General features: G+C 59.9%; 53 protein-coding genes and 4 tRNA genes (2 of these 57 running past the window's edge). 34 read left to right on the forward strand and 23 right to left on the reverse strand.

The annotated features are described in order from the left end of the window. Positions 1–959, reverse strand: the 5' portion of a protein-coding gene (locus PspCFBP13508_RS12910; RefSeq protein WP_137214729.1) for an aldose epimerase family protein. The gene continues 190 nt to the left of window position 1, outside the view; only the first 959 of its 1149 coding nucleotides appear in the window; its start codon is at positions 957–959; the stop codon falls past the left edge of the window. A gap of 339 nt (positions 960–1298) precedes the next feature. Between PspCFBP13508_RS12910 and PspCFBP13508_RS12915 the strand changes: the two genes are divergently transcribed. From PspCFBP13508_RS12915 to PspCFBP13508_RS12925, 3 genes are all read left to right on the forward strand, one after another. Further along, entirely contained in the window at positions 1299–2048 is a 750-nt protein-coding gene (locus tag PspCFBP13508_RS12915) for a hypothetical protein (RefSeq protein WP_130912372.1), read from the forward strand. A gap of 217 nt (positions 2049–2265) precedes the next feature. Continuing rightward, on the forward strand, positions 2266–3051 hold the full coding sequence (locus PspCFBP13508_RS12920; RefSeq protein ID WP_039763409.1) for a sulfite exporter TauE/SafE family protein: 786 nt from the start codon (positions 2266–2268) through the stop codon (positions 3049–3051). A gap of 7 nt (positions 3052–3058) precedes the next feature. Beyond that, positions 3059–3385 (forward strand): hypothetical protein, encoded by a 327-nt coding sequence (locus tag PspCFBP13508_RS12925; protein ID WP_137214730.1) that lies wholly within the window; start codon positions 3059–3061, stop codon positions 3383–3385. A gap of 34 nt (positions 3386–3419) precedes the next feature. On the opposite strand, the gene PspCFBP13508_RS12930 is transcribed toward PspCFBP13508_RS12925, so the two are convergent. Beyond that, positions 3420–3884, reverse strand: a complete 465-nt coding sequence (locus tag PspCFBP13508_RS12930) for a GNAT family N-acetyltransferase (protein ID WP_137214731.1) — start codon at positions 3882–3884, stop codon at positions 3420–3422. A 208-nt stretch (positions 3885–4092) separates the two neighbouring features. Between PspCFBP13508_RS12930 and PspCFBP13508_RS12935 the strand changes: the two genes are divergently transcribed. Continuing rightward, positions 4093–4656, forward strand: a complete 564-nt coding sequence (locus PspCFBP13508_RS12935; RefSeq protein ID WP_137214732.1) for a DUF4174 domain-containing protein — start codon at positions 4093–4095, stop codon at positions 4654–4656. A gap of 290 nt (positions 4657–4946) precedes the next feature. On the opposite strand, the gene ampC is transcribed toward PspCFBP13508_RS12935, so the two are convergent. Next, positions 4947–6113 (reverse strand): class C beta-lactamase, encoded by a 1167-nt coding sequence (gene ampC / locus PspCFBP13508_RS12940; protein ID WP_137214733.1) that lies wholly within the window; start codon positions 6111–6113, stop codon positions 4947–4949. 159 nt (positions 6114–6272) lie between these two features. On the opposite strand from ampC, the gene PspCFBP13508_RS12945 reads away from it, so the two are divergent. Then, on the forward strand, positions 6273–7145 hold the full coding sequence (locus PspCFBP13508_RS12945) for a LysR family transcriptional regulator (RefSeq protein WP_137214734.1): 873 nt from the start codon (positions 6273–6275) through the stop codon (positions 7143–7145). A 118-nt stretch (positions 7146–7263) separates the two neighbouring features. On the opposite strand, the gene gudD is transcribed toward PspCFBP13508_RS12945, so the two are convergent. Together gudD and PspCFBP13508_RS12955 are read right to left on the reverse strand one after the other, a co-directional pair. Then, entirely contained in the window at positions 7264–8607 is a 1344-nt protein-coding gene (gudD, locus tag PspCFBP13508_RS12950; protein ID WP_137214735.1) for a glucarate dehydratase, read from the reverse strand. Positions 8608–8632: 25 nt separating this feature from the next. Next, positions 8633–9979, reverse strand: a complete 1347-nt coding sequence (locus PspCFBP13508_RS12955; protein WP_024013478.1) for an MFS transporter — start codon at positions 9977–9979, stop codon at positions 8633–8635. 354 nt (positions 9980–10333) lie between these two features. On the opposite strand from PspCFBP13508_RS12955, the gene PspCFBP13508_RS12960 reads away from it, so the two are divergent. Both PspCFBP13508_RS12960 and PspCFBP13508_RS12965 read left to right on the forward strand, forming a co-directional pair. Further along, positions 10334–11047: a FadR/GntR family transcriptional regulator gene (locus PspCFBP13508_RS12960; RefSeq protein ID WP_016775357.1), complete on the forward strand. Its 714-nt coding sequence runs from the start codon at positions 10334–10336 to the stop codon at positions 11045–11047. Positions 11048–11138: 91 nt separating this feature from the next. Further along, entirely contained in the window at positions 11139–11369 is a 231-nt protein-coding gene (locus PspCFBP13508_RS12965; RefSeq protein ID WP_137214736.1) for a hypothetical protein, read from the forward strand. A 168-nt stretch (positions 11370–11537) separates the two neighbouring features. On the opposite strand, the gene yegQ is transcribed toward PspCFBP13508_RS12965, so the two are convergent. Then, complete coding sequence (gene yegQ, locus PspCFBP13508_RS12970; RefSeq protein ID WP_137214737.1) at positions 11538–12866, reverse strand: tRNA 5-hydroxyuridine modification protein YegQ; 1329 nt, start codon at positions 12864–12866, stop codon at positions 11538–11540. A gap of 156 nt (positions 12867–13022) precedes the next feature. Between yegQ and PspCFBP13508_RS12975 the strand changes: the two genes are divergently transcribed. Beyond that, complete coding sequence (locus tag PspCFBP13508_RS12975; RefSeq protein WP_137214738.1) at positions 13023–14084, forward strand: AI-2E family transporter; 1062 nt, start codon at positions 13023–13025, stop codon at positions 14082–14084. Here the strand turns inward: PspCFBP13508_RS12975 and PspCFBP13508_RS12980 are convergent. The 3 genes from PspCFBP13508_RS12980 to PspCFBP13508_RS12990 all read right to left on the reverse strand — a co-directional run bounded on the left by PspCFBP13508_RS12980 (position 14081) and on the right by PspCFBP13508_RS12990 (position 15171). Continuing rightward, positions 14081–14263, reverse strand: a complete 183-nt coding sequence (locus PspCFBP13508_RS12980) for a hypothetical protein (protein ID WP_130910467.1) — start codon at positions 14261–14263, stop codon at positions 14081–14083. The two genes, PspCFBP13508_RS12975 and PspCFBP13508_RS12980, sit on opposite strands and share 4 nt — an antisense overlap. A gap of 103 nt (positions 14264–14366) precedes the next feature. Next, positions 14367–14561, reverse strand: coding sequence for a hypothetical protein (locus PspCFBP13508_RS12985; RefSeq protein WP_016770691.1), 195 nt, complete (start codon positions 14559–14561; stop codon positions 14367–14369). A gap of 229 nt (positions 14562–14790) precedes the next feature. Then, on the reverse strand, positions 14791–15171 hold the full coding sequence (locus tag PspCFBP13508_RS12990) for a hypothetical protein (protein WP_024013471.1): 381 nt from the start codon (positions 15169–15171) through the stop codon (positions 14791–14793). 243 nt (positions 15172–15414) lie between these two features. On the opposite strand from PspCFBP13508_RS12990, the gene PspCFBP13508_RS12995 reads away from it, so the two are divergent. Both PspCFBP13508_RS12995 and PspCFBP13508_RS13000 read left to right on the forward strand, forming a co-directional pair. After that, on the forward strand, positions 15415–16233 hold the full coding sequence (locus PspCFBP13508_RS12995; RefSeq protein ID WP_137214739.1) for a shikimate 5-dehydrogenase: 819 nt from the start codon (positions 15415–15417) through the stop codon (positions 16231–16233). Positions 16234–16417: 184 nt separating this feature from the next. Then, positions 16418–16936, forward strand: a complete 519-nt coding sequence (locus PspCFBP13508_RS13000; RefSeq protein ID WP_137214740.1) for a cupin domain-containing protein — start codon at positions 16418–16420, stop codon at positions 16934–16936. Positions 16937–17068: 132 nt separating this feature from the next. Here the strand turns inward: PspCFBP13508_RS13000 and PspCFBP13508_RS13005 are convergent, their stop codons facing one another. Then, positions 17069–17713, reverse strand: a complete 645-nt coding sequence (locus PspCFBP13508_RS13005; RefSeq protein WP_137214741.1) for a DUF480 domain-containing protein — start codon at positions 17711–17713, stop codon at positions 17069–17071. Between the two features lie 125 nt (positions 17714–17838). Here PspCFBP13508_RS13005 and PspCFBP13508_RS13010 point away from each other — a divergent pair, with 125 nt between their 5' ends. Next, positions 17839–18348 (forward strand): DUF1993 domain-containing protein, encoded by a 510-nt coding sequence (locus tag PspCFBP13508_RS13010; RefSeq protein WP_041477165.1) that lies wholly within the window; start codon positions 17839–17841, stop codon positions 18346–18348. A 158-nt stretch (positions 18349–18506) separates the two neighbouring features. On the opposite strand, the gene sstT is transcribed toward PspCFBP13508_RS13010, so the two are convergent. Next, complete coding sequence (gene sstT, locus PspCFBP13508_RS13020; protein WP_024013468.1) at positions 18507–19739, reverse strand: serine/threonine transporter SstT; 1233 nt, start codon at positions 19737–19739, stop codon at positions 18507–18509. A gap of 307 nt (positions 19740–20046) precedes the next feature. Here sstT and PspCFBP13508_RS13025 point away from each other — a divergent pair, with 307 nt between their 5' ends. Next, a complete protein-coding gene (locus PspCFBP13508_RS13025; protein ID WP_024013467.1) occupies positions 20047–21204 on the forward strand; it encodes an MFS transporter in 1158 nt (385 codons plus the stop codon). Here the strand turns inward: PspCFBP13508_RS13025 and nhaR are convergent. Beyond that, positions 21199–22098: a transcriptional activator NhaR gene (gene nhaR, locus PspCFBP13508_RS13030; protein WP_137214743.1), complete on the reverse strand. Its 900-nt coding sequence runs from the start codon at positions 22096–22098 to the stop codon at positions 21199–21201. The genes PspCFBP13508_RS13025 and nhaR overlap by 6 nt on opposite strands. Before the next feature lie 133 nt (positions 22099–22231). On the opposite strand from nhaR, the gene PspCFBP13508_RS13035 reads away from it, so the two are divergent. Both PspCFBP13508_RS13035 and PspCFBP13508_RS13040 read left to right on the forward strand, forming a co-directional pair. Beyond that, the gene (locus PspCFBP13508_RS13035) at positions 22232–22474 is read left to right on the forward strand and encodes a hypothetical protein (RefSeq protein ID WP_137214744.1); all 243 of its coding nucleotides are present in this window, start codon (positions 22232–22234) and stop codon (positions 22472–22474) included. A gap of 29 nt (positions 22475–22503) precedes the next feature. Further along, complete coding sequence (locus PspCFBP13508_RS13040; protein WP_071172950.1) at positions 22504–23253, forward strand: TerC family protein; 750 nt, start codon at positions 22504–22506, stop codon at positions 23251–23253. Positions 23254–23511: 258 nt separating this feature from the next. On the opposite strand, the gene PspCFBP13508_RS27425 is transcribed toward PspCFBP13508_RS13040, so the two are convergent. Further along, entirely contained in the window at positions 23512–23679 is a 168-nt protein-coding gene (locus PspCFBP13508_RS27425) for a hypothetical protein (protein WP_178083741.1), read from the reverse strand. 235 nt (positions 23680–23914) lie between these two features. Here PspCFBP13508_RS27425 and PspCFBP13508_RS13045 point away from each other — a divergent pair, with 235 nt between their 5' ends. The 3 genes from PspCFBP13508_RS13045 (at position 23915) to PspCFBP13508_RS13055 (ending at position 25102) form a co-directional block, all read left to right on the forward strand. Then, a complete protein-coding gene (locus tag PspCFBP13508_RS13045) occupies positions 23915–24586 on the forward strand; it encodes a peptidase C39 family protein (protein WP_137214745.1) in 672 nt (223 codons plus the stop codon). A gap of 90 nt (positions 24587–24676) precedes the next feature. Next, complete coding sequence (locus tag PspCFBP13508_RS13050; protein WP_024013462.1) at positions 24677–24883, forward strand: DUF6021 family protein; 207 nt, start codon at positions 24677–24679, stop codon at positions 24881–24883. 12 nt (positions 24884–24895) lie between these two features. After that, positions 24896–25102, forward strand: coding sequence for a hypothetical protein (locus tag PspCFBP13508_RS13055; protein WP_137214746.1), 207 nt, complete (start codon positions 24896–24898; stop codon positions 25100–25102). Between the two features lie 53 nt (positions 25103–25155). Here PspCFBP13508_RS13055 and pbpG read toward each other — a convergent pair whose 3' ends face one another. Both pbpG and folD read right to left on the reverse strand, forming a co-directional pair. Further along, the gene (gene pbpG, locus PspCFBP13508_RS13060; RefSeq protein ID WP_137214747.1) at positions 25156–26094 is read right to left on the reverse strand and encodes a D-alanyl-D-alanine endopeptidase; all 939 of its coding nucleotides are present in this window, start codon (positions 26092–26094) and stop codon (positions 25156–25158) included. Positions 26095–26324: 230 nt separating this feature from the next. Then, a complete protein-coding gene (gene folD / locus PspCFBP13508_RS13065; RefSeq protein ID WP_016775338.1) occupies positions 26325–27179 on the reverse strand; it encodes a bifunctional methylenetetrahydrofolate dehydrogenase/methenyltetrahydrofolate cyclohydrolase FolD in 855 nt (284 codons plus the stop codon). Positions 27180–27454: 275 nt separating this feature from the next. Between folD and PspCFBP13508_RS13070 the strand changes: the two genes are divergently transcribed. The 10 genes from PspCFBP13508_RS13070 to PspCFBP13508_RS13115 all read left to right on the forward strand — a co-directional run bounded on the left by PspCFBP13508_RS13070 (position 27455) and on the right by PspCFBP13508_RS13115 (position 36851). After that, positions 27455–27531: transfer RNA gene (locus PspCFBP13508_RS13070), tRNA-Arg, on the forward strand. Between the two features lie 32 nt (positions 27532–27563). Then, positions 27564–27639: transfer RNA gene (locus PspCFBP13508_RS13075), tRNA-His, on the forward strand. Between the two features lie 57 nt (positions 27640–27696). Then, positions 27697–27781 (forward strand) — tRNA-Leu (locus PspCFBP13508_RS13080). 77 nt (positions 27782–27858) lie between these two features. Next, positions 27859–27934 (forward strand) — tRNA-His (locus PspCFBP13508_RS13085). A gap of 401 nt (positions 27935–28335) precedes the next feature. Beyond that, entirely contained in the window at positions 28336–29646 is a 1311-nt protein-coding gene (gene tig, locus PspCFBP13508_RS13090; RefSeq protein WP_016775337.1) for a trigger factor, read from the forward strand. 92 nt (positions 29647–29738) lie between these two features. Further along, a complete protein-coding gene (gene clpP / locus PspCFBP13508_RS13095) occupies positions 29739–30374 on the forward strand; it encodes an ATP-dependent Clp endopeptidase proteolytic subunit ClpP (RefSeq protein WP_016775336.1) in 636 nt (211 codons plus the stop codon). A gap of 112 nt (positions 30375–30486) precedes the next feature. Further along, positions 30487–31770 (forward strand): ATP-dependent Clp protease ATP-binding subunit ClpX, encoded by a 1284-nt coding sequence (gene clpX / locus PspCFBP13508_RS13100; protein ID WP_016775335.1) that lies wholly within the window; start codon positions 30487–30489, stop codon positions 31768–31770. Between the two features lie 163 nt (positions 31771–31933). Then, positions 31934–34330, forward strand: a complete 2397-nt coding sequence (gene lon / locus PspCFBP13508_RS13105; RefSeq protein WP_016775334.1) for an endopeptidase La — start codon at positions 31934–31936, stop codon at positions 34328–34330. A 149-nt stretch (positions 34331–34479) separates the two neighbouring features. Then, positions 34480–34752, forward strand: coding sequence for an HU family DNA-binding protein (locus PspCFBP13508_RS13110; RefSeq protein ID WP_003183171.1), 273 nt, complete (start codon positions 34480–34482; stop codon positions 34750–34752). A 227-nt stretch (positions 34753–34979) separates the two neighbouring features. Beyond that, a complete protein-coding gene (locus PspCFBP13508_RS13115) occupies positions 34980–36851 on the forward strand; it encodes a SurA N-terminal domain-containing protein (protein ID WP_137214748.1) in 1872 nt (623 codons plus the stop codon). Between the two features lie 710 nt (positions 36852–37561). Here PspCFBP13508_RS13115 and PspCFBP13508_RS13120 read toward each other — a convergent pair. After that, a complete protein-coding gene (locus tag PspCFBP13508_RS13120; protein WP_137214749.1) occupies positions 37562–38767 on the reverse strand; it encodes an MFS transporter in 1206 nt (401 codons plus the stop codon). Between the two features lie 118 nt (positions 38768–38885). Between PspCFBP13508_RS13120 and PspCFBP13508_RS13125 the strand changes: the two genes are divergently transcribed. Next, positions 38886–39785 carry a LysR family transcriptional regulator gene (locus PspCFBP13508_RS13125; protein ID WP_137214750.1) on the forward strand — a complete coding sequence of 300 codons (900 nt, stop codon included), beginning with the start codon at positions 38886–38888 and terminating at the stop codon, positions 39783–39785. Between the two features lie 92 nt (positions 39786–39877). Then, positions 39878–40732, forward strand: coding sequence for a DUF2242 domain-containing protein (locus tag PspCFBP13508_RS13130; protein ID WP_137214751.1), 855 nt, complete (start codon positions 39878–39880; stop codon positions 40730–40732). A gap of 389 nt (positions 40733–41121) precedes the next feature. Here PspCFBP13508_RS13130 and PspCFBP13508_RS13140 read toward each other — a convergent pair whose 3' ends face one another. Beyond that, positions 41122–42162: an AraC family transcriptional regulator gene (locus PspCFBP13508_RS13140; protein WP_137214753.1), complete on the reverse strand. Its 1041-nt coding sequence runs from the start codon at positions 42160–42162 to the stop codon at positions 41122–41124. 3 nt (positions 42163–42165) lie between these two features. Next, positions 42166–43296 carry a carbon-nitrogen hydrolase family protein gene (locus PspCFBP13508_RS13145; protein WP_137214754.1) on the reverse strand — a complete coding sequence of 377 codons (1131 nt, stop codon included), beginning with the start codon at positions 43294–43296 and terminating at the stop codon, positions 42166–42168. A 210-nt stretch (positions 43297–43506) separates the two neighbouring features. Here PspCFBP13508_RS13145 and PspCFBP13508_RS13150 point away from each other — a divergent pair, with 210 nt between their 5' ends. Beyond that, a complete protein-coding gene (locus tag PspCFBP13508_RS13150; RefSeq protein WP_137214755.1) occupies positions 43507–45546 on the forward strand; it encodes an NADPH-dependent 2,4-dienoyl-CoA reductase in 2040 nt (679 codons plus the stop codon). A 178-nt stretch (positions 45547–45724) separates the two neighbouring features. Beyond that, a complete protein-coding gene (locus tag PspCFBP13508_RS13155; RefSeq protein ID WP_137214756.1) occupies positions 45725–46651 on the forward strand; it encodes a pyridoxal-phosphate dependent enzyme in 927 nt (308 codons plus the stop codon). A gap of 3 nt (positions 46652–46654) precedes the next feature. Here the strand turns inward: PspCFBP13508_RS13155 and PspCFBP13508_RS13160 are convergent, their stop codons facing one another. The 3 genes from PspCFBP13508_RS13160 to PspCFBP13508_RS13170 all read right to left on the reverse strand — a co-directional run bounded on the left by PspCFBP13508_RS13160 (position 46655) and on the right by PspCFBP13508_RS13170 (position 49478). After that, positions 46655–47203 carry a cytochrome b gene (locus tag PspCFBP13508_RS13160; RefSeq protein WP_130911137.1) on the reverse strand — a complete coding sequence of 183 codons (549 nt, stop codon included), beginning with the start codon at positions 47201–47203 and terminating at the stop codon, positions 46655–46657. A 196-nt stretch (positions 47204–47399) separates the two neighbouring features. Beyond that, positions 47400–48227 (reverse strand): phosphonoacetaldehyde hydrolase, encoded by an 828-nt coding sequence (phnX, locus tag PspCFBP13508_RS13165; RefSeq protein WP_137214757.1) that lies wholly within the window; start codon positions 48225–48227, stop codon positions 47400–47402. A 141-nt stretch (positions 48228–48368) separates the two neighbouring features. Further along, positions 48369–49478 carry a 2-aminoethylphosphonate--pyruvate transaminase gene (locus tag PspCFBP13508_RS13170; protein ID WP_137214758.1) on the reverse strand — a complete coding sequence of 370 codons (1110 nt, stop codon included), beginning with the start codon at positions 49476–49478 and terminating at the stop codon, positions 48369–48371. 113 nt (positions 49479–49591) lie between these two features. On the opposite strand from PspCFBP13508_RS13170, the gene PspCFBP13508_RS13175 reads away from it, so the two are divergent. Continuing rightward, a complete protein-coding gene (locus PspCFBP13508_RS13175) occupies positions 49592–50452 on the forward strand; it encodes a LysR substrate-binding domain-containing protein (RefSeq protein ID WP_137214759.1) in 861 nt (286 codons plus the stop codon). Positions 50453–50548: 96 nt separating this feature from the next. On the opposite strand, the gene PspCFBP13508_RS13180 is transcribed toward PspCFBP13508_RS13175, so the two are convergent. Next, a complete protein-coding gene (locus tag PspCFBP13508_RS13180; protein ID WP_137214760.1) occupies positions 50549–51421 on the reverse strand; it encodes a LysR family transcriptional regulator in 873 nt (290 codons plus the stop codon). A gap of 271 nt (positions 51422–51692) precedes the next feature. Here PspCFBP13508_RS13180 and PspCFBP13508_RS13185 point away from each other — a divergent pair, with 271 nt between their 5' ends. Further along, a complete protein-coding gene (locus PspCFBP13508_RS13185) occupies positions 51693–53018 on the forward strand; it encodes an MFS transporter (RefSeq protein ID WP_137214761.1) in 1326 nt (441 codons plus the stop codon). Between the two features lie 72 nt (positions 53019–53090). Further along, positions 53091–54482, forward strand: a complete 1392-nt coding sequence (locus PspCFBP13508_RS13190) for an FAD-dependent oxidoreductase (RefSeq protein WP_137214762.1) — start codon at positions 53091–53093, stop codon at positions 54480–54482. An 8-nt stretch (positions 54483–54490) separates the two neighbouring features. On the opposite strand, the gene tssI is transcribed toward PspCFBP13508_RS13190, so the two are convergent. Beyond that, positions 54491–54947, reverse strand: partial view of a type VI secretion system tip protein TssI/VgrG gene (tssI, locus tag PspCFBP13508_RS13195; RefSeq protein WP_137214763.1) — the 3' portion only. 932 nt of this gene lie beyond the right edge of the window; the window shows 457 of its 1389 coding nt (coding positions 933–1389); its start codon lies off the right edge, out of view; its stop codon occupies positions 54491–54493.

Here is a 54947-nt window from a genome sequence, read left to right on the forward strand (position 1 = left end):
AACTGCACGCCCGGCTCGCTGGTGAACAGTTGCAGGACGCGTCCGGATTGCGGGTCGCTGACTTCGGTGGCGAGCTTGCTGACATCGCCCTTGGTGTCCAGCGCCCAGTTGAAATCGAAGCCGCCCTGTTTCGGCTCGGCGAATTTCAGCTGCGGATGATCAGCCTTGATGTGCGTGCCGATCGCCGTCGGTTTGCTGAAGTCCATCGGCGTGCCGGCCACAGGCGCCAGCTCCCCGGTCGGGATCAGTTTGGCGGTGACCGGCGTGTAATGGCTGGAGTTGATCATGGCGACTTGCTTGAGAATATCGCCATTGCCGGCACCGGCCAGGTTGAAGTAACTGTGGTTGGTCAGGTTGAGCACGGTCGGCTTGTCGGTGCTGGCCTTGTAGTCGATGCGCAGTTCGTTGCTGTCGGTCAGGCGATAGGTGACCTCTGTGGTCAGATTACCCGGGAAACCCATCTCGCCGTCGGCCGACAGGTAGGTCAGGGTCACGCCTACCGAATCCTTGTCCTTGGTTTCCCTGGCCTTCCAGACTTTCTTGTCGAAACCTTCGGGGCCGCCGTGCAGGGCGTTGGATTTGTCGTTCTGCGGCACTTGATAGCGTTTGCCATCGAGTTCGAAAGCACCTTCGGCCAAACGGTTGCCGAAGCGGCCGATGGTCGCGCCGAAGTACGCGGTGCCTTTCTGATAGCCCTGCACATCGTCAAAACCCAAGACGATGTCGTCGAACTTGCCGTGTTTGTCAGCAACTTTCAGCGCTTGCAGGGTCGCGCCGTAGGTGATGACGGTGGCTTGCATGCCGTGGCTGTTGCGCAGGATGTACTGTTCGACAGGCGTGCCGTCATTGGTTTTGCCGAAGGCTTTGTGTTCGGCGGTCAGGCCCGCCGCGTTGGCGGAAAGGGTAGCGATCATCAGGGACAGTCCGAGGCCGGAGAGCAGGTGACGGGATTGAAGCATGGTTGACCTTCCTTTTTGTTGTTGTTTTAAACACCGCGGTCCCCTGTAGGAGCTGCCGCAGGCTGCGATCTTTTGATTGTGATTTTTGAAAGCAAGATCAAAAGATCGCAGCCTTCGGCAGCTCCTACACATAACTAGTCATGCTATTTGTGGGGCTGAACAGGATTTATAGCGGATTTACATGTATTGGCAAATATAAAGTCCGACTAATTGACGGATCGCCTATCGCCGAAGGTCGGCTAACTGCTCAGGCACTGCACTTTTTCGCAATCGGCGGCTCTATGCATGGCCAGGATGCGGTGACTCCCGCCGCACAGGAATGTGCCTGTCCGAGACTTCATGCCGAGTGTTTTTGCCCTGATCACCGCCACTCACCGCCGCCCGTGCCTGCTATTGGCCTGCCTGTTGTCGCTGTTGCTCAGCGGCTGCAGCCACCAGAACGGCAACGGATTCTTCAATCAGATGCGTGAAGGGCAGCCGCAGGAATTTCTGCAGACCAGCGTCGACCGCATGGCCACCCTGGCGATGCGCGACAACCTCGACAGCCTCTATCGATTGATGGGCAAGCTCTACTTGCGCAACCCGGAAGAGCTGCGCAAATCCGGCTTCCTCACTGTCAATGCTGCGGTGAAGCAAGTTCGTCTCGCTGTCGAGCAACAGCAGCCGTTGCCCGTGCTGGGCGGGCGCAAGGACCTGGCGGCGCTGAGCTATGCGATGAGCCCGGAATTCCTCGGCGACCGCGTCGGCGCGTTCATCTATGCGATCGGCAGCATGCTGGTCACCGCCCACGGCAATCGCACCGAGTTCTACATGACCGACGCGATCAACCCGACGTTCGTGCACAACGCCGCGCGCAACATCGAAAAAGCCATGTGGATTTTGTCGCAACGACAAAACAAGGAAGGCCAGCCGTTGCTGTTCTCCAACGAAATCTCGGAGGAGGGCAGCAACCTCAGCTTCGCCACCGAATTCAGCAAAATCGTCGCGCGCCTGGATCTGCTCACGCAGATGCTCGATGAGCGTTATCGCAGGATCGGCCTGAATTACGCGCAGAGTCTGCTGTTCTTGAATTTCCTGCCGGTGCAGTGAGCCTTGCAGACCACTGTGGGAGCGAGCCTGCCCGCGAAAGCGCCGGATCATTCAAATCATCGGATGCTGACCCACCGCCTTTCCGAGCAGGCTCGCTCCCACAGGGATCTGCAGTGAGTTCGATATGGCATAACGATAGACCGCATCGATATATGTGGTTATAAGAAAAATCGCTATGCTGCGGGCCAGATTTTCCTGTCGTTTTCTGGACGTTTGAATGGAATTGGCAAATTTCGGCCTGGTGATTGCCGGGCTGGTGGTGGGCTTTATCGTAGGCATGACCGGTGTCGGCGGCGGTTCGTTGATGACGCCGATCCTGCTGTGGTTCGGCATCAACCCGGCGACGGCGGTAGGTACCGACCTGCTGTACGCCGCGATCACCAAATCCAGCGGCGTCCTCGTTCACAGGAAGAACAAGAACATCGACTGGGCCATCACCGGCTGGCTGACCCTCGGCAGTGTGCCGGCCGTGGCCATGACCCTGTGGTTCCTCAGCACTCTCCACACCGCGCCGGACGCGATGAACGCCATCATCAAACAGGCGCTCGGCTTCGTCCTCTTCGCCACCGCCCTGGCAATCTTCTTCAAGAAACGCTTGCTCGAATTCGCCCACAAACGCGCGGGTGGCAACTACAACCCGAGCGGTTCGCGCCTGAATATCATGACGGTGATCACCGGTCTGATCCTCGGCACCATGGTCGCCCTGACCTCGATCGGCGCCGGCGCACTGGGCACCGTCGCCTTGTTCATCCTCTACCCGCTACTGCCAACCCGCCGCCTGGTCGGCACCGAAATCGCCCACGCCGTACCCCTGACCCTCGTCGCCGGCCTCGGCCATGCGAGCATGGGCAACATGGACTGGGGCGTGCTGGGTTTCCTGCTGATGGGCTCGCTGCCAGGCATCTGGCTCGGCAGCCACCTGACCGGACGCATCTCCGACGAAGTCCTGCGCCCGTGCCTGGCGACGATGCTGGTGTTGATTGGTTATAAGTTGGCGTTCTGATCCGTCGATGAATGAAACCTATGTCCACTGCGAGGGCCGTCTCGTCATCACCGTCGAGCCACGTGAGATGCGCATGAGCCATTGGCTGTATGCGCCGCAGTTAGTCGATCTGCAGCAGCAAAAAGTGCTGCTGGATATGAGCGAGAGTCTGTGGGATTTGCTCGGTACCGCCGACGAGACCGCCAGTGGCATCGAGCTGGTGCTGCGCAAGTACCCTGGCGACCGGGCGTCGGTGAGGTTGAGAGTTGATCTCGATAGCGGTGAACTCAAACTCGGTGGACAACCCGTCGCCCCCTCGCAATTGCTCTCGGCACTCGATTCAGCGCTGGAGTGAGGCGGCAGCTTGCGGCGAGCCGCCTCACCACGGGTTAGCGCTGAATGACGTATTTCATCACCACCACCGGCAGCTCCTCATAAATCAGCTTCTCGACTACTTGCCAGCCCAGTCGCGCATACAGCGACTGTGAAGTGTCGGTGTAGAGATAGAGTTCAGGCACACCGAGCGCCGCTGCTTCTTCAACCACTCGATTGACCAGTTGCGAAGCCACGCCTTTGTCGCGGTGTTCGGCTTTGACGTAGACCCCGGCCAGCCACGGCGTCAGTTCCGGCCGCAGGTCAAGATCGCTGTCGATCAGCAAGGCACCGCCGAGCAGCTCCGCGCCTTCCAAAGCCACCACCACGCTGGGTATCTCGCCCTTGCCACACGCAGAGCGCATCAACTCGATGCGGGCTTCGATGCTGTCGCCTGGCGCGAAATCACCCCATTCCTTGAAGTTGAGTGTGGCCAGTTCTTCGATAAATCCGGGGTGGTTGCACAGATAGTCGATGTGCATGCAGGTGAACTCCATTTCATTGGCAGAGCAGCCACGGTAGTGCGCCGTTGGCCGGTAAGCAAATCGACAGCGTGATCACGTCTGCCATGTTGCGCAAAGCGCTCCCTGACCTAAGCTTCTGACAGGGCAATGCCTTTTTGCCAGACGCCGCCGGAACAATCGCCACAATGCGCAATCAGTAGTGCGTGGATATCAAAAGGAGATGCGCATGCTCATCAGGTCCCTGACCCTGACCCTCTTGCTGGCAATCGCTGGCCCCCTGTTCGCCGCCGACAGCGATTCACCCCTGGCCGGGGACGTGGGCCGCGCCCGCCCTCTGATCGTGATTGCGCAAAGCACCGTCGACCCGGTGTGGCTGAGCCTGAAGAAGTCGCTGGAAGATCCGGCCAACAAAAAGGGCGTCACCGACCGCAACATCAAGGTCTACACCATCCTCAGCATGTCCGGCCAGCTCGACGGCAAGGACATGGGTCAGCAGGACACCATGGCCCTGCTGCGTTCGCTGAAGCTCGGTGCCGGCGCTTATCCAAAAGTGTTCCTGGTGGGCAAGGACGGCGAAACCAAGCTCTCCGCCTCGGGTGATGAAGCCAAGGCATTGAGCCTGGCAAAAATCTTCGAAACCATCGACGCCATGCCCATGGCCGAAAAAGAAGCCGCCGCTGCGGCCGCCGCCGCACAAACGCCTGTCGCCACCGAGCCGGAACCGGCCAAAGGCGCTAAGGGCAGCAAACCGGCGAAACCGAGCAAACCGCCGCAGATGCCGGATGATTGATTGCGCGTTGACTGAATGAAGCAAAATTCCTGTGGGAGTTGGCAAACCAGCTCCCACATTTTTTTGTGAAGTGCACAGTTCAAATGTGGGAGCGAGCCTGCTCGCGAAAGCGGTTTTTCAGGTGCTGAAGGGTGGCTGATCGAGCGCATTCGCGAGCAGGCTCGCTCCCACAAGTCATCTGCTGATCGAAAGTTGTTGCAGTCTGCGACACCTCCAACGTTAACCGAGTGAAAACCCGATCCTGTAGAAGCTGCCGCAGGCTCGGGCCGCGATCGGACGATCTCTCACTCCTAATCCGCCAACGCCGCGAAAACCGTATGCGCAATCTTCACCCGTTCGGCATTCGGGTAGTTCTTGTTGGCCAGAATCACAATGCCCATGTCCCGCGACGGCACGAACGCCACATACGCGCCAAAGCCCCGCGTGGATCCGCTTTTGTTGAACAGCACGTTGGCCGGTTCAGCTTGCGGTGGGGTCAGCCACTCGACTTTGTGCGGCTCCATGGCCATGGGGGTCGAGTTGCCGTTTTGCAATTTTTCCAGGCTGATCGGGTAGGCGTAGCGTTCCCAGCCCAGGCCTTGGGTCATGTCGCCGACGCGGTAATAACCGATGTGGGTGTTGGCGATGGCTTGGTGCAGATCAGGCGCAAGGCTGGCCGGTTGCAGCTGTGCCTGGACGTAACGCAGCAGGTCGGCGGCGCTGGTTTTGATGCCGTAGGCTTCGGCGTCGAGGGCGCCGGGGCTGACGCGTACCGGTTGGTCGGCGCTGTCGTAGCCTTGGGCGTAAAGCTTCGACTGCGCTGGCGGCACGCTGAGGAAGGTGTGCTGCAAACCGAGTTTTGGCAGCAGGGTTTGCGTCATTGCCTGGTCGAAGGGCTGGCCGAGGCTTTTCGCCGTCAGGTAGCCGAACAGGCCCAGGCTCGGGTTGGAATACAGGCGATGGCTGCCGGCGGGAAACTGCGGTTTCCATTGTTGGTAATAGCCGAGCATCCTGTCGGAAGAATCCGCCTCAGCGGGAAATTGCAGCGGCAGTCCGCCAGCACTGTAGGTGCCCAGTTGCAGCACGCTGATGTTGTCGAAGGCGCTGCCCTTGAGCTCCGGCCAGAGTTGGCTGGCCTTGCTCGACAGGTCGAGTTTGCCTGTGGCCTGGGCGTAACCGGCGAGGGTGGCGGTGAAGGTTTTACTCACCGAGCCGACTTCGAAGAGGGTGTTTTCGCTGACCTTTTGCGCGGTGTCTTTAGCGGCGACCCCGTAGTTAAAGTAATGTGCCTGGCCATTCAGCGTGATCGCTACGGTCAGCCCCGGGATGTTGTTTTGCTGCATCACCGGGGTGACGGCTTGGCTGACCAGTGCCTGCAATTGCGCATCCGTCGGCGTTGCGGCATGACAGGCAACGCTGGCGAAGAACAGTGCGAAAGCGGTGTAGGAAAAGACCTTTCTCGGTTCTAAGGAACACATGATTGAATCACTCTCCATGAGTGTCGATTGTTGTATCCCGCTACACTGCGGGTGATTTTTCATCGGGCGGCCGATCAGCGCGGCCAATTTAGGCACTTCGCCGGCCATCGACAAACGATGAAAACTCGCATGAGCCATTAGAAAAATTTGGGGCAACGCATGATTCGACCGCAACTGCCGCTCAACGCTCTGCGCGCATTTGAAGCCTCGGCACGTCACTTGAGTTTTACCCGTGCTGCCGTCGAGTTGTGCGTGACACAAGCGGCGGTCAGCCATCAGGTCAAAAGCCTGGAAGCGCAACTCAACCTGACCCTGTTCAAACGCCTGCCCCGTGGGCTGATGCTGACCAGTGAAGGCGAAACCTTGCTGCCGGTACTCAGCACATCATTCGATCATATTGCGCAGATGCTCGAGCGTCTGGCCGGTGGGCAGTATCGCGACATGTTGACGGTCGGCGCGGTGGGTACATTTGCAGTGGGCTGGCTGTTGCCGAGGCTGGCAGACTTTCGGGGGAAACATCCGCTTATAGATTTACGTCTGTCGACCAATAACAACCGCGTGGATGTGGCGGCGGAAGGACTGGATTTCGCGATTCGTTTCGGTGCTGGCGCCTGGCATGGCATTGAGGCGACGCGCTTGCTCGATGCGCCGTTGTCGGTGTTGTGCGTGCCGGAGATTGCCCGGCAGCTGCACTCGCCGGCGGACCTGTTGCAGCAGACCTTGCTGCGTTCCTATCGTACCGATGAATGGCCGGAGTGGTTTCACGCGGCGGGCCTGGCGACGCAGGCCGCGCCACCGCAAAGCATCGTGTTCGATTCGTCGCTGGCAATGATGGAAGCCGCATTGCAGGGCGGCGGCGTGGCGTTGGCGCCGCCGCTGATGTTCGCCCGGCAACTGGCGGCTGATGCGATTTGCCAGCCGTTTGCGATCGAGATCACCACGGGTAGTTACTGGCTGACGCGGTTGCAGTCGCGAGCGGAAACGGTGGCGATGAAAGCGTTCAAAACCTGGCTGCTGCAGATCTCAAGCTGAAAACCGATTTGTAGGAGCTGCCGAAGGCTGCGATCTTTTGATCTTAAAAACAGAATCAAAAGATCGCAGCCTTCGGCAGCTCCTACTCCCACAATTGAAATCAGCGGCGCCTGCTGGATTACCGCACCAGACACGGCCGTTTGTTATCGAATTTCCACCCCGGAATCAGGAACTGCATCGCCACGCTGTCATCCCGCGCGCCGAGGCCCATGCTTTCGTACAGTTCGTGGGCCTTGGCCACTTGATCCATGTCGAGTTCCACGCCCAGCCCCGGTTTTTTCGGCACCTGCACCAGACCATCGACAATCTGCAGCGGTGCCTTGGTCAGGCGCTGGCCGTCCTGCCAGATCCAGTGGGTGTCGATGGCGGTGATCTCGCCGGGTGCGGCGGCGGCGACGTGGGTGAACATGGCCAGGGAAATATCGAAGTGGTTGTTGGAATGCGAGCCCCAGGTCAGGCCCCACTCGTGGCACATCTGCGCGACGCGTACCGAACCCTGCATGGTCCAGAAGTGCGGGTCGGCCAGCGGGATGTCCACTGACTGCAACTGAATCGCGTGGCCCATTTCACGCCAGTCGGTGGCGATCATGTTGGTCGCGGTTTTCAGTCCGGTGGCGCGGCGGAATTCAGCCATGACTTCGCGCCCGGAATAACCGTTTTCCGCACCGCACGGATCTTCGGCGTAGGCGAGTACGTGGTGCTGATCGCGGCACAGACGAATCGCCTCTTTCAGCGACCATGCGCCGTTCGGGTCGAGGGTAATCCGCGCGTCGGGGAAGCGCTCGGCCAGTGCCGTGACCGCTTCGATTTCGGCATCGCCGCTGAGCACGCCGCCCTTGAGTTTGAAATCCTTGAAACCGTACTTGGCGTGCGCCGCCTCCGCCAGACGCACCACCGCTTCGGCGGTCATGGCTTTCTCGTGGCGCACACGGAACCAGTCGTTGTCGGCGTCCGGTTCGCTGCGGTAGGCGAGATCGGTTTCGTGTTGATCACCAACGTAAAACAGGTAACCGAGCATCTTCACTTCGTCACGCTGCTGACCTTCACCGAGCAGCGCCGCCACTGGCACGTCGAGGTGCTGGCCGAGCAGGTCGAGGAGAGCGGCTTCCAGGCCGGTGACCGCGTGAATGGTGATGCGCAGGTCGAATGTCTGCAGACCACGGCCGCCGGCATCGCGGTCGGCGAAGGTCTGGCGCACCTGGTTGAGAATTTTCTGGTACGTGCCGATGGGGCTGCCGACCACCAGATTGCGCGCGTCTTCCAAGGTCTGGCGAATGCGCTCGCCACCGGGCACTTCGCCGACGCCGGTGTGGCCGGCGTTGTCCTTGAGGATGACGATGTTGCGGGTGAAAAACGGCCCGTGGGCGCCGCTCAGGTTGAGCAGCATGCCGTCGTGACCGGCCACCGGAATGACCTGCATGTCGGTGATGATCGGAGCTTTGGCGGTGTCATGAACAGTCATTGTTGTTTTCCTTGTCGAGACGTAGTCAGGCGTGTTTCGGCGCGGCGTCGGCCACAGCCTTTTCAGCAGCGGGTTTCGGCGTGGTGCGCGCGGCGAAGACGATGATTGCGGCGATGATCGAGGTCGCGGCCAGACCATACAGGCCGCCCTGAATCGAGCCGGTGTGTTGCTCCAGCAGACCAAACGTGGTCGGCGCGACGAAGCCACCGAGGTTACCCACCGAATTGATCAGCGCAATCACCGCCGCCGCGATGCGTGCATCCAGATAAGCCTGGGGAATCGGCCAGAACAGCGACGAGGCGGACTTGAAACCCAGCGCCGCAAAGCAGATCGCGACGAAGGCGAAGATCGGCCCGCCAGTGGTGGACATGAACATCCCCGCTGCGGCGATCAACAATGCCGTGGCGACCCACGCTTGCTGATGTTTCCACTTCGCCGACAGCGAGGCGAAGGCGTACATGCCGACGATCGACAGCAACCATGGAATCGAGTTGAACAGGCCGACCTGCACGTCGCTGAGTTCGCCCATCTTCTTGATGATGCTCGGCAGCCAGAAAGTCGCCGCATAAATGGTCAACTGAATGAAGAAGTAGATCAGGCAGAACAGAATGATCTGCCGGTCCTTGAGCAGTTTGCCCAGCGACGGCCGGATCGGCGTCGCGGCTTCGCGGGCCTTTTGCTCGTCGTCGATGGCGCTGACCAACGCATCCTGTTCGGCGCGGCTCAGCCATTTGGCGTCGTGGGGTTTGGCATCCAGCCAGAACCAGACGAAAACGCACAGGCACACCGAAAACATCCCCTCGATGAAATACATCCACTGCCAGCCGTGCATGCCCAATCCGTTGATCTGCAGGAGCAGGCCGGACAGCGGGCCGGAGATCAGCGAGGCCACGGCCGAGCCGCTGAGGAAGATCGCGATCGCCTTGCCCCGCTCGACGCCGGGCAGCCAGCGGGTGAAGTAATAAATCACCCCGGGAAAGAACCCGGCCTCGGCGACACCGAGCAGAAAACGCAGAATGTAGAAGTGGGTTTCGTTCTGAATGAACGCCATGCAGGCTGCGACTATGCCCCAGGTGAACATGATGCGGGTCAGCCAGATGCGTGCGCCGACTTTCTGCAAAAGCATGTTGGAGGGGACTTCGAACAGCGCGTAACCGATGAAGAACAGCCCGGCGCCGAAACCGTAGGCGGCAGCACCAATGCCCAGATCGGTTTCCATGTGGGTGCGGACGAAACCGATGTTCACCCGGTCAATGTAATTGACGATGAACATGATCACGAAGAGCGGCAGGACGTGGCGTTTGACTTTGGAGATGGCTGAAGCGAGCGTCGGATCGACGCTGTCCTGCATCCCGGAGATGGAGGTTTTCACTGATGTTTCTCCCACTGATTATTTTTATGCGGGTAGGACTGGGTGCTGCGTTGTTGCTAGACATCATACAACTGTAATTTTTTGTCCTACAAGTGGGGAGGGCGATCAAATTCTTCTGATTGTTCGGTTTTTTATGCGAAAACCGGATTATATCTCGTATTCATTGAGCATTTCGCCAGTCGAGCGCAGCGCCTCTTTGAGCTGTGAATGGTGATGCGTGGTGGCTGGCTATCAAAAACATTCGACGTAATTGAGTGTTGTCATACAAGTCGATGGCCCATCGACCGCTAAAATCCATCTCAACCGTCATCCCGCAGTGCTACGATCGGTAAGCCCCGATCACCGGAACCGATCATGCAAGAAGACCTCGACGCGCCCGCGCGCAAACGCACGCACAACCTCGCTCATGACCTGGTGGAAAAGCTCACCCAGAGCATCCTGCTCGGACAACTGTCGCCCGGTGACAAGCTGCCTTCGGAGAACTCCATCGTTCAGGAGCACGGCGTCAGCCGCACGGTGGTGCGCGAGGCCATTTCCAAGTTGCAGGCCTCGGGGCTGGTCGAGACGCGCCATGGCATCGGTACTTTCGTCATCGAGCGCGCAGCGGAGCAGGGCCTGCGCCTGAATGTCGACACGGCGCTCGGTGTGCGCAGCATTCTCGAATTGCGCATGGGCCTGGAGACGCAAGCGGCGGCGCTGGCGGCGCAGCGGCGCAGTGAGCAGCAGGTGCAGCAGATGCGTCAGGCGCTGGATGACTATCAACGGCTGCTGGCGAACAACGACAGCTGCGTGGAGGCCGATCGGCGTTTTCATCTGCTGATCGCCGAGGCCACCGGCAACGCTTGTTTCAGCGAGATCATGCAGCACCTGGGCAGTGCGATGATCCCGCGCAATCGCCTGAATGCCGCCGAGCGTGGCGCGGCGGATCTGAGCAAGCTCGGGCACTTGGCCAATCTGGAACACGAGGCGATTCTGAATGCGATCAAGCGTCAGGACGCCGATGCCGCCCGCGCCGCGATGTGGCTGCACCTGACCAACAGTCGTGATCGCTTTATCGCCCAAGGCTGATGCCGCTGGTCTGACGTATCGCACACCGCCGACGGCCGCGCTTCCAAACAATACGCCCCGGATAATCCGGGCCAGTATTGTGAGGTGCAGCATGGCTGATGACTCGCTTGTTCCCGGTGGCATGGCGCCCACCGACCAGACCCGCCCCGTATCCGGCACCGACGAATCGACCCTGAGCGATCACGACGCACCGCCGGGCATGGACCCGGGGCGCGATCCCCTGAGCGATGCCGACCGACCGGATGACTGGAAGGATCCGCCGGATGGCGAGGATGTACCGCCGGCGGATGAGCCGACACCGTTGTCGGATGATATGCGCTGAGGTCTGGATTATTCATTGAGTGGGCCGGCCTCTTCGCGAGCAGGCTCGCTCCCACAATGGATGTATGTACGACACAGATCCACTGTGGGAGCGAGCCTGCTCGCGAAGACGGCATCGGCTTCACCAGCAAATCACGGCCATGCTGCGAGTGCCAGACAAAATCGCCAGTCAACCAACACGCAAATCCCGCATCAACAACCCAAAGCGCAAATCCACTGCGTCCGGTATCGGCACGTACACCGTATGCCCGTCCCCCGGCGCCACTTCGATCGCTTGCCCGCTGACGCTCTGCAATTCATGCAGATCAAAATGGAAATTGCCCTTGGGCGTCATCAGTTCCAGATGATCGCCCACGGCAAAACGATTTTTCACTATCACTTCGGCCAGGCGATCCCGGCGCTCGCCGGTCAGTTCGGCAACGAACTGCTGCCGCTCCGCTACCGAACTGCCGTGCTGATAGTTCTGATATTCGTCATGCACATGCCGGCGCAGAAAACCTTCGGTGTAGCCGCGCTGGGCCAGCGACTCGAGATCCAGCATCAGGCTGCGATCAAACTCGCGCCCGGCCACGGCATCATCGATCGCCCGGCGATATACCTGGGTGGTGCGCGCGCAGTAGAAATGCGATTTGGTCCGGCCTTCGATTTTCAATGAATGCACGCCCATACGCGTCAGCCGCTCGACATGCTGCACCGCGCGCAGATCCTTGGCGTTCATGATGTAGGTGCCGTGCTCGTCCTCGAAAGCCGGCATCAATTCATCGGGGCGGTTGGCTTCCTGCAACAGGAAGACCTGATCGGTCGGAGCGCCGAGGCCCAGGGTCGGCTCGGGTTGAAAGGTCTGCACGATCTCGCCGAGCTGGTTTTGCGTGGCTTCCTGCGCCGTGTATTTCCAGCGGCAGGCGTTGGTGCAGGTGCCCTGATTGGCATCGCGTTTGTTCATGTAACCGGAAAGCAGGCAGCGCCCGGAATAAGCCATGCACAGCGCGCCATGCACGAACACTTCCAGCTCCATGCCCGGCACCTGCTCGCGGATTTCACCGATTTCCTCGAGCGACAGTTCGCGCGACAGAATGATCCGGCTCAGCCCCTGTTGCTGCCAGAACTCGACGCTCGCCCAGTTCACCGTGTTGGCCTGCACCGACAGGTGAATCGGCATCTGCGGAAAATGTCGGCGCACCAGCATGATCAGGCCCGGATCGGACATGATCAGCGCATCCGGGGCCATCTCGATCACCGGCGCCAGATCCTTGAGAAACGTCTTCAGCTTGGCGTTGTGCGGGGCGATGTTGACCACCACGTAGAAGCGCTTGCCCTGCGCCTGCGCCTCACGGATGCCCAGCGCCAGGTTGGCGTGGTCGAATTCGTTGTTGCGCACCCGCAGGCTGTAGCGCGGCTGGCCGGCGTATACCGCATCGGCGCCATAAGCGAAGGCGTAACGCATGTTTTTCAGGGTGCCGGCGGGGGCGAGAAGCTCGGGGGCGATGAGAGTTGGCATTTGGGTGTCGGTCGCAAAAGCCGCGCAGGGTAGGGCAGCTGTTGCGAGGGTTTATTGATCTGGATCTATGCTCCATGAATAAACATGGCACTCACGCGCTCGGCGGCTGACTAAGTGGGGCGGGCGTGCGTGACGCCTGACTGACATGGACCGGATATGAACGAAAAGAGTCTGCAATTCAAATCCCTGACAGTGCTGCTGGTGCTGGTCACGGTGGCCTTCATCTGGATCCTGCTGCCGTTCTACGGCGCGGTGTTCTGGGCTGTCATCCTCGGCATTCTGTTTGCGCCGGTGCAGCGCAGGGTGCAACAGAAATTCGGCTGGCCACGCAACGTAACGTCGCTGTGCACCCTGAGCCTGTGTCTGGTGATCGCGATTCTGCCGGTGATCATCGTCAGCATCCTGCTGGTGCAGGAAGGGGCGACGGTCTACAAGAACATCGAAAGCGGTGAACTGGATATCGCCGCGTATCTGGCGCAGTTCAAACACAGCCTGCCGCCGTATTTCCAGAACCTGCTCGATCGTTTCGGTGTGGGCGAACTTGACAGCCTGCGCGAGAAGATCGTCAAAGCGGCGATGCAGGGCAGCCAGGTGCTGGCGACTCAGGCGTTCAGCTTCGGCCAGGGCACGTTCGAATTCGTGGTGAGCTTTTTCATCATGCTTTACCTGCTGTTTTTCTTCCTGCGTGACGGCCCCGAGCTGGCGCGCAAGATGCGCACTGCCGTGCCGCTGGAAGAAAACCACAAGCGTCGCCTGCAACTGAAGTTCAACCGCGTGGTGCGCGCCACGGTCAAGGGCAACGTGGTCGTGGCCGTGACCCAAGGCGCGCTGGGCGGGCTGATTTTCTGGTTTCTCGATATTCCCAGCGCATTGCTCTGGGCGGTGCTGATGGCGTTTCTGTCGCTGTTGCCAGCAGTCGGCGCGGGGATTGTCTGGGCGCCGGTGGCGGCGTACTTCCTGCTTAGCGGCATGATCTGGCAGGGCGTGGTGCTGGGCTTGTTCGGCGTATTCGTGATCGGCCTGGTCGACAACGTGCTGCGCCCGATACTGGTGGGCAAGGACACGAAAATGCCCGATTACCTGATCCTGGTCTCGACCCTTGGCGGCCTCGCAGTCTTCGGCCTCAACGGCTTTGTGATCGGGCCGCTGATTGCCGCGTTGTTCCTGTCGAGCTGGGCGCTGTTCGTCGAGACCAAGCCCAAGGTGCAACTGCCTTAAGCACGGAACGAGGCGCTGGCGACCTGTTGCGATAAAGCCTGCGCTGCCGGCAACGAAGTGAGCGGGCCGCTGATCGGCTCGCCATCGCGCACCAGATACCAGCAGGCGAGCAAGCCCGAGGCGCGGAGTGAAGCGGGAACTGCGCTGCCGATCACCGACATGATTTGAACCTGTGCCATGGGGAAACCTCCATCAAACTGATGGGGCTACCTTAGGGGCTCGTTGGCGCTGCGGAAAATCAACGCTTTCGATAGTGGTCATTGATGCCAGTGAGGTCTGCCGTCATTCGACCACTTGATCGAGCATGTGCATGACTTCGCGTTCATTGAGCAGGCCCTTGTGCACGAGGTTTTCGGCGAGCAGGGAAAGCAGCTTGGCGCAGCGATGGCCTTCCAGATGCTTGAGTTCGGTGAGCGCGCTGTACACCTTGCTCGAGGTGCACAGACCGACGATGCGGTGCGGGTTTTGTGTGGGCATACAGTCGTCCTTGTTGTTATCGATCTGTTGTTTACGGACGGATTCAGATTGCGGTTCCGTCATGACAAAGCGGTGACCGTTTGATGAAAAAAGCCCGACGGTCGATTCCATCATGCCGACTTTAGCTGCTCGAACTGTCCTCACAGCGACCTTGGCGAGATTTTTTCAGACGTTGGCCGACCAGCGGTCATAAAAAAGCCCCGCTCGAAAGCAGGGCTCTGTGTTGCGCTTACCAGCGTGGACCGCCGTAGTAGCCATGCGGGCCGCCGTAGTAGCCGTGGGGACGACCGTAATAACCACGAGGCGGGCCATAGTAGACGGGGGCCGGCTGCACGTAGACCGGTTGTTGCACATACACCGGCGCCGGTTGGTAGTAGACCGGTGGCGGCGGTTGCTGCACGTAGACCGGTTGCGGCTGAACATAAACCGGTTGTTGCTGCACATACACCGGTCGATCCTGGTTGATCAGTGCCGAGCCGATGATGGCCGAGCCGACGATCGCGCCAAACACTGCAGGGCCCTGCCAGCCATGGCCACCACCCGCTTCAGCCTGGCCGGTGACGGCAAGTGCGCCAATCAACAAAGCCATGATGGGAAGTTTACGAATCATGATAAGTCCTCGGTTCTTCGACCCGGCGCCGCGGCCTGAATCAGGCCCACAGTTGTCGCGGGGATACAGCTAAGACAGCAAATTTGCGAAATTCAGCACAGCCGCTGGGTAAATTTTGTGTAAGGTCTGTACCGGCTTCTTTACCCGGCTGCGCGGCGCCACAAACAAGCCTAAATGATGATTCAGAACCCGGTGGGCTGGCCAATCCCGTCCATCCGAAAGTGCGTTTGAAGGAGAAGTTTCATGCAGATGAACCCGAACAAAGACACCCAACTGTGCATGTCCCTGTCGGGGCGGCCGGGGAATTTCGGTCTGCGTTTTCACAACCATTTGTATGAACAGCTGGGCCTGAATTTCTACTACAAGGCGTTCAGCAGCCAGGACCTGACCGGCGCGGTCGGCGGCATCCGGGCACTGGGCATTCGTGGCTGCGGCGTGTCGATGCCGTTCAAGGAGGCCTGCATTGCGCTGGTCGATGAACTGGATGCCTCGGCAGCGGCGATCCAGTCGATCAACACCATCGTCAACACTGGCGGCCATCTCAAGGCCTACAACACCGACTACATCGCTGTCGCGCAGTTGCTGGAGAGCCACGCGGTGCCGAAACATTCAACCTTCGCCCTGCGCGGCAGCGGCGGCATGGCCAAAGCGGTGGCCAGCGCCCTGCGCGATGGTGGCTACAAGAACGGTTTGATTGTCGCCCGTAACGAGCGCGCCGGCCGCGCCCTGGCGGATTCGCTGGGTTATCGCTGGCAGGCCGAGCTTGGCAGCGAGCGCCCGCAGATGCTGATCAATGTCACCCCGGTAGGCATGGACGGCGGGCCGGAGGCGGGGCAACTCGCGTTTGAGCCTGAAGTGATCAAAGCGGCTGAGACTGTATTCGACGTGGTGGCAATCCCTTCGGAAACCCCACTGATTGTGCGTGCACGAGCCGAGGGCAAGCGGGTAATCACCGGGCTTGAGGTGATTGCGATTCAGGCGCTGGAGCAGTTTGTCCTGTACACCGGAGTGCGGCCGAATGAGGCGCAGTTTGCGGCGGCGGTGGATTTTGCGCGCAGCTGAGTTTGGCGGTGGCTGAGTGGCCCTCTTCGCGAGCAGGCTCGCTCCCACAGGTTGCGCTGGAATGCGATTGAATGTGGGAGCGAGCCTGCTCGCGAAGGCGGCGCTGCGGTTCTGGATCACTATCTATAATCCTCGCCAGCACGCACAGACCTGCCCACCAAAAAAACCATAACCGAGGCCGCCCATGCATCCGCCCATCCTCAACCTGAACGAGGTCGAACTCGAAGCCCTTCCCGAAGCCCTCGCCCCTGAAGGCGACACTGCCGGGCGTTATCATCAGCGTTTCGCGCGGATCGGCCAGCAACTGGGTGCACAGAAACTCGGTTATCGCCTGTATGCACTGCCAGCGGGCATGCGCGGCAGTCCGTTCCACAGCCATCGGGTCAATGAGGAGATGTTCTACGTGGTGGCCGGGGAGGGCGAGGTGCGCTTGGGAGGCGAGCGTTTTCCGATCCGCGCCGGTGATGTGATTGCCTGCCCACCGGGCGGACCGGAAAAGGCTCACCAGATCATCAATACCAGTGCGGATGAGCTGCGTTATCTGGCGATCAGCACTCAGCAGCAGCCGGAGATCTGCGAGTATCCGGATTCGAACAAGTATGCGGTGATGGATAATTTCGCGGTGGATGCCGAGGGCAACGCCTCGGGCTTTGTCGCTGTCGCGCGGCAGGTGGATGGGGTGGATTATTGGGATGGGGAATGAAGCGGGCAGCTGAATATCGCGCAGACCCTGTGGCAGCGAGTCTGCTCGCGAAGGCGATGGGTCATTCGAGATCGTGGTGACTGACACTACGCTTTCGCGAGCAGGCTCGCTCCAACAATGGCTTTGCGGTGGTTATTCGAGGCGGGCCAGGCGTTCTTCCAGCGCTGCGATCCGCGCTTCCAGTTCCTCGATACGCTCCAGTGAAACGCCACCGCTCGATCGCTCCCCGGGATTCTGCCGCGCCGCCAGGATCGCTTCGATATCCGCCGGATCGCCCAAGGCATGGGTATAACGATCCTCACGCTGCCCGGCCTGACGCGGAATCAATACCGCCAGACCGCGTGCGATCAGGCGTTCAAGCTGATGAATCACCTGCTCGGCGTCTTCGAACTCGTGCATGCGCCCGCTGCGGGTGAGCAGTTCATTGACGGTTTGCGGGCCGCGCAGAAACATCAAACCCGTCAGAATCACCTGCGCCGGCACCAGTTCCAGCGCCTTGTCGACCTTGTGCTCCCAGCGGTCGGCACGGCTGCCCATCACCAGCCGGGTGAAACCACGCCCCTCCAGCGCCCGCAGGCTTTGCCCGACCTGACCCTGATTGAGGTTCATCACCGGTTCGCGACTGGTTTTCTGATTGCAGGCCAGCACCAGCGCATTGAGGGTCAGCGGATAGGTTTCCGGACTGGTGGCCTGTTTTTCGATCAGCGCACCGAGAATGCGGATTTCCGTGGCATTGAGCCGTGGTTGGTCGGAGGTGGGTTCTTGTTCGTTGCTCATCGCGCGTTCCCTCTGCAGTCGAAGCCGCCTAGCCTAGTCCTTGCCAAACAAAAGGCAAGCCGTGTGCTCATCAAGCATGGCTATAATCGCCACCACGTATTACCCAGCCATCACATGAGATTGCCATGACCATTTCACTGTACGCCGCATCCGTCCCGGTTTTTCAACAAATGCTCAACGCCCTGAGCGATGTGCTGAAAAAGGCCGAAGCCCACGCCAGCGCGAAAAACATCGACCAGAGCGTCTTCCTGCAAGCGCGTCTGTACCCGGACATGTTCCCGCTGGTGCGTCAGGTGCAGATCGCCGTGGATTTCGCCAAAGGCGTGTCGGCGCGTCTGGCTGAAGTCGAACTGCCGAAGTACGACGACACTGAAACCACCTTCGCCGAACTGCAAGCGCTGATCACCAAGGTCCTGGCGTTCATTGGCGAGATCAAGCCAGAGCAGATCGATGGCAAGGAAGGCATCGAAATCGTCACCCGTCCGGGCACGCCGAAGGAGAAGCGCTTCAGTGGTCAGGCGTATCTGCTGACTTACGGCTTGCCGCAGTTCTTCTTCCACGTCACCACCACCTATGCGCTGCTGCGTCATAACGGCGTTGAAGTGGGCAAGCGCGATTACATGGGCGCGTTCTAAACCCCCGGATACGAAAAAGCCCGCCAAGGTTCGCGCCTTGGCGGGCTTTTGTTTTTCTGTGGGAGCGAGCCTGCTCGCGAATGCGGCGTATCAGGCGATATTTATGCTGAATGTCTCGCCCCTTTCGCGAGCAGGCTCGCTCCCACAAGGTAAGGCGGTTACGCCGTACGCTGAGCCTTCTCTTCTTCGCCCAGGCAAGCCGCCGCGGTAAACAGTACGTCAGTCGACGAGTTCAGCGCGGTCTCCGCCGAATCCTGCAGCACGCCAATAATGAAGCCCACTGCCACGACCTGCATGGCGATCTCGCTCGGGATGCCGAACAGGCTGCACGCCAGCGGAATCAGCAGCAGCGAACCACCGGCCACACCGGACGCGCCACAGGCGCAAATCGCGGCGACGACGCTGAGCAGGATCGCGGTCGGAATGTCCACAGCGATGCCCAAGGTGTGCACCGCCGCCAGGGTCAGCACGGTAATGGTGATCGCCGCACCGGCCATGTTGATGGTCGCGCCGAGCGGGATCGATACCGAGTAGGTGTCTTCGTGCAGGCCCAGGCGCTTGCTCAATTCCAGGTTGACCGGAATGTTCGCCGCCGAGCTGCGGGTGAAGAACGCGGTGATGCCGCTTTCGCGCAGGCACATCAGCGTCAGTGGATACGGGTTGCGGCGCAGCTTCCAGAACACGATCAGCGGGTTCATCACCAGCGCGACAAACAGCATGCAGCCCAGCAGCACTGCCAGCAGGTGCGCGTAGCCGAGCAGCGCGCCAAAACCGGAGGTGGCCAGTGTCGACGCGACCAGGCCGAAGATGCCCAGCGGCGCGAAGCGAATGACCACGCGGACAATCACGGTGACGCCGTTGGACAAGTCACCGAGCACTTCGCGAGTGGTGTCGCCGGCGTGGCGAATGGCGATGCCCATGCCGATCGCCCAGGCCAGAATGCCGATGAAGTTGGCATTCATCAGCGCGCTGACCGGGTTATCGACGACGCTCAGCAACAGGCTTTGCAGCACTTCGCCGATGCCGCCGGGCGCCGTCACGGCAACGTTTTCGGTGGATAACACCAGATTCGACGGGAACGCCATGCTGGCGACCACGGCCACCACCGCAGCGCTGAATGTACCCAGCAGGTACAGGAACAGGATCGGCCGGATGTGGGTTTCCTGGCCGTGCTTGTGGTTGGCGATCGAGGCCATCACCAGCACGAACACCAGAATCGGCGCCACGGCTTTCAACGCCGAGACAAACACCTTGCCGATGAACGCGGTGGACTTCGCCAGCTCCGGTGCAATCAGGGCCAGGGCAATACCGGCGATCAGACCAATGACGATCTGGCTGACCAGACTCAGGCGTTTCAGGCGTTGCAGTAACGAAGGGGATGAAGCGGTCATAGCGGCATCTCTGTTTTTTATTGGGTGCGAAGCGTCGTGGGCAGTCACGAAACGCCTGTCGAAGTGACATCAACGCCGCCAAACGGCACGTTGAACAGCTGTACGATTTTCAGGGCGCGGACTTTATCACAGCGTAGGCGTGAACCTTCAGGCCTGTGACGATCTGCCACCGGATCGACCCGGCAGATCAGCAGTTTTGGGCAACTCACTGCGGGCGCAGTCTGTTAAGCTTCGCCATCCTCATTTTCAAGTTCTGCCAGCGGGCCTCCGGGTCATCGCTGGTGTCGTCGTTTTGCTGGAGTTGCGCATGCTGTTGCCTATTCTTCTGTTGTCCGCCGCCGGATTCACGGTGCTGACCACGGAATTCGTCATTGTCGGCCTGTTGCCGGCGATTGCCCGAGACCTCGAAGTCAGCATCCCGCAAGCCGGGCTGCTGGTGACCTTGTTCGCCTTTACCGTGGCGCTGTTCGGCCCATTCCTGACCGCTTATTTCGCCCGTTTTGAACGGCGCAAACTGTTCATCAGCATTCTGATCATGTTCGGTCTGGCCAATACCGTTGCAGCGTTGGCGCCGAATATCTGGGTGATGGCCATCGCGCGTCTGATTCCGGCGTTGGGTTTGCCGGTGTTCTGGGCATTGGCCAGTGAAACCGCCGTCGACATCGTCGGCCCGGATTTCGCCGGCCGCGCCATCGCCAAGATCGGCTTCGGTATCGTCTGCGCCACGGTGTTCGGCATTCCGGTCGGCACGCTGATTTCCGACGCGTTCGGCTGGCGCAGCGCATTCGGCATTCTGGCGCTGATCGCGTTTGCCAAAGCCTTGCTGCTGTTTGTCTACCTGCCGAAAACCAGTCTGCACCAGCATCAGGTCAGCTTCCGTTCGCAGTTCAAGATCCTGCGCAGCCCGCTGATGCTCGGCCATATCTTGTTGTCGATCCTGGTGTTCAGCGGCATGTTCACCGCTTACACCTACCTTGCTGACATCCTCGAACGACTTGCCGGTTTCAACGGCACCGTGGTCGGTTGGTGCCTGATGGCGTTTGGCGCCGTCGGGCTGATCGGCAACTCGCTCGGTGGGCGTGCGGTGGATCGGCATCCGCTGGGGGCGTCGGTGTTGTTCTGTGCGTTCATGATCGCCGGCATGGTTTCGCTGGTGCCGAACATTCATTCGCCAGTCGGCCTGGCGGTGGCGATGGGTATTTGGGGCGTGACCCAGGCGGCGCTGTTCCTGGTCAGCCATGTGCGCCTGATGAAAGCCGCACCGGAAGCGCCGGCCTTCGCCGCGTCGCTGAACATCGCCGGGGCCAATCTCGGTATCGGCCTGGGCGCGATGGTCGGCGGCCGGGTGATCGACAGTGCCGGCCTGGGCTTTCTGGGCTTTGCCGCTGCCGGCTTCATTCTGCTTTCGGTGTTCCTCGCCATGGTGCTGATGACGCTGAAACCGCGGGAAGTTTGCGCTTCATAACCCGGTAAACAACTCGCGTCGGGCACCTTCGGTAATCGCTACGATGCCAGGGTGCTTGACCTTGCGTTCCACCGAAATGGCATAGAACGACTCGCTCACGGCGTCGGTCTGGCCGATCACCTCGACGCCGTACTGGCGCTTCACTTCCTCGGCAATCACGCTCGGGCCGATAAAGATCCCGCTGCCGGATTGGCCGAAGGCCTGCATCAAAGCGCTGTCATCGAACTCGCCGACAATCTGCGGCTGGATCTGCTGTTCGGCGAACCAGCGTTGCAAACGGCTGCGCACCACGGTTTCCGCGCCGGGAATCAGCAACGGTGCGCCGTGCAGGCTGCGCGGGAAATCCTGGCCATACTGCGCGGCAAGTTCGGCGGTGGCGAAGAAACTGATTCCGCACTCACCGAGCTTCTGGCTGTAGCCTTTGATGTCCAGATGCGAGGGCATCGGGCTGTCGGAAATCACCAGATCCAGACGCTGAATGGCCAGATCGGCGAGCAGGCGTTCGAGTTTGTCCTCGCGGCAGGTGATGCGCAGCGGCTCGCTCAATTCCATGGTCGGCGCGATCAGGCGATAAACAATCGATTTGGGCACCACGTCGGCCACGCCGACGCGAAAGAGGATCTGCTGCTCGTTGGGCTGCGCTCGCAGCATCAGCTCCAGCTCGCCGCCCAACTGAAACATCTGCTCAGCGTAGGGCAGGGCCTGGCGCCCGGCTTCGGTGAGTTCCAACTGGCGGCCAACCCGGCGAAACAATTCCACGCCATAGGTTTGTTCAAGCAGTGAGATCTGTCCGCTGATGGTCTGTGGCGTCAGGTTCAGTTGCTCGCAGGCGCGGACGATGCTGCCGGTTTTGGCCACAACCCAGAAGTAATGCAGTTGTCGGTAATTAAGCATATCGGTCGCCACTTCGTGAAAACCGAAGTATAGCCGCTAAAAATACGAATTTTCCTGAAGTGTTCATCTCCCTAGAATGCCCAGCCATCGACGGCCGGTGTGTGCGCCAGTCTGTTCATTCGAAGGAAACCTTATGAAATACACATTTCCCGCAGTGATGTTTGCGTCTTTACTGGTTCTGGCCGGTTGTGATCAGGCGGAAAAAAGCGCCCAACAACTGATGGGTGCGGCGGCTGAAACCGCCAAACAAGCGATTGACGACACCCATAAAGCCGCTGAGCAAGCGCTCAGTGATGCCACCGGTGGTTTGATCGAGAAAAAAGAAACCCCGGAAAAATCAGCGGAAGAATCCGAATCTTCCTCCAAGACCATCTAAACCGTCTTACACAGAGTCAGGACTGACCCATGGAATATCTGTTAGAACTCGCCGCCAGCCCCACCGCTTGGGTTGCTTTGGCCACACTGGTGGTAATGGAAATCGTGCTTGGCATCGATAACCTGATCTTTATTTCGATCCTGACCAACAAGCTGCCCGAACAGCATCGGCAGAAGGCGCGCCGTATCGGTATCGGCATGGCCCTGATTCTGCGTCTGGCGTTGTTAAGCACCATCGCGTTCATCGTGCAGTTGACCGAGCCTGTGATCGAAATTCTTGGCCAGGCGTTCTCCTGGAAGGACATGATCCTGATCGCCGGTGGCCTGTTCCTGGTGTGGAAAGCCACGACCGAGATCCATCACAGCATGGACCCGTCGCCGGAAGACCCGAAAACCGCGACTTCGACCGTAACGCTTGGTTTTGCCGCAGCTATCGGTCAGATCCTGATGCTCGACATGGTGTTCTCGATCGACAGCATCATTACCGCTGTCGGCATGACCGAACACTTGCCGATCATGATCATCGCGGTGGTGGTGTCGGTGCTGGTGATGCTGCTCGCGGCTGACCCGCTGGCCAAGTTCATCAACGATAACCCGACGGTGGTCATGCTGGCGCTGGGCTTCCTGATCATGATCGGCATGACGCTGATCGCCGAAGGCTTCGGCGCTCACGTACCGAAAGGTTATGTGTACGCGGCCATGGCTTTCTCGGCCGGTATCGAGGTGTTGAACATGATGTCGCGCCGGGCGAAGCAGAAGAAGGTTGCTCAGCAGGCGTAATTGCTGAGAACACAAAAACCGCCTGGGCTGGTTGAGCTCGGGCGGTTTTTTTTCGCTTTGATATTGGTGTGTTTGAGAACCAGCCCCTCATCGGAACGCCGCCCGCCCAGCCCTCTCCCGAGGGAGAGGGAGACGATTTTTGGGCTTTTCAAATGCTGAGTTCGGCTGGATATTTCAAGTCGGCGTAACTCAAAAGAACAACCCCGGTCAGTTCCCTCTCCCTCCGGGAGAGGGCTAGGGTGAGGGCGCTTTTAATCTTCAATGCGCAGTAACGTGCCGCACTGGGTGCTTCTCTGTCTTCTCATCCGGCATCGTCTGCACCGGATGATGATGGCGCCGCGAAATCCGCAGCACGCCCCACAACATGGCAGTCGCCACGGCCAGCCAGCCGGCTATCAACATCACGATGGTCATGGTCAGGCTCATTGGTGCCTCCTCTTCGCCCTGCATCGGGCGCCCGCTTTTCGCAATTCGCTCTATTTCAGTGACAGTCTAGTCAATGGGGTGTTTCAAGCTATTGACCAAAGGTCGTTAGTCACCAATCAGTTTGCTCTATGCAATCGCAGAGTCTGCGGTTTAAGGCTATACCGCGGGCGGGTGCGGCTCTATGATCGCTGGCGTTGCCGGAACACGATGACCGGCGTCTGGAAGAGAGTGACTGATGGTGCAGGTATTTTCTCGAGTGCGCGGAGCGTTGCTTGCCGGCGCTTGCGCGGTGGTGCTGAGCGGATGTGCAGGTAATGTAGCGCCTGAAGTCAAACGCTTGCCGGAGCGGGTTGAGCTCAGCGGCACCTTCTATCGTGGCGAAGCCAACCAGAGTGGGCCACAGGTGCTGGCCAGTCTGCTGTCGCAACAAGGCATCGTCATCACCCCGGGCCTTCTGGAAAAACCGCTGCACTTGCCGGGTGCTGAGGACAAATTGCAGCAGAACATGCAGAACCTCGCCCGCGAATACGGTCTGGTGGTTTATCCGCTCGACAGCAAGCTGCCGGCCTTGCTGACCCAAGTCGCAGCGGGCTACCCGGTCATGGTGCGTTTCAGCGAAGGTTCGGCATTCTGGGCCGAGCCGCGTTACGCGATCCTGTCCGGCTACGATCGCAATAAACAGAAGGTCCTGCTGCGCGCCGGCATGAACCGTCGGCAGTTGATGGATTTCGGCAGCTTTCAAGCAGCGCTCGAAAAGGCCGGTGGCTGGGCAATCCTGATTCAGAAACCGGCGCAGATCCCGGCAGCCGTCGACCGCTCCCGTTGGCTGAAAGCCGCCGATGAACTGGCGCAGGCCGGTGAGGAAAACGCTGCGGCGCAGGCTAGAAAGGCTTTGGCGGCGCAATAAGCCTCCGTTCGTCATCTGCCGGGCACGACTGCGCCCGGCCAGCCTCTGAAGATTAATGCCCGTGCTTCGCGGGTGAATCAAGGAGGCAACATGGCAGATTCCCCAAACCCGAAAGGCCCGCACTCGTCCGAACATTCCTCGGGTGATGATCTGGGATTCGATCCGGATTCGCCGGACCTTGACGATCCGCAAGTCGATCCGGTCGGTCCGGCCAAAGCGCCGCTGGATGTCGAGCCCGGTGAGGATCCGAAGAAACCGGCCAAGCCTTATGATCCGTTAGCCGATCTGAAACCTTGATGTGAGGTGCATATGAGTACCGATTCAAGCTTCGATGACCACAAACCTGACAGCGTACCGACCACTTCGGAGCCAGAAGTTGATCCTGTGCTGGATCCAGACAGCCCGATGCGCGACCCGCTGGCGCGGCCAAATGTGCTGACTCCGGACGTTTCGCCAGAGCCGAGCTCTGGCGATGGCATCCCCGATGACGACAAGATGCCGCTGCCCAACGACTGATGCGCAGACGAAAAAAGCCCCGAAGATTCGGGGCTTTTTCATCAACGCTGGATTTACTTGGCCGCCTCGACTACGCCGCTCTGACGGCTCTTGAGGTTCTTGTCGGCTTTGTATTGCTGTGCCACCGCAGGCACATTGGCGCTGCGGCCGGTTTCCACCCAGCTGCGGATGCGGCTGGCATCGGCAAAATGCGTGTATTTGCCAAACGCATCGAGAATCACCAAGGCGACCGGACGGTTGCCCATCTTCGTCACCAGCACCAGGCAATGGCCGGCCGGGTTGGTGAAGCCGGTCTTGGTGATCTTGATGTCCCAATCGGCCTTGTTGACCAAGTGGTCGGTATTGCGGAAGCCCAGGGTGTAGTTGGGCTTGCGGAACGCCACGGTTTTTTCCTTGGTGGTGGTCAGTTGCACCAGAAGCGGTTGCTTGTGCGCAGCCACCAGCAGTTTGCTCAGGTCGCGGGCGGTGGAAACGTTGCGCTCCGACAAGCCGGTCGGCTCGACAAAGTGCGTGCTGGTCATGCCCAGCGCCTTGGCCTTGGCGTTCATTGCCGCGATAAAAGCAGCGTAGCCGCCGGGATAGTGATGGGCGAGGCTGGCGGCGGCGCGGTTTTCCGAAGACATCAAGGCGATCAGCAGCATCTCGCGGCGCGGCAGCTCGCTCTTGAGTTTGACCCGGGAGAACACGCCCTTCATTTCCGGAGTGTTCCTGATGTCGACATCGATCCATTCGTCCATGTTCTGTCGAGCTTCTACCACGACCAGGCCAGTCATCAGCTTGCTGACGGAAGCGATCGGCACGATCACGTCAGGGTTGCTGGAATAGATGACTTTATTGGTCTGCATATCCATGAGCAGGGCGCTGCCGGACGCGATCTTCAAAGTCGAAGCGTCACGTGGGACAGCGGTGGTTTCCGCAGCGTTGATCGTTGGCGTGATGAATGTGCCTGTAACAGCAAACAACAGGCTCAGAATCGAGAGACGAATTTTCACGCGGGCGAACTCTAAAAGGTTGGATATACCGTTAGTTTGTAACGGGTTATTTCTTTAAACCGGCGCATTTTAGGAGTATGGCTGAAGAACTGTCGATGGTTGTTTGAAAGACCTGAAAATCTCGTGAAAAGGCCTGTAAAAAGAGCGGTTTCCGGCGAACGGTTGAAGTTTTTTCTCAGACATGAAAAACCCCGCACGAGGCGGGGTTCTGGTGCAGCGGAAAAATTCGATCAGACGTGCAGGGTTTCTGCGGCGTAGAGCGTGTTTTCCAGCAGGCAGGCGCGGGTCATCGGGCCGACGCCGCCCGGTACCGGCGTGATCCAGCCAGCGCGGGGCAGGGCGGTTTCGTAGACGACGTCACCGACCAGTTTGCCGTCGTCCTGACGGTTGATGCCGACGTCGATCACGATCGCGCCTTCCTTGATCCACTCGCCCTTGACCAGGCCCGGCTTGCCGGCGGCAACGACCACCAGATCAGCGCGGCCGACGTGGCCCGCCAGATCCTTGGTGAAGCGGTGAGTGACAGTGACGGTGCAGCCGGCCAGCAACAATTCCATGGCCATCGGGCGACCGACGATATTGGAGGCGCCCACGACTACCGCGTCCATCCCGTAAAGATCAGCGCCAGTGCTTTCCAGCAAGGTCATGATGCCTTTCGGGGTGCAGGGGCGCAGCAGCGGGATGCGCTGGGCCAGGCGGCCGACGTTGTACGGATGGAAACCATCGACGTCTTTGTCCGGGCGAATGCGTTCCAGCAGCTTGGACGCGTCGAGGTGTTCGGGCAGAGGCAACTGCAGGAGAACGCCGTCGATGGCCGGGTCGTCATTGAGGCGATCGATCAGATCGGTCAGAGCGTCCTGAGTGGTGTCGGAGGGCAGGTCGTAGGCTTGAGAGAGGAAGCCAACCTCTTCACAGTCTTTACGCTTGTGCGAGACATAAACCTGAGAGGCAGGATCGCTGCCGACCAGGATCACCGCGAGGCCGGGGGTGCGCAGGCCTTGCTGGCGACGCTCGGCAACTCGTTGGGCGATCTGCTGGCGCAGGCTGGCGGCGATCGATTTGCCGTCGATTAGTTGTGCAGTCATTGCGCGTGATTAACCATCGAGAGGGGAAAAAATGAGAACGCATTCTCGCATGTCGAGCGGTGAGGGCAAAGGCGCTTGGTCAGCAAATTCCTCTAACTCCTTTAATTAAATGAATTTTTTTCAAAAAGGATTTGACGACCTTTGGAGCCCTCTATACTATTCGTCGCACTTGTCGGGCACAGCCTAGCACTGGTTAAGAAGGTGAAGCGGAATCAAGGTTCTGCGACACTGGAAAGCACTTAGTTTGTAGTCCTTTAAGAGTACAGATTAACAAGGCGCCCGTAGCTCAGCTGGATAGAGCATCCGCCTTCTAAGCGGATGGTCGCAGGTTCGAGTCCTGCCGGGTGCGCCATTAGGCAGCTTTGGCACAAGTAACGCGATATGGTGGGCGTAGCTCAGTTGGTAGAGCACGGGATTGTGACTCCCGTTGTCGTGGGTTCGATCCCCATCGTCCACCCCATATTTCGAAAGGCGCCAGATTTAACGGTCTGGCGCCTTTGCTTTAAAAGCTTCATCCGCGGATGTGGTGGAATTGGTAGACACACTGGATTTAGGTTCCAGCGCCGCGAGGCGTAAGAGTTCGAGTCTCTTCATCCGCACCAAATAAAGCTTCATCTGTGCCTAGGGCCTGATGAAGTTTCGACAAAGAAGTTGTTTGGCTTTTTTGTTACGCAATATGGTGGGCGTAGCTCAGTTGGTAGAGCACGGGATTGTGACTCCCGTTGTCGTGGGTTCGATCCCCATCGTCCACCCCATATTTCGAAAGGCGCCAGATTTAACAGTCTGGCGCCTTTTTTGTTTTAGCGGTTTCGAAGTCCGGCCATGGTCGATTTCGAAGCGCAGGGCAGGGCACTTCATCGCTTTTAAAGGATCGGATGACGCTGAACTGCTCGTCGTTCCGGTTTTGCTGGAATGGCTGTCGGGGCGGATTGGATTGTTTCTTCTATATATAGAAGCGTTGATGCAGAGCCCTGACCTGAGCACTTGTATTCGCCAGTGGAGTGAAAGGCATTCGTGCAGCGCTCCCTGAAAATTGCCTGCTGTTTTTTTACCCGTTTCCAGTAGGGTGACTTCTTGAGTTTGACCCACTAGAATGCATGCCCTTGATTCTGGGGTCGGAAACGGCCGGCTAACGTCTGTGCAACGAGGAATATCCATGCAAGTTTCTGTTGAAAATACTACTGCTCTCGAGCGCCGCATGAGCGTCACCGTGCCGGCAGAGCGCATCGAGACTCAGGTCAACAAGCGTCTGCAGCAGACTGCCCAAAAGGCCAAAATTGCTGGCTTCCGTCCAGGCAAAGTGCCAATGAGCGAAATCAAGCGCCGTTTCGGTGCTGATGCGCGTCAGGAAGCTGTAGGCGATGTGATCCAGTCTTCGTTCTACGAAGCTGTGGTTGAGCAGAAGCTCAACCCTGCCGGTTCGCCTTCGATCGAGCCAAAGTCGCTCGAAGCGGGCAAGGATCTGGAATACGTTGCTGTATTCGAAGTCTTCCCTGAGTTCACCGTTGCTGGCTTCGAAGGCATCACCGTTGAGCGTCTGAGCGCTGAAGTGGCTGACGCTGACCTGGACAAGATGCTCGACATCCTGCGCAAGCAGAACACCCGTTTCGAAGTGGCCGACCGTGCCGCGCAGAACGAAGACCAACTGAACATCGATTTCGTTGGCAAGGTTGACGGCGAAGTGTTCGCTGGCGGCTCCGCCAAGGGCACTCAGCTGGTACTGGGTTCCGGCCGTATGATCCCGGGCTTCGAAGAAGGCCTGGTTGGCGCTAAGGCTGGCGAAGAGCGCGTTCTGAACCTGACCTTCCCTGAGGACTATCAGAACCTGGACCTGGCTGGCAAAACCGCCGAGTTCACCGTGACCGTCAACACTGTGTCCGAGCCTAAGCTGCCTGAACTGAACGAAGAGTTCTTCGCTCAATTCGGCATCAAGGAAAGCGGCATCGACGGTTTCCGCACCGAAGTTCGCAAGAACATGGAGCGTGAACTGCGTCAGGCGATCAAATCCAAGGTCAAGAATCAGGTAATGGACGGTCTGCTGGCCACCAACCCGATCGAAGTGCCAAAGGCTCTGCTGTCCAACGAAGTTGACCGTCTGCGCGTGCAGGCTGTTCAGCAGTTCGGCGGCAACATCAAGCCAGACCAGCTGCCGGCCGAGCTGTTCGAAGAGCAAGCCAAGCGCCGCGTCGTGCTGGGCCTGATCGTTGCTGAAGTGGTCAAGCAGTTCGACCTCAAGCCTGACGAAGCTCGCGTTCGCGAAATGATTCAGGAAATGGCTTCCGCTTACCAGGAGCCAGAGCAGGTCGTGTCGTGGTACTACAAAAACGAGCAGCAACTGAACGAAGTGCGTTCGGTTGTGCTGGAAGAACAAGTTGTGGATACTGTTCTGCAGAAAGCTAGTGTGACCGACAAATCGGTCTCCTACGAAGAAGCAGTCAAGCCGGTAGAAGCTCCAGCAGCCGACTGATTGATTTTGCGTTAGAAGTGCACACCATAAGCCAGCTCTCGAGCTGGCTTATGCGTATTCAAGACATAACTATTTGGGAGCGACTGCAGAGCATGTTCCGTAATTCTTATATTCAGCAGAACTCTGATATCCAGGCCGCCGGCGGCCTGGTCCCGATGGTTGTCGAGCAGTCCGCTCGTGGCGAACGCGCCTACGACATCTACTCGCGCCTGCTCAAGGAGCGAGTGATCTTTCTGGTGGGCCCGGTAGAGGACTACATGGCCAACCTGATCTGTGCGCAACTGCTGTTCCTTGAAGCGGAAAACCCGGACAAGGACATCCATCTGTACATCAACTCGCCGGGCGGTTCGGTAACTGCAGGCATGTCGATCTACGACACCATGCAGTTCATCAAGCCGAACGTATCGACCACCTGCATCGGTCAGGCCTGCAGCATGGGCGCATTCCTGCTCACCGCAGGTGCTCCGGGCAAGCGTTTCTGCCTGCCGAACTCGCGCGTGATGATTCACCAGCCACTGGGCGGTTTCCAGGGTCAGGCGTCGGACATCGAAATCCACGCCAAGGAAATCCTCTTCATCCGCGAGCGTCTGAACATGCTGATGGCCAAGCACAGCGGCCGTACTCTGGAAGAAATCGAGCGCGATACCAATCGCGACAACTTCATGAGTGCCGAAGCTGCGAAGGAATACGGCCTGATCGACGAAGTGATCAACCAGCGTCCAGCTTAATATAAGCAGCGCAAAACAGGCCTGATCGGCATGTCCGATCAGCGGCGGGCTTGAAAAAGCCCGCAATAGCCTTCATCTTGTGTTGCAAGCCTATCGGATTTGGATCGAACGAATGACTGACACCCGCAACGGCGAGGACAACGGCAAGCTGCTCTATTGCTCCTTCTGTGGCAAAAGCCAGCATGAAGTGCGCAAATTGATTGCCGGCCCCTCGGTCTTTATCTGCGACGAGTGCGTCGACCTGTGCAATGACATCATCCGCGAGGAGGTGCAGGAAGCACAGGCCGAAAGCAGCGCGCATAAATTGCCTTCGCCTAAAGAAATCAGCGGCATCCTTGACCAGTACGTCATTGGTCAGGAGCGTGCGAAAAAGGTTTTGGCCGTAGCGGTGTACAACCACTACAAGCGCCTGAACCAGCGTGACAAAAAGGCTGACGACGTCGAACTCGGCAAGAGCAACATCCTGCTGATCGGCCCGACAGGCTCCGGTAAAACCCTGCTGGCCGAAACACTGGCCCGCTTGCTGAACGTTCCGTTCACCATCGCCGACGCAACTACCCTCACCGAGGCAGGTTACGTGGGTGAGGATGTCGAGAACATCATTCAGAAGCTGCTGCAGAAGTGCGATTACGACGTAGAGAAAGCCCAGATGGGCATTGTCTACATCGACGAAATCGACAAGATTTCCCGCAAGTCCGACAACCCGTCGATCACCCGTGATGTTTCCGGTGAAGGCGTGCAGCAGGCCTTGCTCAAGTTGATCGAAGGCACGGTCGCTTCCGTACCGCCGCAAGGTGGCCGCAAGCATCCGCAGCAGGAATTCCTGCAGGTCGACACCCGTAACATCCTGTTCATCTGCGGCGGCGCGTTCTCTGGCCTGGAAAAGGTCATTCAGAATCGTTCCACCAAGGGCGGCATCGGCTTCAACGCCGAAGTGCGCAGCAAGGAAGAGGGCAAGAAAGTCGGCGAATCCCTGCGTGAAGTCGAGCCTGACGATCTGGTCAAGTTCGGTCTGATCCCGGAATTCGTCGGTCGTCTGCCGGTCCTGGCGACACTGGACGAGCTCGACGAGGCTGCGCTGATGCAAATCCTCACCGAGCCGAAAAATGCTCTGACCAAACAGTATGCCAAGCTGTTCGAGATGGAAGGCGTGGATCTGGAATTCCGTTCCGACGCGCTGAAATCGGTCGCCAAGCGTGCCCTGGAACGTAAAACCGGTGCCCGTGGCCTGCGTTCGATTCTCGAAGGTGTATTGCTCGACACGATGTATGAAATCCCCTCGCAGTCCGAGGTGAGCAAAGTCGTGATCGATGAAAGCGTCATCGAAGGCAAGTCCAAGCCACTGTATATCTACGAAAACAGTGAGCCGACGGCCAAGGCAGCGCCGGACGCGTAAGCGTTTACCGCGCCGAAATAAGGAAGGGGCCTTCGGGCCTCTTTTTTTTTATGTCATTTTTTACCTCCGCTTTACGCTTGTTTTTTTTCGAGGCAGCCCCCATCTTGGTTTCAAGCTTAATTCCATCTGATTACGGCCATACGGCCGCCGTAGAGGCGAAATCATGAAGACAACCATCGAATTGCCTCTCCTGCCATTGCGTGATGTCGTGGTTTATCCGCACATGGTTATCCCGCTGTTCGTGGGGCGCGAGAAATCCATCGAAGCCCTCGAGGCCGCGATGACGGGTGACAAGCAGATTCTGCTGCTGGCTCAGAGAAACCCGGCTGACGATGATCCCGGTGAAGACGCTCTCTATCGCGTGGGTACGATTGCCACGGTTCTGCAGCTGCTGAAGCTGCCTGATGGCACCGTCAAGGTTCTGGTCGAAGGTGAGCAGCGTGGCACCGTCGAACGCTTCAGCGAAGTCGATGGCCACTGCCGCGCCGAAGTCTCGCTGATCGAAGAAGTCGACGCCGCCGAGCGCGAGTCGGAAGTCTTCGTGCGCACGCTGCTGTCGCAGTTCGAACAATATGTGCAGCTGGGCAAGAAGGTTCCGGCTGAAGTCCTGTCGTCGCTCAACAGCATCGATGAGCCGGGGCGTCTGGTCGACACCATGGCCGCGCACATGGCGCTGAAAATCGAGCAGAAGCAGGAAATCCTCGAGATCATTGATCTGTCGGCCCGTGTCGAGCACGTGCTGGCGCTGCTGGATGCTGAAATCGATCTGTTGCAGGTTGAAAAACGCATCCGCGGTCGCGTCAAGAAGCAGATGGAGCGCAGTCAGCGCGAGTACTACCTGAACGAGCAGATGAAGGCCATTCAGAAAGAACTCGGCGACGGCGACGAAGGCCACAACGAAATCGAAGAGCTGAAAAAGCGCATCGATGCGGCCGGCCTGCCAAAAGATGCCCTGGCCAAGGCGACTGCCGAGCTGAACAAGCTCAAGCAGATGTCGCCGATGTCGGCTGAAGCCACCGTGGTGCGCTCGTACATCGACTGGCTGGTGCAGGTGCCGTGGAAGGCGCAGAGCAAGGTTCGCCTCGACCTGGCCCGTGCAGAAGACATTCTCGACGCCGATCACTACGGCCTCGAAGAGGTCAAGGAGCGCATCCTTGAATACCTCGCCGTGCAGAAGCGTGTAAAGAAAATCCGTGGCCCGGTGTTGTGCCTGGTTGGTCCTCCAGGCGTGGGTAAAACCTCGCTGGCGGAGTCGATTGCTCATGCCACCAACCGCAAATTCGTGCGCATGGCCCTGGGTGGCGTGCGTGATGAAGCGGAAATTCGTGGTCACCGCCGGACCTACATCGGTTCGATGCCGGGAAGATTGATTCAAAAGATGACAAAAGTGGGCGTACGCAACCCGCTGTTCCTGCTCGATGAAATCGACAAGATGGGCAGCGACATGCGTGGCGACCCGGCGTCGGCGTTGCTGGAGGTGCTCGATCCCGAGCAAAACCACAACTTCAACGATCACTATCTAGAAGTCGATTACGACCTGTCCGATGTGATGTTCCTGTGCACCTCGAACTCGATGAACATCCCGCCAGCGCTGCTGGACCGGATGGAAGTGATCCGTCTGCCGGGTTACACCGAAGACGAGAAGATCAACATCGCCGTTAAATACCTCTCGCCGAAACAGATCGCCGCTAACGGTCTGAAGAAGGGCGAGCTGGAATTCGATGAGGAAGCGATCCGCGACATCATCCGTTATTACACCCGTGAAGCGGGCGTGCGGGGCCTCGAGCGACAGATCGCCAAGGTCTGCCGCAAGGCAGTGAAAGAGCATGCGCTGGAAAAACGCTTCTCGGTAAAAGTGACAGCTGATCTGCTCGAGCATTTCCTTGGCGTGCGCAAGTTCCGCTACGGCCTGGCCGAGCAGCAGGATCAGGTGGGGCAGGTGACTGGCCTGGCGTGGACTCAGGTAGGCGGCGAATTGCTGACCATTGAAGCCGCCGTGATTCCAGGTAAAGGCCAACTGATCAAGACCGGCTCGCTCGGTGATGTGATGGTCGAATCGATCACTGCCGCACAGACCGTTGTGCGCAGCCGCGCCAAGAGCCTGGGCATCCCGCTGGACTTCCACGAGAAGCGCGATACCCACATTCACATGCCGGAAGGTGCCACACCGAAAGACGGCCCTAGCGCTGGCGTGGGCATGTGCACGGCGTTGGTCTCGGCATTGACCGGCATTCCGGTGCGCGCCGATGTCGCCATGACCGGTGAAATCACCCTGCGTGGGCAAGTGCTGGCAATTGGCGGTTTGAAAGAAAAACTGCTGGCGGCACATCGCGGCGGAATCAAGATTGTGATTATTCCGGAAGAAAACGTCCGCGATCTGAAGGAGATTCCTGACAATATCAAGCAGGATCTGCAGATCAAACCGGTTAAATGGATTGACGAGGTCCTGCAAATTGCGCTGCAATACGCGCCGGAGCCCTTGCCGGATGTGGCTCCGGAGATAGTTGCCAAGGACGAAAAACGCGAGTCTGATGCCAAGGAAAGAATTAGCACGCATTAATACGTTTTAGCCTGGGGGGCTTTCCTTGACAGCATTTTAGAGCCCTTGTTATAAAGCGGCTCTTAAGTGTCTGTAGGCCATTCAGCACTCGTTTTTGCTTTCACCAAAAAACTTAGAAACATCTCAAAATAGATATAAGGGGACTTAGAGTGAACAAGTCGGAACTGATTGATGCTATCGCTGCATCCGCTGATATCCCGAAAGCTGCTGCTGGCCGTGCGCTGGACGCTGTAATCGAATCCGTCACTGGCGCTCTGAAGGCTGGCGACTCCGTTGTTCTGGTTGGTTTCGGTACTTTCTCCGTGACTGACCGTCCGGCTCGTACCGGTCGCAACCCGCAAACCGGCAAGACTCTGGAAATCCCGGCTGCCAAGAAGCCAGGTTTCAAAGCCGGTAAAGCACTGAAAGAAGCTGTTAACTGAGTTTTCAGGTTTTTACCCATCCGGGTCGGGGTCAAGCCTGACTTGGCAGCGGAGCGGTAGAGCAGGTGGCTGGAACAGACGCCTGTAACGCCGGGATCGAGGGTTCGAGCCCTGTCCGCTCCGCCAGTTACGAGAAGGCGCATCCTCGGATGCGCCTTTCTTCTATCCGGATTCTACCCACGCTCCACGGTTGCCTAAATTGAAGTTCAACCGTTTCTGGGGGACGCATGCTGCAGAATATCAGGGACAATTCACAAGGCTGGATTGCCAAGACCATTATCGGGGTCATCGTTGCACTGATGGCCCTGACCGGTTTCGATGCCATTTTCCAGGCCACGACTCACAAGAACGAGGCGGCCAAGGTCAACGGTGACGAAATCAGCCAGAACGAGCTGAGCCAGGCCGTTGACATGCAACGCCGTCAGCTGATGCAACAGCTGGGCAAGGACTTCGATGCTTCCTTGCTCGACGAAAAGATGCTGCGCGAATCGGCGCTCAAAGGCCTGATCGACCGCAAGTTGCTGCTGCAAGGCGCCGAACAGGCGAAGTTCTCGTTCTCCGAAGCCGCGCTGGATCAAGTGATCCTGCAGACGCCTGAATTCCAGGTTGACGGCAAGTTCAGCTCCGAGCGTTTCGACCAGGTGATTCGTCAGCTGGGTTACAGCCGCATGCAATTCCGCCAGATGCTGGCTCAGGAAATGCTGATCGGCCAGTTGCGCGCTGGTGTTGCCGGCAGCGGTTTCGTCACCGACGCCGAGGTGCTGGCATTCGCCCGTCTGGAAAAACAGACCCGTGATTTCGCCACTCTTAACGTCAAGGCTGACCCGGCTGCGGTCAAGCTGACCGATGACGAGGTCAAGGCTTACTACGACGAGCACGCCAAGGAATTCATGACGCCGGATCAGGTGATCATCGATTACGTCGAGCTGAAGAAGTCGTCGTTCTTCGATCAGGTCGCGGTCAAGGATGAAGACTTGCAGGCGGCGTATCAGAAAGAGATCGCCAACCTGTCGGAACAGCGTCGTGCCGCGCACATCCTTATCGAAGTGAACGACAAGACAACCGAAGCGCAGGCCAAGGCGAAGATCGAGGAAGTCCAGGCGCGTCTGGCCAAGGGCGAGAAGTTCGAAGCGCTGGCCAAGGAGTTTTCGCAGGATCCGGGCTCGGCCAACAATGGCGGTGACCTCGGTTATGCCGGTCCTGGCGTTTACGACCCGGCTTTTGAAAAAGCCCTGTACTCACTGTCGAAAGACCAGGTGTCCGAGCCGATTCGTACCGACTTCGGTTATCACCTGATCAAGCTGTTGGGCGTGGAAGCGCCTGAAGTGCCGACCCTGGCCAGCCTGAAAGACAAGCTGACCCGCGAACTGAAAGCGGCTCAGGTCGAGCAGCGCTTCGTTGAGGCGACCAAGCAACTGGAAGACTCGGCGTTCGAAGCCTCCGACCTGGCGCAGCCGGCAGCGGATCTGAAACTGACCGTGCACACTTCCAAGCCGTTCGGCCGTGAAGGTGGCGAAGGTGTTGCGGCCAACCGTGCCGTGGTCACTGCTGCGTTCAGCCCGGAAGTGATTGATGAAGGTGCCAACAGCACCGCCATCGAACTGGACCCGGAAACGGTGATCGTGCTGCGTTCCAAGGAGCATCTGAAGCCTGCGCAACTGCCGCTGGAAAGCGTGAGCGCGGCGATTCGCACTCAGTTGACCAAAGAGCACGCCAGTGCCGAGGCCAAGACCCGTGCCGAGAAGCTGATTGCTGATCTGCGCGACGGCAAGGCGCCGCTGGACAAGGCCATTGACGGTCAGAACTGGAAGACCACCGAAGCGGCCACCCGTGGTCAGGAAGGGGTTGATCCGGCTGTGCTGCAGGCACTGTTCCGTATGCCGAAGCCGGCTGCCAAGGACAAGCCGACGTTCTCCAGCGTTACGTTGCCGGATGGCAGTCTGATGGTTGTGCGACTCAACGGTGTTAACGAAGCTGCTGCGCCTACTGATGAAGAGAAGGCGCAATATCGTCGCTTCCTCGCTTCGCGTGAGGGGCAGCAGGACTTTGCGGCGTATCGCAAGCAGTTGGAAGCTGAGGCGAAGATCGAGCGGTTCTGATCTTTTGACTGACGTTTGAAGGAGCCCCGGCCTGATTGGTCGGGGCTTTTTTGTTTTTGGTGGCTTGGCGGCCTTTGGGCCGGCCATGCTGTTGGGTTTTGGGTGAATATCCGTTTTTTGCGGTGTAGCGGCTGGCGGTTTCGCCCTTACGGCGAGTCACCTTTTCCAAACGCCGAAAAGGTAACCGAAAAGGCTTGCTCCTACGTTCGGCCCTCGCAGGCTCGGGTTCCTTCGCTACGGGACTGATCCGGGCGCAGCGGCTCCGGTTTGCTTCGCTGCACCTCCTTCCGCTGTGTCTGGCTGCGCCAGACGGTCGCTGCGCTCCCACGCCCGGATCAATCCCTGCGCTCAGCCTTCCGACGTCGCCGGTGGATCAAGATCAAAAGCACTCGAGCTTGCGCTCATTGTTGAGTGGGGCGGCTTTGCCGCGGGCAGCTGCGCTGCTTTGCTTTTCTGTGCGAGCCATGCTTGCGATGGCGCTCTGCTGGTCAACGAATTACTATCGAATCCACGCGGTCCAACTGTAGGAGCTGCCGAAGGCTGCGATCTTTTGATCTTGCTTTTGCTTTTCCGTGGGAGCTAGCCTGCTGGCGATGGCGGCGTGTCAGCCGCCCGATCTGCAGCTGACTGACTCGGTTCAAATGTGGGAGCTGGCTTGCCAGCGATAGCCCTTTTCTCACGACTGATCTCTTGCAGGACACCCCGCAATCTCACCGCCCCGACGCAAACCCATGCCCCCTGGCCATCACCGCCGCATACAGCGTCAACACCAGCAACCCCGCAACAATCCAGGGAAATGTCCCGACCCCGACATTCCCCATCAACAACCCGCCCGCCAATCCTCCGCCGGCAATACCGACATTCCAGAGTGTTACCAGCATCGATTGCGCGGTGTCGGCTGCTTGAGAAGCAGTTTTCGCTGACGCGGTTTGCAGGAGCGACGGCATTGCGCCGAATGCCAGTCCCCAGACGCTAACGGCCGCGTAAACCACGCCGGGCGATGCGCGCCACAGAGCCAAGGCTATCGCCGCGAGCAGGAACAGTGCCGCGCTCCCGAGTACCAGTTCACGCAACCAGCGATCGATCAGGCTGCCGACGATCCACAGGCTCAGCACCGAGGCCAGGCCAAACGCCAGTAGTACACGGTCAATTTCCGAAGCCAGGCCAGAAGGTTGCAAAAACGGTGCGATGTAGGTGTACAGCAGGTTATGCGCCACGACGTAGGACAAGGTCACAAACAGCACCGACCTTATGCCGGGGAGGGTAAATACCTGACGCAAGGGCAGGCGCTTTCCTTCAGGTTCGCCGGCGAAGTCCGGGACTCGAATGTGCACCCAGATCACCAGCACTATTGTCAGCGCCGTCATGATCGCAAAGCTCAGTTGCCAGCCCACCATCGTTCCCAATAGCGTCCCGGCTGGTATGCCAAGGGATAACGCCAGTGGCGCGCCGAGCATGGCGACGGTGATGGCGCGGCCTTGCAGATGGGAAGCGACCATGCGGCTGGCGTATCCGGCCAGGAGCGCCCAGAGCAGGCCGGCGAAGATGCCAGCGATGAAACGTGCGCCCAGGGTCAGCCAGTACAGCTCGGACACGGCAGTGATGCTGTTGGCCACGGCGAAGCCGGCGATGGCGGTCAACAGCAATGGTTTGCGGCGCCAACTGCGGGTGGCGATGGTCAGGGGGATCGCTGCGAGCATTGAGCCGACGGCGTAAAGCGTGACCAATTGCCCGATCAGCGCTTGAGATACGTTCAGGCCGGCGCTCATTTGTGGCAGCAGTCCCGCTGGCATCGCTTCGGTCATGACAGTGATGAAACCTGCCGTGGCCAACGCCAGCAGTGCGCCGTAGGGCAGGCGTTCGCGGTTTTCGGTCGGTTGCGCAAGCGCAGAGGAGGCGAGGTGTGCGTCGGTCATGTTGCTGCGTCTCTGTTGTGGTCAATGTCGAGACACAGGGTAGGGCGCTGCGCATTGCGGAAAAACAGGTTAGGGTTCCGAACATATCGGACATGGATGTCATTAATCGGAGGTGTGAATGGATAGCCTGGGCAGCATTTCGGTATTTGTGCAGGTCGCCGAGACTCGCAGTTTCACCGAGGCCGGCCGCTTGCAGGGCGTGTCATCGTCGGCGGTTGGCAAGAGCATTGCGCGGCTGGAAGCGCGGCTTGGCGTGCGCTTGTTCAATCGCAGCACTCGCAGCATCACCCTGACCTCGGAAGGCGCGTTGTTTCTCGAGCGTTGCCGCAGGATTCTGGCGGAGGTGGAGGCGGCGGAGTTCGAGTTGTGCAATGCCACCTCGGCGCCCCACGGTCGGCTGCGGATCAGCCTGCCTCAGGTGCACGAACTGGTTATGCCGGTGATGACCGAATTCATGGCGCTATACCCGCACATCGAGCTGGATCTGGACCTCACCGACCGTATGGTCGATGTCATTGATGAGGGTTTCGATGCGGTGATTCGTACCGGCAAGCCCAAGGACTCGCGGCTGATGGCGCGGCCGTTGGGCGAGTTTCATCTGGTGCTGGTGGCGAGCCCGGAGTATCTGCAACAGCGGGGCGAACCACGTACACCGGGCGATCTGGCCGATCACGTCTGTTTGCGCCACACCTTCCATGCTACCGGCAAACTGGAAGCCTGGCCGTTGCGCCGCGCGGAGGGGGCGCCGGAACCGATATTGCCGCTGCGCCTGCTCAGTACCTCGATCGAGGCGGTGCAGCATGCGGTGCTCGCCGGGATGGGCATCGCCTGTCTGCCGGATTTCATGGTGCGCGAAGCGGTGCGCGAGGGTCGCTTGCGCCGGGTACTTGATGAGCATGTCGAGCACGCGGGACAGTTCTGGGTATTGTGGCCGTCGAGCCGACAAGCCACGGCGAAATTGCGCGCGTTGATCGATCATTTGTCCACGCGGCTTTTTCCCGGCGCTCATGACCGGTAAAGTTGTAACCGATTCTTGACACTATTCCATGCGCCATGGGGCGGCGATCTGTTGCACAATACGCCCCGGACTGTTTTCCCTCAGGATGTTCAATGTTGATTTCCACTCCCATGCGTGTTGTCGGGCTGGCGCTTTTGTTGACTGCGGTGGCCGGTTGTTCGAAGGACAAGCCGATCTATGAGCATGAGAACTTCGATGACTCCGGCACCTTTTCGCGCAATTATCCGGTAACCGACACCGCCAGTTGCGAAGCGGCCCGGCGTGCGTTGCTCAGTCAGGGCTACATCATTACCAGCAGTGATCCGAAACTGGTCAGCGGTCACAAGAGTTTCCAGCAGACCGGCGAGACGCACCTCGAGATCAGCTTCAACGTGGTCTGTGCCGAAGATGGCAGCGCCGGGCATCACGCGACGGTGTTCGCCAACGCCTTGCAGGACCGTTACGCGCTGAAGAAGACCAACAACTCGGCCAGCCTCGGGGTTGGCGTACTGGGCTCGGTGTCGATGCCGATCGGCTCTTCGGACGATTCGATGGTCAAGGTCGCCAGCGAGACCGTCACCGCGCAGAAGTTCTACGAGCGTTTCTTCACTCTGGTCGAGCAATTCCTGCCAGCCGATGCGAAGAAAGCGGCGCATATCGAAGAAAAACCGAGAACCGACTTAGGTGTGCCGGAGCCAAAGGCCGCGCCTGCACCTGCTCCTCTGGCGCCTTCAGCGGAACCGGCAGCAACGCCAGCGCCGGCTGCGGAACCTGCACCGGCCCCGGTTGAAGCCGCGCCAGTGAGCTCCGAGCCCGTGGTGCCGCCCACGGAAACGGCGCCGATCACGCCAGCGCCAGTGCCCGTTGAAGAACCGGCGCCGGCCAGCGAGACCATCACACCACCGACCAACCCGGATATTCCGCCACCGTCCGAGCCGATTCCGGCGATGCCTGCGTCGGGCCAATAAGAAATCAAGCGAAACCCTGTGGGAGCGAGCCTGCCCGCGAAGGCGGTGTATCAGTCGACAGATGATCAGACTGACACACCGCCTTTGCGAGCAGGCTCGCTCCCACAGTGGTTTACGGGTTGGCTTAAGATCTGGTTACACACCTGCGACATTATCTCCGCGATAAATCCCTAACCACCTGCTACGTTTTATTGATGAAGGTCGCGTTTCACTTTTCCTTCACACGGGCACTTTATGCTCGGGGCACTGGTCGATTGATCAGGCCATTTTCACAGCGAGCAGTTGGGGGGATTTATACGATGGATGAGTATCAGGAAGAACTGCTCGAATATCAGGCCTTTGAACTGGATCAACCAGAGCCGACAGACGACGCGACGGAGCTTTGAGCTTCAGGCTCCCGAGCGGTAATTTCGTCGGGATTCGCCGGGCGTCTGCCCGCTCCAGCGTTTGAATGCGCGTTGGAAAGCTTCGGCTGAGGCGAAGCCCAGCAGGTAGGCGATTTCGCCGAACGCCAGTTCGGTGTCGCGGATATAGGTCATCGCCAGGTCCCGGCGTGTGTCATTGAGGATCGCGCGGAACTGCGTGCCTTCCTCGGCGAGTTTGCGCCGCAAGGTCCAGGTCGGCAGTTTCAGGCGTGCCGCGACTTCTTCAAGATCCGGCTCGCGGCCGCCATTGAGCAACGGGCCGAGCAATTGGGTGATGCGCTCGCGCAGGCTGCGGGTGCGGGTCAGCTGTTCCAGCTCGCGCTCACATAGTTGCAGCAAATGTCGCCAGGTGCTCGCGCAGTGTTCTGGATTGCGCAGGGCGAGGCTGCTCAGGCTCAGCCGCAGTTGATTGCGCTCGGCGCTGAACTGGATCGGGCAATCGCCGAGTACCGCGTAAGCCTCGCGGTAGTCCGGCGCTGCGAACTCGATTTCGATCCGCTCGGCGCGCAAAGTTTCGCCGCACAGGCTCGACAACTGATGCAGCCAGCCAGCGAGGATCGAGTCGACCACGAAGCGGTTATAGGCGTTGTACGGGCTGATCGAATAGAAGCGCAACCACGCACCGTTGGCGTCTTCGTGGAAACTGGACTGCCCGCGATAGTTCGAGCCGTAAAGCGGCTCGAAGCGAGTCAGGCAGCGGGCCGCTTCGCGCACGGTGGGCGCTTGCGCGGCGGTGATACCGGCCAGGCCTGCCTGATTCAAGCGGATCATCCGCCCCATGCGCAGGCCCAGGGCCGGATCGCCGGTGAGTTGAATCGCCGCATGGCCCAGGCGCATGTAACGCGGGATCGACAAGCGCGCCCCGGCCTCGGCCAGCCGCGCGGCATCGAGGCCGTATTGCTCAAGCAGAGGCAACGGGTCGGCGCCATGGCTACGCACGGCGTCGGCCAGACTATGGACGAAGCCCACCGACAGATCCCCGAGGCGCATCGGCTGTGGCTTCATGGTTTACAGCCAGACGTTCAGCAAACGCGCACCACGGGCCTCGCCATCGGCGAACTGCTGGCCGTTGCTGCTGAGGAAGCTTCTACCGGTACTCGGCTTGTCCCAGAACTGCCCGCGCATGAACACACTGACGCCGGCAATCGCGCGGCTGCTCGGCGGTTGCGCGGTCAGGGTCAGTCGATGCCAGGCCTGACCTTCGCTGAGGTCGCCGGGCTTGAGGCTGACCGACCCCGGCGTGCTCGAACCCTTGTAGCCGCGCCATGGTTTATCCCAGGCGCCATGGCCGATGACTTGCGCCGGCACGGCCACCAGTTGCGCGCCTTGTTCATCGAGGGTGCGGTAGTTGCCGGGGTACCAGCTGTCGCTGCCGATCAGGATGCCCAGGCGTCCGGCCGGGGTGTCGACAACCTGGATGGCGTGCTTGTCTTCGGCCTGAAGCACTCCCTGCTGGTCGAAAATCGGGTGCATCTGCCGTTGCGGCTGGCCCAGCGGTATGCCGTCGCGACCAAACACCACGCTGCTGTTGAACAGGGCGCCGCTGCCGGGCTTGAGCTGGCCGTCGCGGATGCTTGGCTCCGGCAGCACGATGGAGCCGGCGACCAGGGTGACCTGAAACTCCTTGGCCAGACCGCCGAACAGCGCCTGGTAATCCTTGGCCATGGCTTTGGATTTCATCCGCAGATAAGCATCGTCCAGACGTTGCTCGCCCTTGGCCCGCAGCCAGGCACGGGCAAAAAGCAGTGGATTGCTGGCCGCCAGCCAGTTCATTGCCTCCGCCAGCGTTGGCGCCTGATACAGCTCGTCTTTCTCGCCGCTGATCATCAGCCAGGTGCCGACGTGCTCGGGCAATACCACCACGGTTTTTTCGTTGAGCAAGCCTTGCTCGCGGGCCTGCTGAAGATACGCCGCAAGCTTGCGGTGCAGGCGTCCGGAGCTTTGGTAATCGGTGGGGAACAATTCGGGCTGGATGCCGAGCAGATTGCCACGGTCGCCGGGCGTGCCCTGATCGACGGCGAGCTTGATGCGCAGATCCGACAGGTAATGCCCCGCCGGCCGGTCTGCCGCCCACATGGCGTAGGTGGTCAGGACGGCAACGAGGGCCATGGAGAAAAACAGATACAGAAGTTTGCGCATGAAGAACCAACAACAGCCGGGTACAGGATGTGCCGACTAGGGTAGGGCCCATGGCTCGGGTTGCCAAGGGGCGCTGTGCATTTGGATCAATAACTTGTCAGTTACGGTCATTGAGTGACAGCGGTGCGACTCTTAGTCTGTCGAGCATGAACTGATGGGGGACGCAGAGCTCCCGCAATTTTTCCGTGATCGCTCGTTGTGGAGTTACCGATGACCGCCGCTCATTACCCGCATCTGCTGGCCCCGCTGGACCTGGGATTCACCACGCTGCGTAACCGCACCCTGATGGGCTCGATGCACACTGGCCTGGAAGAAAAGCCGGGTGGCTTCGAACGCATGGCGGCGTACTTCGCCGAGCGTGCCCGTGGCGGTGTCGGCCTGATGGTCACCGGCGGCATCGGCCCCAATGATGAGGGCGGCGTGTATTCCGGCGCGGCCAAGCTGACCACCGAGGAAGAAGCGCTCAAGCACCGCATCGTCACCCGTGCGGTGCATGAGGCGGGCGGCAAGATCTGCATGCAGATTCTCCACGCGGGCCGCTATGCCTACAGCCCGAAACAGGTAGCGCCGAGCGCGATTCAGGCGCCGATCAACCCGTTCAAGCCCAAGGAGCTGGACGAAGAGGGCATCGAAAAGCAGATCAGCGATTTCGTCACCTGCTCGGTATTGGCGCAAACCGCCGAATACGACGGCGTCGAAATCATGGGTTCGGAAGGTTATTTCATTAACCAGTTCCTCGCCGCCCACACCAACCACCGCACCGACCGCTGGGGCGGCAGTTACGAAAACCGCATGCGCCTGCCGGTGGAAATCGTCCGCCGCGTACGCGAAGCCGTTGGGCCGAATTTCATCATCATCTTCCGCCTGTCGATGCTCGATCTGGTCGAAGGTGGCAGCACCTGGGATGAAATCGTCATGCTGGCCAAAGCCATCGAGCAGGCTGGCGCGACCATCATCAACACCGGTATCGGCTGGCACGAAGCGCGGATTCCGACCATCGCCACCAAGGTTCCGCGTGCGGCGTTCAGCAAGGTCACGGCCAAGTTGCGCGGCTCGGTGAGCATTCCGCTGATCACCACCAACCGCATCAATACCCCGGAAATTGCTGAGCAGATCCTTGCCGAGGGCGATGCCGACATGGTCTCGATGGCCCGGCCGTTCCTCGCCGACCCGGATTTCGTCAACAAGGCTGCCGAAGGCCGCGCCGATGAAATCAACACCTGTATTGGCTGCAACCAGGCGTGCCTCGACCACACCTTTGGCGGCAAGCTCACCAGTTGCCTGGTCAACCCGCGCGCCTGTCATGAGACTGAGCTCAACTACCTGCCGGTGCAGCAGATCAAGAAAATCGCCGTGGTCGGTGCCGGCCCTGCCGGTTTGTCCGCTGCCACCGTGGCCGCCGAGCGCGGTCATCAGGTGACGCTGTTCGATTCGTCCAGCGAGATCGGTGGCCAGTTCAATATCGCCAAACGCGTGCCGGGCAAGGAAGAGTTTTTCGAAACCCTGCGCTACTTCAAGCGCAAGTTGCAGACCACCCATGTCGAGGTGTGCCTCAATACTCGCGTCGACGTGGCGAAGCTGGTTGAAGGCGGCTACGACGAGATCATTCTCGCCACCGGTATCGCCCCGCGCGTGCCGGCGATTCCGGGTGTCGAGAATGCCAAGGTGTTGAGTTATCTGGACGTGATCCTCGAGCGCAAGCCGGTTGGCAAGCGTGTCGCGGTGATCGGGGCGGGTGGTATCGGTTTTGACGTTTCGGAATTCCTCGTCCATCAAGGCGTCGCCACCAGTCTGGATCGCGCGGCGTTCTGGAAAGAGTGGGGCATCGATACGCAACTGGAGGCCCGTGGTGGTGTGGCGGGAATCAAAGCGGCGCCGCATGCGCCGGCCCGTGAGGTGTTCCTGTTGCAGCGCAAGAAGACCAAGGTCGGCGACGGTCTGGGCAAAACCACCGGCTGGATTCACCGCACCGGTCTGAAGAACAAGCAGGTGCAGATGCTCAACAGCGTTGAATACCTGAGCATCGATGATCAGGGCTTGCACATCCGCATCGGCGAAACCGGCGAGCCGCAATTGCTGGCGGTGGACAACATCGTGATCTGCGCCGGACAGGATCCGTTGCGTGAGTTGCATGACGGTCTGGTCGAGGCCGGACAGAAAGTGCACTTGATCGGCGGCGCGGATGTCGCGGCGGAGCTGGATGCCAAGCGCGCGATCAACCAGGGTTCGCGCCTGGCGGCTGAGCTCTAGAAATACCGCGTAACCTGTGGGAGCGAGCCTGCTCGCGAAAGCGGAGTGTCAGCTATAAAGACTTCGACTGACACGACGTCTTCGCGAGCAGGCTCGCTCCCACATTGGTGTACGGCGAATGGCAGGATTTTTGCGGCTCGCTGTTAAAATGCCGGCACTTCAAACAGAATCGGCATTTATGCTTTCGCCTCCCCCCGACTGGCTACCCCTGGCCCCTCTCGACCCCCTGCATCTGGACTGGCTGACAACCGCCGGCGTCGAAGTCGCGATCCTGCGCCTCGACCGGATCGATCCGCTGATCAGCGGCAACAAGTGGTTCAAACTCGTCGAACACCTCAAAGCCGCAGAGCGAGCCGGCGCCGAGGGCATCATCAGCCTTGGCGGTGCGCATTCCAACCACCTGCATGCGCTGGCGGCGGCGGGCAAACGGCTGGGCTTCAAAACCGTGGGACTGCTGCGCGGGCACCCGCAGGACACGCCGACGGTGCAGGATCTGCGAGCTTTCGGCATGCAGTTGCATTGGCTGGGTTACGCCGGCTATCGCGCGCGGCACGAAACTGGGTTCTGGACACCATGGCAGGCGCAATATCCGACGTTGCACGCGGTGCCCGAGGGCGGTGGTGGACTGGCCGGCGCGCTGGGTTGCGCAGCGATCAGCAAGCAGGTCGATGAACAGTTGGCCAAGTTGGGCTGGGATGATTTCGACACCTGGTGGCTGGCCTGTGGCACAGGCACAACCCTGGCCGGACTGGCGCTCGCCGAGAAAGGCAGGCGCTCACTGTATGGCGCGCTGGCCGTGCCGGACGATCACGGGGTAGCGCCGAACATCGAGTCGATCCTTGCGCAAGCCGAAGCTACCGCGTCGGGCTATCAGTTGATTGATGCCAGCCGTGGCGGTTTCGCCAAGGTAGACGAGGCGTTGCTGACCTTCATCGAACAGACCGAGCAGGCCAGTGGTATCCCTCTGGAACCGCTATACACCGGCAAGGCTTTGCTGGCGCTCCGGCAACGTATCGAATCCGGTGGATTCGCCGCCGGCACGCGTCTGATCTTCATCCACACGGGTGGCCTGCAAGGGCGACGCGGGTTTGCCGCAACGCCCTGACGCTCAGCCGCGCTTGGGCATCATCCGCAGAAGGGTGTTATCGCGCACCACGTAATGGTGATAAATACCCGCCAGCGCATGCAGGCCGATCAGCCAATAGCCGAGCGTGGCGACCAGCACATGCCAGCCTTCGACTTGCTTGGCGAACGCCTTGTCTTCACCCACCAGCAGCGGCAGATCGAAACCGTAGAACATCACTTGATGGCCCTCGGCGCTGGTGATCAGCCAGCCCAATATCGGCATGCTGAGCATGAACAAGTACAACGCCCAGTGCATCAACCGCGCCACGATGGTTTGCCAGGCGGGTGACGCGGGGAAGATTTTCGGCGCAGGGCCGAGGCTGCGCGCGAGCAGGCGAAACCAAACCAGCACGAATACGGTGAGGCCGAGCAAATAGTGCATTTCGCGAATCAGCGTGCGGCCGCCGCTGCCCTTGGGGAAGAAACCACGCAATTCCATGCTGGCGTAAACCAGCACCAACAACACCAGCATCAGCCAATGCAGCAACACCGAAACGGTGCTGTAACGCGATTCCGAGCTTGTCCACGGCATACGTTGCTTCCTCACGGGTCAGGGATGAAACCGACCGTTCTTGAGTGACGGCATGGGTTAACTGTAATCCGCTTTGGCTGTTTTGCCCGAGGCTGACTGGACTTTCCCTGCGCTGGATCAGCGGTTTGTGCATTCTTCATGAAAAAACGCCAGTGTCGCGAGGGACACTGGCGTTTTTCGGTGATGCGCGGCGCGATCAGCTCGATTGCGGCATCTCGCCGTTGCCCAGACGCTTGTTGATGTCGGCGATCACTTGCGGCAGATCGCTGATGGTGTCGATCATGTAATGCGGGCGCGAACTTTCAAACAGCGCGTGGATGCGCTGGCGTTCGCTGGCCAGTTCGTCGCTACCCAACGCGCGGAAACCTTCATAGTCCAGGCCCAGCGCATTGCCCGAGCAAATCAGCGCAACCGTCCACATGCCGGCCCGGCGACCTTCGAGAATGCCCGGCACGGTGTCGTCGATCTTCACGCATGCCGCGACATCGTCGATGCCCAGAGCGATCACGTTGGCCAAGGCTTGCGCCGGCCATGGCCGACCGTTGGGCACTTCGTCGGTGGCGACCACGTGGTCGGCGACGTAGCCGTTGCTGGCGGCGAGTTCGACGACTTTGTCCATGACTGCTTTCGGGTAGCCGGAGCAGGAGCCGATCTTGATGCCTTGCGTGCGCAGTTGGGCGATGGTGTCCAGCGCGCCGGGAATCAGTGCCGAGTGCTCGGCGATTTTCTCGATCTGCAACGGCATGAAGCGGTTGTAGATAGCGGTGACGTCATCGTCGGTCGGCGTGCGGCCGAACACCTTGCGATAACGCTCGGCCACTTGCGGCTGATCACAGAGGGTGCGGATGTGATCCCACTTGCCCATGCCCATCGGCCCACGGGCTTCTTCGATCGATACCTGGACATCGAATTCGGCGAAGGCTTCGACGAAGATCTGCGTCGGCGCGAACGAGCCGAAATCGACCACGGTACCGGCCCAGTCGAGGATCGCGGCTTGCAGCTTGCTTGGATTGGTGTAGTTCATGGCAATCAATTCCTGAGTTGTAATGCAGTTCAAATGTGGGAGCGAGCCTGCTCGCGAAAGCGGTCTGACATCAGCCTATGTGTCGCCTGGGACGACGCTTTCGCGAGCAGGCTCGCTCCCACAAGGGATTTTTGGTGGGGCTCAGATGTCGAGCACTTCCATCTCGCGCAGCACTTCACCCACTGCTGCCACGGCCTGGCGCATTTCGTCCGGGGTGACGTGGCCGATGCAGCCGACGCGGAAGGTTTCGACCTGGGTCAGTTTGCCGGGATAGAGGATGTAACCTTTGGCCTTGACCCGCTCGTAGAAGTCCTTGAACTGGTAACGCGGATCCTGCGGCGCATGGAAAGTCGCGATGATCGGCGCCTGAATCGCCGCCGGCAGGAAACTGCGCAAGCCGAGCTTGTTCATCTCTTCCATCAGCGCCTGACAGTTCGCCGCATATCGCGCATGCCGCGCCGGCAGGCCGCCTTCTTCGCTGTATTGCAGCAGTGCTTCGTGCAGCGCCGCGACCACATGGGTGGGCGGGGTGAAGCGCCATTGCCCGGTTTTCATCATGTAGGCGTGCTGGTCGTACAGGTCCATCGCCAGCGAGTGCGAGTTGCCAGCCGCGGCGGCCAGGGATTCCTTGCGGGCGAAGACAAAACCCATCCCCGGCACACCTTCCAGGCATTTGCCGGAGGCGGCGATCAGCGCGTCGAATGGCACTTTTTGCGCATCCACCGGCAATGCGCCGAAGGAGCTCATGGCGTCGATGATCAGGCGTTTGCCGTGTTGCGCGACGACCTCGGCGATTTCCGCCAGCGGATTGAGAATGCCGGTGCTGGTTTCGCAGTGGATCAGCGCCACGTGGGTGATGTCAGCGTCGGCGCGCAGCAAACGGTCGACGTCAGCGGCGGTGGTCGGTTCGTCTTCGGCGGTTTCGAAGGTGCTGAACGAGCGGCCGAGCACTTCGCAGATCTTCGCCAGACGCTTGCCGTACGCGCCATTGATCAGCACGAGGATTTTGCCGTCACGCGGCACCAGTGTGCCGATCGCCGCTTCGACGGCAAAGGTGCCGCTGCCCTGTAACGGTACGCAATGGTGGATGGCGGCGCCGTTGAGGATGGCCAGCAATTGCTCGCACAGGCTGGCGGTCAGCTGGTTGAAGCGGTCATCCCACGAACCCCAATCGACCATCATGGCCTGACGGGTGCGGGCCGAAGTGGTCAACGGGCCGGGAGTGAGCAGAATCGGTGCGGCGGTACTCATTCGTGTGTCCTCGCGAAAACGCTGTGGGATGAAGCTACGGGGCCTACGTTGCAATTCGCCGTTGCATCAATCAAATTGTTTGTTGTTATGCCAGCCATCAGTGAGGGTTATTCATGAACCTGTTTCAGCTCCGTGCCTTCGATGCCGTGGCCCGCGAAGGCAGCTTCACCCGCGCGGCTGCGCGGTTGTTCATCAGCCAGCCGGCAGTCACCGGACACATCAAGGCACTGGAAGAGCATTACCAGATCACTTTGCTGCGGCGTACCGCGCGACGGGTGGAGCTGACCGAGGAGGGCACCAAACTGGCGGCGATCACCCGCGCCATGTTCGGCCTGGCGGAAGAAGCGCAGACGCTGCTCGAGGCGAACCGGCAGTTGTTGACCGGGCGTCTGGAGGTGGCGGCGGATGGGCCGCACATGGTCATGCCGATGCTGGCGAGCCTGCGCGCACGCTACCCGGGGATCACCGTGAACCTGCGTCTGGGCAATGCCCAGGAAACCCTGGCGGCGCTGTTGTCGGAACACGCCGATGTAGCGGTGCTGACCGAGGTCGAGCCGCGCAAGGGCCTGCATCTGCAAGCACTGAGCGAGTCGCGGATCTGCGCGCTGGTGCCGGCGGGGCATCGCTGGGCGAATCGCTCCGGAGAAGTGAAACTCAAGGAGCTGGACCAAGTGATCATGGTCCTGCGTGAGCCGAGTTCGATTACTCGGCGCACTTTTGATCAAGCGTGTGCGCAGGCCTCGATTCAGCCGCGGGTGTTGCTGGAGCTGGACAGTCGTGAGGCGGTGACCGAAGCGGTCGCGGCCGAGTTGGGTGTCGGTGTGGTGTCATCGGTGGAAGTCAGCCATGACCCGCGCGTGGTGGCGATCCCGATTGCCGGGGCAGGGCTGGTGAACCGGCACATGATCGGCTGCATGGAGCGCCGGCGCGAGTTGCGCTTGATTCAGGCCTTTTTTGATCTGGCGCCAGCCTGAATACCGAGGCGACTCCTTCGCGAGCAGGCTCGCTCCCACACTACAGAGCGCGCTCCCATGTGGGAGCGAGCCTGCTCGCGAAGGGGCCGATACTGTTTACGCAAGACTCTCGCGAACCATATCGAGAAACGTCGCCACCACCCGCCGCGAACTCTGTTCGCGCAAGCACACCAGGGTTTCGGTCAGGCGCCTCGTGCAGTCGGTGATCGGCAACGCGCTGACCCGTGAGTCGGCGCCGAACTCCGCCGCTGAAACCACGCCAACGCCAATCCCCACCACCACCGCCTCACGCGCCGCTTCCCGACCTTCAACCTGAATCGCCGGGCGGATGCGCAAACCTGCGCGGGCCATTTCCTCTTCCAGCGTCTGGCGGGTCACCGAACCGATTTCGCGCAGCACCAGTGGCGTGTCGTCCAGATCGGCCAGACAGATCGATTCGCGCTCGGCCCAAGGATGATTACGCGAAACAAACGCCACCATCGGATCGTTGCGCAGCGGTACACACAGCAAGCGTTCATCGGTTACGTCGCGGCCGAGCAGCGCCAGATCGGCCTGATAGTTGAACAGGCGAAACAGCGATTCGTCGGTATTGCCGGTCTCGATTTTCACGCTGATGCCCGGGTAGCGCTCGCAGAACCGTGCGATCTGCGGCAACACGTGGATCGGCGCATCCACCGCGAGAATCAGGCTGCCGGTCCGCAGGGCCTGGGATTCCTGCAGCAATTCCTGCGCTTCGGCTTCGATCACGAACAGGCGCTGGGTGATCGCCAGCAGACGCTCGCCAAGATCGGTCAGGCGTACGGAACGTTTATTGCGGTGGAACAGCAGCACGCCGAAGCGTTCTTCGAGTTTGCGTACCTGGTCGGAAATCGCCGGTTGCGTCAGATAAAGCCGCTCGGCGGCGCGGGTGAAGCTGCCATGGACGGCCACAGCGTGAAACGCTTTGAGTTGGGCATGTGAGACGGACATGGTGGCTCCAATAACAAGCTCAGCTTATGTGTGAAATACGATAAATCGATTTTATTTATTAAACAGTAATTGCTTTGATCGGCTCACGCCATCGCTGACTGTTCGGTCGAACAGCAGCGCCGGCCCATGAGCCTGTGCGTGCAACAGCAGACTCATCTGACCGTTATCGCCGAAGGGAAGGGGCGGTAACGCAGTGCTCAACAATAAAAAACACAGGCGTTTTTCTTAATCGATTCTGCCGGCACACTCACACCCTGAGGTCAGAACCACCATGAACAATCACATCGGCACCCTGGCGCGTTGGCGCGTGCAGATCTTCGCTATTACCTGGCTCGCGTACGCCGCGTTCTACTTCACCCGCAAAGCCTTTTCGGTGGCCAAACTGGGCATCGCCGAAGACCCTGATTTCACCCTCGACAAAATGGCCATGGCCAACCTCGACGCGATCTATCTGGCGGCGTATGCCCTCGGACAGTTCACTTGGGGCATGCTCGCCGATCGCTTTGGCCCCCGGGTCGTGGTGCTTGGCGGCTTGCTGATATCCGCCGCTGCGGCGCTGGTGATGGGCAGTTTCGCCACATTGCCGATCTTCGCCACGTGCATGTTGATTCAAGGTTTGGCGCAGTCCACTGGCTGGTCCGGGCTGTGTAAAAACCTTGGCAGCTTCTTCCCGTCAGAGCAGCGCGGGCGGGTGCTCGGCTTGTGGAGTTCCTGTTACGCGTTTGGTGGTCTGGTCGCCTCGCCGTTCGCCGGCTGGTGGGCCTACACGCTGGTCGGCACCTGGCACGCGGCATTCATTTCCAGCGCGGCGGTGGTCGCGGTGGTCGCCGTGCTGTTCTTTATCTTCCAGCGCAACAAACCGGAAGACGTCGGCTTGCCGGCGGTGGAGCCCGAGCCGGAACTGACCGCCGAAGAAACCGCAGCCAACAGCAAACTCAGCGTCTGGGAGCCGTTGAAGGAAATCCTGCGCAACCGCACGGTGCTGGTGCTGGGCCTGGCGTATTTCCTGTTGAAACCGGCGCGCTACGCGATTCTGTTGTGGGGGCCAGTGATTGTTTTCGAGCAGATGCCCAGTGTCGGCAAGGTCGGCGCGGCAATCATCCCCACCGCATTTGAGCTGGCCGGATTGCTCGGGCCGATCATGATCGGCCTGGCCTCGGACAAACTTTTCGGTGCGCGGCGCATGCCAGCCTGCGTGCTGAGTCTGCTGGCGCTGACCGTGACGCTGGCGTTGTTCATGGCCGCGCTGAACACCGGCAGCGTGTTGTTGGTCGTCGCGTTGCTGTTCGTCATGGGCCTGACGTTGTATGGCCCGGACTCGATGATCAGCGGTGCGGCGGCCATCGATTTCGGCAAGGCCAAGGCCGGTGCCACCGCCGCCGGTTTCGTCAACGGCTGCGGCTCCGTTGGCGCGGTGCTCGGCGGTTTGCTGCCGGGCTACTTCGACTCGGTGACGGTGTTTATCGTCTTCGCCGGATGCGCGCTGTTCTCGGCGCTGGTGCTGATTCCGCACTGGAACAGTCGGCCGGTCGGCGTGATGGAGCCGCGCGCGGCGATCCCCAACTGCGCGCTGACCATCAAAGCGCTGCGTTCCTGAACCCCTTCGCCCCGTGGCCTGCTGCGCGGTGCGCGGCAGGTTGCGTTGTGGCTTTCTGACTGGAGATTTCCCATGCGACCGTTCTGGCTCGAGCAAGCCTTGCAGGCCGACCCATCCGAGCACTGTCCACCGCTGCAAGGCGAGGTGCGCACGGATGTGTGCATCGTTGGCGGCGGCTACACCGGATTGTGGACGGCGATCATGCTCAAGCAGCAAAACCCGGAGCTGGAGGTGCTGCTGATCGAAGCAGACATCTGCGGTGCCGGCGCCAGTGGCCGTAACGGTGGTTGCGCACTGTCATGGTCGGCGAAGTATTTCACCCTGGAGCGCTTGTTCGGCGTCGAAGAAGCGGTGCGTCTGGTCAGGGAATCGGAGCGCAGCATCCATGCGATCGGCGAGTTCTGCGAGCAGTACGGCGTCGATGCCGACTACCGCCTCGACGGTACGTTGTACACCGCCACCAATGCCGCTCAGGTCGGCGCGACTGATGCGGTGATCGCAGCGCTGGAGCGTAACGGCATCAACTCGTTCAGCCAGCGCCCGCTCGTCGATGTGCAGCGCATGGCTGGTTCAGCAAAACATCTGGAGGGCTGGTTTTCCCCGGCGGCTGCCAGCGTGCAACCGGGCAAACTGGTGCGCGGTCTGCGCCGGGTGGCACTGCAATTGGGCGTGAAAATCCATGAAGGCACGGCGATGACCGGTCTGGAAGAAGGCCGCCCGGCACGCATCCACACACCCTGCGGCAAGGTCATCGCCGACCGCGTGGTGCTGGCGATGAATGCGTGGATGGCCCGCGCGTTTCCTCAGTTCGAGCGCAGTGTGGCGATTGTTTCCAGTGACATGCTGATCACCGAACCGCGCCTGGACTTGCTGCAGCAAATCGGTTTGACCAGCGGCGTCAGCGTCCTCGATTCGCGGATCTTCGTGCACTACTACCACAACACCCCGGACGGCCGGATCATGCTCGGCAAGGGCGGCAACACCTTTGCCTATGGCGGACGGATGCTGCCGGTGTTCGATCAGCCGTCTCCCTATGCAGAATTGCTCAAGCGCAGCCTCGCCGATTTCTTCCCGGCGTTTGCCGAGGTGAAAATCGACGCGACGTGGAATGGCCCGTCGGATCGTTCGGTGACCGGTTTGCCGTTCTTCGGCCAGATGAGCGGGGCGGGCAACGTGTTTTACGGCTTCGGTTATTCCGGCAGCGGCGTCGGCCCGTGTCACATGGGCGGGCAGATTCTCGCCGCGCTGGTGCAGGGCCTGGACAATCCTTGGACCCGCTCGCCGCTGGTCAACGGGCCGCTGGGTTATTTCCCGCCGGAACCGATTCGCTACCTCGGCTCGCTGATGGTGCGCAACGCCATCCGCCGCAAAGAGCGCGCCGAAGATCACGGACGCCGACCCAGACATCTGGACGTGCGCCTGGCCAGATTCGCGGCGGCGGCGGGCAAGGCTGACAAAGGCTGAGCCGGCGACTAGTGCTCGGCGCGGTTGATCAGCCAGTCGAGCAACAGGCTGTCGCGCACGGGCTCTGATTCGCGCTCCGGTGGCTGGTGCGCGTGGCCGAGGCACAGAATCGGTCGGTCCGGATCGCTGTCGAGGAAACTCACCCACACTTCGCTGCCGGCCCGTGGCAATTGGTCGACGGCGACGGCGCCGTTGATTCGACTCATGGCAATCGGCAGCCACAAGGCGCCGCTGTCGGATTTACCCTCAGCAGGCCACAAGCTCACAGCGAGGCAGCCGTTTTCGTCCAGTTGCGCGGGTTGCCCGGGCGCACCCGCCACTTGCGCAAGGTGGTAGCCGGCGATATTCGGACGTGATTGTTTGAGTGGCGGACGGAAGTCGGTCGACCACGGTAGCGCGGTGAAGTCGTTGTGATAACGGTGTACGGTTGGCGTCGGATCAAGGATCGAAGGGTGCTGACCGTGG

Source organism: Pseudomonas sp. CFBP13508 (genome assembly GCF_005233515.1).
GTDB classification, from domain to species: Bacteria; Pseudomonadota; Gammaproteobacteria; order Pseudomonadales; family Pseudomonadaceae; genus Aquipseudomonas; species Aquipseudomonas mercuritolerans.

Excerpts from the sequence above, each read along its gene's own strand:
- PspCFBP13508_RS13025 (WP_024013467.1), top strand. The coding sequence starts at position 20,047 with ATGCTGTTGCCTATTCTTCTGTTGTCCGCCGCCGGATTCACGGTGCTG.
- PspCFBP13508_RS12965 (WP_137214736.1), top strand. The coding sequence starts at position 11,139 with ATGGCTGATGACTCGCTTGTTCCCGGTGGCATGGCGCCCACCGACCAG.
- PspCFBP13508_RS12945 (WP_137214734.1), top strand. The coding sequence starts at position 6,273 with ATGATTCGACCGCAACTGCCGCTCAACGCTCTGCGCGCATTTGAAGCC.
- nhaR (WP_137214743.1), bottom strand. The coding sequence starts at position 22,098 with ATGCTTAATTACCGACAACTGCATTACTTCTGGGTTGTGGCCAAAACC.
- PspCFBP13508_RS12995 (WP_137214739.1), top strand. The coding sequence starts at position 15,415 with ATGCAGATGAACCCGAACAAAGACACCCAACTGTGCATGTCCCTGTCG.
- lon (WP_016775334.1), top strand. The coding sequence starts at position 31,934 with ATGAAGACAACCATCGAATTGCCTCTCCTGCCATTGCGTGATGTCGTG.
- folD (WP_016775338.1), bottom strand. The coding sequence starts at position 27,179 with ATGACTGCACAACTAATCGACGGCAAATCGATCGCCGCCAGCCTGCGC.
- clpP (WP_016775336.1), top strand. The coding sequence starts at position 29,739 with ATGTTCCGTAATTCTTATATTCAGCAGAACTCTGATATCCAGGCCGCC.
- clpX (WP_016775335.1), top strand. The coding sequence starts at position 30,487 with ATGACTGACACCCGCAACGGCGAGGACAACGGCAAGCTGCTCTATTGC.
- ampC (WP_137214733.1), bottom strand. The coding sequence starts at position 6,113 with ATGTGTTCCTTAGAACCGAGAAAGGTCTTTTCCTACACCGCTTTCGCA.
- PspCFBP13508_RS12985 (WP_016770691.1), bottom strand. The coding sequence starts at position 14,561 with ATGCCCACACAAAACCCGCACCGCATCGTCGGTCTGTGCACCTCGAGC.
- PspCFBP13508_RS13160 (WP_130911137.1), bottom strand. The coding sequence starts at position 47,203 with ATGCCGTGGACAAGCTCGGAATCGCGTTACAGCACCGTTTCGGTGTTG.
- PspCFBP13508_RS12930 (WP_137214731.1), bottom strand. The coding sequence starts at position 3,884 with ATGCACATCGACTATCTGTGCAACCACCCCGGATTTATCGAAGAACTG.
- PspCFBP13508_RS27425 (WP_178083741.1), bottom strand. The coding sequence starts at position 23,679 with ATGAGCCTGACCATGACCATCGTGATGTTGATAGCCGGCTGGCTGGCC.
- PspCFBP13508_RS12915 (WP_130912372.1), top strand. The coding sequence starts at position 1,299 with ATGCCGAGTGTTTTTGCCCTGATCACCGCCACTCACCGCCGCCCGTGC.
- PspCFBP13508_RS12975 (WP_137214738.1), top strand. The coding sequence starts at position 13,023 with ATGAACGAAAAGAGTCTGCAATTCAAATCCCTGACAGTGCTGCTGGTG.
- PspCFBP13508_RS13045 (WP_137214745.1), top strand. The coding sequence starts at position 23,915 with ATGGTGCAGGTATTTTCTCGAGTGCGCGGAGCGTTGCTTGCCGGCGCT.
- PspCFBP13508_RS13175 (WP_137214759.1), top strand. The coding sequence starts at position 49,592 with ATGAACCTGTTTCAGCTCCGTGCCTTCGATGCCGTGGCCCGCGAAGGC.
- sstT (WP_024013468.1), bottom strand. The coding sequence starts at position 19,739 with ATGACCGCTTCATCCCCTTCGTTACTGCAACGCCTGAAACGCCTGAGT.
- PspCFBP13508_RS13055 (WP_137214746.1), top strand. The coding sequence starts at position 24,896 with ATGAGTACCGATTCAAGCTTCGATGACCACAAACCTGACAGCGTACCG.
- PspCFBP13508_RS13115 (WP_137214748.1), top strand. The coding sequence starts at position 34,980 with ATGCTGCAGAATATCAGGGACAATTCACAAGGCTGGATTGCCAAGACC.
- PspCFBP13508_RS13050 (WP_024013462.1), top strand. The coding sequence starts at position 24,677 with ATGGCAGATTCCCCAAACCCGAAAGGCCCGCACTCGTCCGAACATTCC.
- PspCFBP13508_RS12990 (WP_024013471.1), bottom strand. The coding sequence starts at position 15,171 with ATGATTCGTAAACTTCCCATCATGGCTTTGTTGATTGGCGCACTTGCC.
- PspCFBP13508_RS12980 (WP_130910467.1), bottom strand. The coding sequence starts at position 14,263 with ATGGCACAGGTTCAAATCATGTCGGTGATCGGCAGCGCAGTTCCCGCT.
- PspCFBP13508_RS12960 (WP_016775357.1), top strand. The coding sequence starts at position 10,334 with ATGCAAGAAGACCTCGACGCGCCCGCGCGCAAACGCACGCACAACCTC.
- PspCFBP13508_RS13120 (WP_137214749.1), bottom strand. The coding sequence starts at position 38,767 with ATGACCGACGCACACCTCGCCTCCTCTGCGCTTGCGCAACCGACCGAA.
- gudD (WP_137214735.1), bottom strand. The coding sequence starts at position 8,607 with ATGACTGTTCATGACACCGCCAAAGCTCCGATCATCACCGACATGCAG.
- PspCFBP13508_RS13000 (WP_137214740.1), top strand. The coding sequence starts at position 16,418 with ATGCATCCGCCCATCCTCAACCTGAACGAGGTCGAACTCGAAGCCCTT.
- PspCFBP13508_RS12935 (WP_137214732.1), top strand. The coding sequence starts at position 4,093 with ATGCTCATCAGGTCCCTGACCCTGACCCTCTTGCTGGCAATCGCTGGC.
- PspCFBP13508_RS13170 (WP_137214758.1), bottom strand. The coding sequence starts at position 49,478 with ATGAGTACCGCCGCACCGATTCTGCTCACTCCCGGCCCGTTGACCACT.
- PspCFBP13508_RS13010 (WP_041477165.1), top strand. The coding sequence starts at position 17,839 with ATGACCATTTCACTGTACGCCGCATCCGTCCCGGTTTTTCAACAAATG.
- PspCFBP13508_RS13145 (WP_137214754.1), bottom strand. The coding sequence starts at position 43,296 with ATGCGCAAACTTCTGTATCTGTTTTTCTCCATGGCCCTCGTTGCCGTC.
- PspCFBP13508_RS13040 (WP_071172950.1), top strand. The coding sequence starts at position 22,504 with ATGGAATATCTGTTAGAACTCGCCGCCAGCCCCACCGCTTGGGTTGCT.
- PspCFBP13508_RS13155 (WP_137214756.1), top strand. The coding sequence starts at position 45,725 with ATGCTTTCGCCTCCCCCCGACTGGCTACCCCTGGCCCCTCTCGACCCC.
- PspCFBP13508_RS13035 (WP_137214744.1), top strand. The coding sequence starts at position 22,232 with ATGAAATACACATTTCCCGCAGTGATGTTTGCGTCTTTACTGGTTCTG.
- PspCFBP13508_RS13125 (WP_137214750.1), top strand. The coding sequence starts at position 38,886 with ATGGATAGCCTGGGCAGCATTTCGGTATTTGTGCAGGTCGCCGAGACT.
- PspCFBP13508_RS13190 (WP_137214762.1), top strand. The coding sequence starts at position 53,091 with ATGCGACCGTTCTGGCTCGAGCAAGCCTTGCAGGCCGACCCATCCGAG.
- PspCFBP13508_RS12925 (WP_137214730.1), top strand. The coding sequence starts at position 3,059 with ATGAATGAAACCTATGTCCACTGCGAGGGCCGTCTCGTCATCACCGTC.
- PspCFBP13508_RS13150 (WP_137214755.1), top strand. The coding sequence starts at position 43,507 with ATGACCGCCGCTCATTACCCGCATCTGCTGGCCCCGCTGGACCTGGGA.
- tig (WP_016775337.1), top strand. The coding sequence starts at position 28,336 with ATGCAAGTTTCTGTTGAAAATACTACTGCTCTCGAGCGCCGCATGAGC.
- PspCFBP13508_RS13140 (WP_137214753.1), bottom strand. The coding sequence starts at position 42,162 with ATGAAGCCACAGCCGATGCGCCTCGGGGATCTGTCGGTGGGCTTCGTC.
- PspCFBP13508_RS13185 (WP_137214761.1), top strand. The coding sequence starts at position 51,693 with ATGAACAATCACATCGGCACCCTGGCGCGTTGGCGCGTGCAGATCTTC.
- PspCFBP13508_RS13130 (WP_137214751.1), top strand. The coding sequence starts at position 39,878 with ATGTTGATTTCCACTCCCATGCGTGTTGTCGGGCTGGCGCTTTTGTTG.
- PspCFBP13508_RS13180 (WP_137214760.1), bottom strand. The coding sequence starts at position 51,421 with ATGTCCGTCTCACATGCCCAACTCAAAGCGTTTCACGCTGTGGCCGTC.
- PspCFBP13508_RS13005 (WP_137214741.1), bottom strand. The coding sequence starts at position 17,713 with ATGAGCAACGAACAAGAACCCACCTCCGACCAACCACGGCTCAATGCC.
- phnX (WP_137214757.1), bottom strand. The coding sequence starts at position 48,227 with ATGAACTACACCAATCCAAGCAAGCTGCAAGCCGCGATCCTCGACTGG.
- yegQ (WP_137214737.1), bottom strand. The coding sequence starts at position 12,866 with ATGCCAACTCTCATCGCCCCCGAGCTTCTCGCCCCCGCCGGCACCCTG.
- PspCFBP13508_RS12920 (WP_039763409.1), top strand. The coding sequence starts at position 2,266 with ATGGAATTGGCAAATTTCGGCCTGGTGATTGCCGGGCTGGTGGTGGGC.